Origin of the sequence: Stenotrophomonas sp. 22692 (assembly GCF_052045015.1) — a bacterium.
Taxonomy (GTDB): Bacteria; Pseudomonadota; Gammaproteobacteria; order Xanthomonadales; family Xanthomonadaceae; genus Stenotrophomonas; species Stenotrophomonas geniculata.
Genome location: NZ_JBQEMR010000001.1, coordinates 169,503 through 224,930 on the forward strand (window position 1 = coordinate 169,503; position 55,428 = coordinate 224,930).

Sequence of the window (55,428 nt, forward strand, 5' to 3'; positions counted from 1 at the left end):
CCATCTCCCCTCTGGTGGCGCCGGGCCATGCCCGGCGAGCGTCGTCTGTAGATCCACGCCATGCGTGGATGGGGTTACGCTGCAGCCCCACGCTCACTGGAGATGCGTGCACCTTCGCGCATCACCAGGGTCACCGGGGTCTTTTCCACCACCTCCAGCAACCGCTGCCACTGCGCATCGCTCAGCTCGGCGCTGGCATGCAGCACGCGGTGCACGTGGAAGCGTCCATCCGCGTCACGTTCCGAGCGCAGCTCGGCATGGAATTCGCCCAGCTCCCAGCCCTTGCGCTGCGCGTACATGCGCAGGGTGATGGCGGTGCATGCCGCCAGCGAGGCCAGGTACAGGTCGAACGGTGCGAAACCCTTGCCCTGGCCGCCCAGCGAGGCGGGCTCGTCCGCATCCACATCGAAGCTGCCATTGCTGATGTGGTGCAGGTAGTTGTCGGCGGTCGAAACAATGCGTGCGTAGGCCATCGGGATCTCCTGTTGTCTGTAGGGCCGAGTCATGTTCGGCCAATCCCACTGTGGCGTCGAGCCATGCTCGGATCTGCCCTGCATGGATGATGTGGGCGGCGGCGGCTTGCCGCCTGCGGCCCGGCAGCCCACAATCCACGTCCGGACCGTCGCCATCACGCCCATCATTCCCCGGTCCGGCCTTGGCACCTATGTCTCCCAATGCCCTGGCGCTGGTCGAACTGCTGATCCGCGAGCGCCGTGCGCTGTCTCGCTTCATCGCGCGCTACCTCGACCCGGCCAGTACCGAGGACACGCTGCAGAACCTGTACCTGAAGGCCAGCAGCGTACCCGGCGATCCGCCCATCCTGGAGCCGCGCGGCTATCTGTACCGGATGGCCTATCACCACGCGCTCAACCGCAGTCAGTCCGACGCCCGCGAGCGGCGCGCAATGGCCGCGTACGCCACCGACATGGCCGATGCAGGCCACGACGGTGAGGCACAGGCGCTGGACCAGGCACAGCTGCGCGAGATCACCCAGACCATCCTTGCCTTGCCGGCGCAGGTGCGCGAGTGCTTTGTGCTCAATCGATACCTGGGCCTGAGTGAGCGCGAGATCGCCACCCGCCTCGGCATCTCCAAGAGCGTGGTGGGCAAATACGTGCTGCGCGCGGCGCTGCTGATCCAGCAGCACCAGCAGGGAACACGCCGATGAGCTGCGATTGCCGTGGGCAGATCGCGCCCGCCGTTGTCACAACAGGAAAGCGCACCCGTTCGCGGTGCGGCAGGCCACAACCATGACCACGTCCGAACCCTCGCCGCGTCAGGCCAGGCAGGCGTTGCGCTGGGTGATCCGGTGCAGTGCAGGCCCGCTGCCGGAACGCCAGCAACGAACCCTGCAGCGCTGGCTGCGGGCCGATCCGCAGCATGTGCTGGCCTGGCGCCAGCAGCAGGCATTCTGGCGGGGGCTGGATGCCGCCGGGCCGGAGGTGCTGGCCGCGCTGCCCGAACTGACCGAAGACCGCCAGGGGCTGCGCCCGATCGCGCAACGCCGCCGACTGCCGTGGCTGCTGGCCAGTGCTGCCGCCGTGGTCCTGATGGTTGCCGCTGCGCCGCACGCGCTGCTGCTGGCACGCAGTGACCTGCACAGCACCGATGCACCGCGCATGGTGCAGTTGGAGGACGGCAGCACCGCGGTACTCGACGCCGGCACCGCACTGGCGATTGAATTCGATGGCCTGCAGCGCCACCTTCGTCTGCTGCGCGGCCAGGCCTGGTTCCAGGTAGCGCACGAGGCGCGCCCGTTCCAGGTGGAGGCGGCGGGCGGCCAGATCCGTGACATCGGCACGGCCTTCAGCGTGTCGATGCAGGACACCACGGTCCTGACCCAGGTCAGCGAGGGCGGGGTCGATGTGCGCCCGGGTGATGGCAGTGTGCAGCGCCTGCATGCCGGGCAGGCACGTGTGTTCCGTGACGGTCGCTGGCTGCAGCCAGTGCAGCTGGAAGATACCGCGACCATGGCGCCGTGGCGGCGTGGCGAGGTAGTGATCGACGATCAGCCGGCCGCGCAGGCCATCGCCGACCTGGCGCGCTACCGGCGTGCCCCGGTCTGGGTACTGGGCGGGCAGGGCGCGAGCGTGCGGGTCAGTGGCCTGTTCCACCTGCAGCAATCGGAGACCGCCATCAATGCGGTGGCCGCGCAGGCAGGACTGCGTGTGCAGCGCTTGCCCGGCGGAGCGCTGGTGGTGTGGTGAGGTGCCTGCGGCACAGCGCACAGCGCCCCACATGGAAAAAAACATGAAAAAACCGTGGGCACTCGCTGTGCCCTGCTGTCTATAGAGGTATAGCCAGAGCGAAACACCGTTTCTCCTCAAGCCAGACATGCCACCGGCACTGGATGTGCCCGTGGTTCCGCCACGCTTGAGGAGTTCCTGTCCATGCCGTCCACGGCATCCGCCTGTCATCGTCGCGCCACCGTCCTGGCTCTTGCCATCTCCACCGCATTGCTGCCGCTGGCCTGGGTGCCGGCCGTGCAGGCGCAACCGGTGGTCGTCGCACCGTTGCGCCAGTACACCATTCCGGAACAGCCCCTGGCCGACGCCGTGCGTGCCTTTGGCCGCCAGGCCGATGTGCAGGTGGTGTTCCGCAGTGACCTGGTGGAGGGCCGCCGCTCCAGTGCAGTGAGTGGTGAGTACAGCCAGATGCAGGCACTGCAGCAGCTGTTGCGCGGCAGCGGCGTGCGTGCACAGCGCGGCATGGACGGTACCTGGAGCCTGCGGGCCGCAGCGGAGGCGGGTGAGGGGGACGGGGTGCGGGTGACCAAAACACTGGACGTGGCCGGCCGCCTGCAGTCGGAAGGGGGCGAGGCGCGTGATCGGCGCGGCTACGATGATGTGTTCGCGCTGGACCTGACCACGGCGTATTCGGGGCGCGACCGGGTGGAGCGCTATCGCGGCTCCAACCCGGCCGACGTGGTAAAGGATCTGGTCGGTGTGTTCAGTGGCGATGCGCGCAACAGCGGCGCGCTGGACATCAACATCCGCGGCATCCAGGGGCCGGGGCGGGTGCCGGTCAGCATCGACGGTGGCGAACAGGCGCTCACGGTCTGGCGCGGCTACAACGGCGTCAGCAACCGCAATTACATCGATCCCAACCTGATGGGTGGCATCCAGGTCATCAAGGGGCCAGGGCTGGTGCGCGATGTGCACAGCGGGATCGGTGGCGCGCTGGTGATCAAGACCATCGACGTCGATGACATCGTGGAAGCGGGTGAGCGCTTCGGCGGGGAGCTGAAGATCGAAGGCAGCAGCAATGCGGTGGCGCCACGCCTGCCGCGGCTGCACACCGGCGAGGATTACCGCACCGTGCCGGGGTTTCCGCAGGGCTCGCCGAACTCGCCCTACGACGACCGCACCCTGGTGGTGCCGGTGAAGTCGCGCAGTGGCAACAACCCCCTCGATGGCGAGGACCAGGCCTGGCGCCTGGCGCTGGGCGTGCGTGGCGACAACGTCGACCTGATGGCCGCCTACGCCTGGCGCAAGCGCGGCAACTACTTCTCCGGGACCCAGGGCAGCGCCTACTACGACCAGGACCGGCGCGAGCAGTTCGAGTACCAGGGCATCGACTACATCACCACGCTGGCGCGCTACTTCAAGCCCGGCGATGAAGTGCCCAATACTTCCAGCGAACAGGAGTCCTGGCTGGTCAAGGGCAGCTGGCAGATCAACGATGACCAGCAGTTGAAGGCGACCTGGCGGCGAACGCTGTCGCACTACGGCGAGATCATGCCGTCGCGCATCCTGTCGGCACCGGACTATGGGCGCATCCAGTGGCCGCTCAGCCGGGTTGCGTCCGATGCCTGGAATCTGGAGTACCGCTTCCAGCCGGCCGGCAGCCGCTGGCTGGACATCTACGCCAACCTGTGGCGCACAGAGACGGACAGCGATACCTACACCGCAGGCGGCTTTCCGAACTTCGCCCCGGGCAATCCGGACTGGAATGCCGGCGCCAGCCCGATTCTGCGCAACACCGCGCTGGCAAATGCGAGCAACGACCGGACCGGCCTGACCCTGAGCAACCGCTTCGCCCTGCATTCGACCCTGGACCTGACCGTGGGCGGCAACTGGCAATACGAGAAGCTCGGTTCGCGTGACCCGTATTTCGGCCCGTCCGACGGCTGGCGCATGTACCCGCGTGCCGGCCGTCGCCAGGAGGGCGAGGGCTACCTCACGCTGGAATGGCGTCCGGTCGACTTCCTGACCCTCAATGCCGGCGTGCGTTACAGCCGTTACTGGGCGTTCGACGACTTCCTGCAGGCCCACCCGGAACTGCAGACGACCTCGATCGTGCCGCGCGAAGCACAGTACCGGGTGAATGAACTGCCGCCGCGGCCGGACAGCCTGCAGGGCGAGATCGACGCACTCGAGAGCGAGCGGGAATTCTGGGACAGCATCGGCATGGGCTGGATCGTCGATCAGTCGCTGGCCGACCTGCTGCGCAAGTACGAGACACCCAGGGAGGTCCAGCACGGCATTCCCTGGTTGCCCGATGCAAACGGCAACTACAGCCGGGCCACCAATCCCTGCCTCAACGGTCAGGTCGCCGCCATCCCCGGGCTGCTGCCGATGGTCCTCGGCACCGACATCCGCTGCAGGATCGGGGGCGGGGCGATGCAGTCGGTGGCCGGGCGCAACGAACGGCACCGCGATCACGCCTGGTTGCCGACGTTCTCGGCGACGGTGCGTTTCTCGCCGGCCGCTCGTGCCTATCTGCGCTACGGCGAGGCGGTGCGCTTCCCCAGCATGTTCGAAAGCACCATTGCGTTCTCCAGCAGCCTCAATCCGCTGTATCCACTCAAGCCGGAGCATGCCTACAACTACGAGCTGGGGTACGTGCACAACCTTTCCGGGCTGTTCGGCAACACCGCCGATGCCGACGTCAAGCTGGCCTATTACGTGCACAAGACCCGCAATGTCATCGAGCGTGATGCGTACTTCATGTTCGACAACATCGACAAGCAGACCATCCGCGGCATCGAGCTGCAGGCGCGCTTCGACAACCGGCGCTTCTTCACCGATCTGGGCATCAGCCGCATCCTTGAAAACGAAGTCTGCGATGAAAGCTCGGCGGTACGGCTGGATGCGGACCAGGGGCGGGTGCCCAACTGCGTCCAGGATGGCTTCGTCAGCGGCTATCTGCTGACCCAGGCCACGCCGAAGCTGTCGGTGAACTGGTCACTCGGCACCCGCCTGTTCGATGAGCGCCTGGAGCTGGGCAGCCGCATCGTGCACTACCAGCGGCACGACAATCCGGACCTGCAGGCCTACCGCGACCGCCTGATCGCCGGGGGCAGCAGCCTGCTCTGGCAGAACGTGCCCTTCACCTGGGGAAACATCACCACGGTGGATGCCTACGCCCGCTGGCGCTTCAACCAGCACGCCAGCGTCGAGCTGGTCGGCAGCAATCTCGGCAACCGCTATTACGTCGACCCGGCAACACGCTCAACGCTTCCGGCACCGGGCCGCACGATCAAGCTTGGCATCACCGCGCGCTTCTGAGTCCGTATTCAACAGGGAGAATCAACCGTGAAACAGCCCCGCACCCTTGTACTTTCGATCGGCCTGCTGGCTTCCATGCCGGTCATGGCTGCCGACATCGCTGGCGGGCAGAGCCCGGCCCAGGACGGCGTCCATTACATCAACGCAGGCGAATCGACACTCAATGCCGGTCCGCACCGTTCCGGTCGCGCAGGCGTTTCGTTGGGGCCGTATGCCAACGCGGCGCGAGTGGACGTGGCCAGCCTGGTGCCCTACGCCACCACGGTGGTGCGTGGCGCAACCACGGTCCGCACGCTGGGCCCGGACGCAGGCCTGCCGTTCGCCACCGCTGGCGTGGGCCACTTCAGCTTCGTGCAGGTGGGCAATGCAGATGTCTGGTTCGGTGAATGGTCATCCAGCGGCGCGCAGGCGGGCTTCAATCACCGCCAGGTGTTCTTCGTCGGTGACCGTGCCGGTACTTCGCTGCCAGCAGGCATCGTGACCTACACCTTGGCTGGCATCAACCGCTTTGATGGCAGCGGCGTGCTGGAAGGTGCACTGCGGGCGAATTTCGATACCGGCACCGTTACCGCCGGCCTGGTCGGGACCGGATACAGGCTCGCCGCGAGCGGCACGCTGGATCGCGCCACCGGTGCGTTCAGCGGTTCGGCCATCGCCAATGGTTCGATCATCGGTACCAGCAGCGGCCAGTTCTTCGGCGCCGGTGCCAGTGCGGTGACCGGCATCGCAACCTTTGCCGGCAACAGCCAGTTCGATACGTCCTTCGGCGGTCAGCGCAACTGATCCGCCGCCGTTCCTTTTTGTGTTGTACCCGTAGTTCCCTCAACCCAAGGAGCAATACCATGAAAATGATCAACCGTTCCCTGTTGGCCGTCGCCGCTGCACTGGCCCTGGCCGGCACTGCGCAGGCGGCCGACATCGTCGGCGCTGCCAGCCCGGCGACCGATGCGCAGCTGTACGTCAAGGTGGGTGCGTCGGAAGTCAACGGCGGCCCGCACTCGGCCGGCAAGGCCGGTATCGGCGTTGGCACCGTGTCCAATGCCAAGCCGGTCGATTTCCAGGGCCTGGCGGCCTACTCGGCCCCGACCACCGTCAATGGTGTCACCGTACGCACACTGGCCATGCCGATCACCGGTACCCCGGGCAGCCATTCCGGCATGGGCCACTTCAACTTCGTCAAGGTCGGCAGCGGCGATGTGTGGTTCGGCGAGTGGTCCAAGGATGGCGCCGCTGGTGGCTTCAACAACCGCCAGGTCTATTTCGTCGGTGACCGTGCCGGCACCACGCTGCCGGCCGGCGTGGCCACCTACAGCGTGGCAGGCCTGAACAAGTTCAATGGCAGCAACCTGCTGTCGGGTACGTTCCGCGCCAACTTCGGCAATGGCACCCTGCTCGGTGGCCTGAGCGGTGGCGGCCTGTCGATCAACGTCAACGCCAACATCAACAGCGCCAACGCCTCGTTCGCCGGCACCGCGACCGCCAACGGCAGCGTTGCCGGCACCAGCCAGGGCCAGTTCTTCGGCGCCAACGCGGCCACCCTGGCCGGTATCGCCACCTTCAGCGGCAACAGCCAGTACGACACCGCCTTCGGCGGCAGCAAGAACTGATCGCCACGCCCCTGACGGGGCAGGGCAGGGACAAGCCGCGATCCGCCAGTCCCTGCTTCGGCCCGCTGCATGCACCACCACGGATCGACCATGCGCCATTCCATTTTCCTTGTCGTACTGCTGTTGGCTGCCACCGATGTGCGCGCCCAGCAGGACGATCTTCGTCGTGTGCTTGAACAGGGCACCGAACTGCGCCACCAGCAGCAGGACCAGCAGCGCCTGCAGCAGGCCGAGTCGGAGCGGCCGACCATCACCATCGACGGCCAGACGCTGCGCGTGGAGCGCACCGTCGATGATCTTGGCCAGGCCCTTTACCTCTCTCTGCAGCATCAGCAATGGCAGGCCGCCGCTGCGTTCCTCGATGAGTACATCGAACTGCCGGGGCATGACCCCCTGCTGCGCCACTATGCGCAGGGGGCGCTGGCGCGGGTGGCAGGCGACCATCGTCGCGCGGCGATGGAGTACGAAGCGCTGCTGGCGGCGCAGCCGGATTTCCTGCCGGCCCGCCTCGAGCTGGCACGTGTCTATGCGGAAGACCAGCGCGATCGCGATGCGGCCGCGCTGTTCACAGCCATCGCTGCAGGCATCAATGCCGATGATCCGGCCACGGCCGGCGTCCGCGCGCGCGTGGACGGTTACCTGGGTGCTCTGCAGGCGCGCCAGCGCTGGAAAGGCGCGCTGTCCGCCGGCCCGGCATGGAGTGACAACATCAACCGCAGTTCGGCCAGTCGCACCTGCCTGTTCGGCGTGGGCGACGCCTGCATCATCGAACGGAAACTGCCGGACGCCCAGCGCGCGGCGGGCCTCGACTACGACGCCAGCCTGGAACGGCGCTGGGTGCTCGGCGGGCATCATGGGCTGTACGTGCGCGGTCTCGCCTTCGGCCAGGCATGGCGCGGGCACAGTGCGTACAACGAGCTCAATGCCAACGTGCAGGCGGGTTACAGCTGGCGTAGTGCACGGCAGACCGTGATGCTCGCCCCCAGCTATGACTACCAGGCCCTGGGCAACCATGCGCTGCAGGGCGGCAGCGGCGTGCACGCGGAATGGCAGTACGCCCTGGATGCACGCAGCCTGCTCAAGCTGGAGGCTGACTGGAAGCGCCAGCGCTATCGCCAGCAGGGCCTTGCCAGCAACTACGACGGCGAGCTGGCATCGCTGTACGCCACCTGGTTCCGCGCGCTCAATCCACGCTGGACGGTCTTCGCCGGGCTGGATGTCACCGACAGCAGCGCAGCCGACCCGGCCAACGGCTACCGCCAGCGCGGCCTGCGGCTGGGCGCGGCGCGGCAGTGGAGTGGCACCACGGCCACCGTATTCGTGTCGCTGCGCCAGCGCGACTACGACACCTGGAGTCCGTTGCTGGAGGCGCGCAGGCAGGACGACGAACAGAACCTGATCGCCATCGTGCGCAGCGAGCGCCTGGCCGTGGCCGGGCTGGTACCCAGCCTGAGCCTGCGCTACGCGCGCATCGACAGCAACGTCGGCTGGCTGTACAGCCACGACCGCAGCCTGCTCAGCCTGAAGTGGGAACGGGCCTTCTGAACGCGGCGTTGCAATGCCGCGGTGAACGCGCCGTGGCCGCGACCTTCATCCATCATCACGCGCTCTTGTAGCCCGGTTCGCGCATCCTGCGGGCGTTGCGGCAGAGGTGGGCCGCGTGTATCGAGGAGCGCCGGTCGTGCTGGAAGCGGGCAACAAACCAGAGGGCCTGAAAGGGCTGCGTGTACTGGTGGCGGAGGATGAATTCGCCATCGCGATGTTCCTGGTCGACTATCTGGAGCTGAAAGGCGCACAGGTGGTGGGGCCTGCCGGTGACCTGCAGGCGTTGGGGCAGCTGGTCGATACCCATCCCATCGATGTGGCGTTGCTGGACATCAACCTGGGCGGTGAGCAGGTCTATCCGCTGGCCGATCGGCTGGCCGAGGCGGGTACCCCCTTCCTGCTGACCTCCGGTTACGACGACAACCTGCCCAGCCGCTTCGCCAGCGCGCCGCGCTGTACCAAGCCTTATCACATCGAAACCCTGGTGCAGCAGCTGGCCGGGCTGGTGGCGGCGCCGCAGGTCTCTGCGGGCATCGCCTGATTGCGCGGCATGTCGCGCCGTCCTGAAGGCATCCACGCCGCCACGCTGCGTGGCGGGATGCCACCTGCGCCGCGCCTGCATGCGCGCCACGATGGCATGGCCGCGCGTATCGCCCGCCATGACTGGTCATCCACGCCCTTGGGTGCCTGCGCGCAGTGGCCGCCCCACCTGCGCGCCACCGTCGACCTGATGCTGGCCCATGGCTTCCCGATGATCGTGCTGTGGGGCGAGCAGCTGGTGCAGCTCTACAACGATGGCTATGCCGAGATCCTGGCCGACAAGCATCCCGGTGGACTCGGCCAGCCGACCCGCGAGTGCTGGCCCGAGGTCTGGCACATCAACGGGCCGCTCTATACCCGGGTTTGGCAGGGCGAGACGCTCACCTTCGAGGACAAGCTGTATCCGCTGGTCCGCCGGGGGCGTCTGGAGGACATCTGGTTCACCATCACCTACAGCCCGATCCGTGGTGAGGAAGGGCGCATCAACGGCGTGCTGGTGACCATGTTCGAGACCACCGCCGCGCATCTGGCGCGGGCCGCGCGCGAGCGCGAGGAACTACGGCGGCGCGAGAGCGAGCGACGCCTGGAGCTGGCTTTCAGGATGCTGCCGGTCGGCCTGTGCATCGTCGATCTGCAGGGTCGCATGCTGCTGTCCAACGACCAGATGCGTGCCTACCTGCCCAGCGGCAAGGTGCCTTCCACCGATGAGGCCAACCTGCATCGCTGGCGTGGCTGGCATGCCGACGGTAGCGCCATCGGGCCGGAGGATTTCGCCATCGCCCGTGCGATGCGCGGCGAGACCGTGGTGCCGGGGCTGGAGTTCCAGTACCTGCACGACGATGGCCGCGCGCGCTGGACCCGGGTCGCGGCCGCGCCCCTGCGCGATGGCGATGGTGAGGTCAGCGGGGTGTTCGCCATCGCCGTGGACATCGACGATCTCAAGCGTGCCGCCGAGCGCCAGTCGGTGTTGCTGGCGGAGCTGCAGCACCGGGTGCGCAACATCATGTCGACCATCCATGCCATTGCCTGGCGGACCCGCGAGTCGGTCAGCAGTGTGGATGAATACGCCGAACGGTTGTGCGGGCGACTGATGTCGCTGGCACGCACGCAGAGCCTGCTGACCCGTGGCGCCAATGCCGGGGTCTGCCTGCGTGGCATGATCGATGAGGAGATCGCGGCGCAGACGCCAGCAGCGGCCGCCTGCCGCCTGCAGGGCGAGGACGTGCTGCTGCCGCCGAAGGCGGCCGAAGTGCTGTCCTTGGCGATCCACGAATTGGCGACCAACGCCCTGCGGCATGGTGCGCTGACCCATGAGGACGGCCGGATCGACGTGTCCTGGCACCTGCAGGTGCAGGACGGGCAGCCGTGGTTGGGGCTGCACTGGTGTGAACGCCATGCCACCGTGGAGGACTGGGAGCTGCCCCGGCAGCGTGGCCTTGGCCGGGCGCTGATCGAGCAGCGCGTGCCGTACGAGCTCGCCGGCAGCGGCGAGCTGCGCTTTGGCCCACAAGGCCTGGATGCCTGGATCCGCTTCCCGCTGCGCGAGCGTGACAGCCTGCTGCAGACCGATGCTCCGGACGCGGCGGCGGACGGTTCCGGCAGGTAAAGGTCCATTTATCCCCAATTGGGCCAAATTGGGTATAGTGGCCATTATCCACCCTGCCCGGAGCCGTGCCATGACCCTGCCGCTGGATCTGCCTGGCCTTGAGAAGGCCCCAGCCTCGTCGGTGAAGACCCGGGGCTGGCCGAGCCTGATGCGTACCGTGCGCGAGAAGCAGGCGCTGGTCATCACCAACCACAACCACCCCGAAGCGGTGATCGTGGACATCCGCACCTACCAGGAGCTGCTGGCCAAGGCCGCCGGCAGCGATGCCGGTGAGCGCAGTGAAGAGCTGCTGCGCCTGCGCGGCGAATTCGACCAGACTCTGGCTGGCCTGCAGCGCGGTGAGGGGCTGGGCAAGGTGCTGGGCCAGCCGATCCGCCGCGGCCGCAAGGTCACCCTCGGCCGTCCGCTCTGACCGATGGGGCGGATCCTGGTGCTGGCCGGCGTCAACGGCGCCGGCAAGAGTTCGCTGCTGGGAACCTGGCTGGAAGCCGAAGGGCTGGGCTGGTTCAACCCCGATTCGTTCACCCGCCGCCTGGTAGAGGCGGGCTGGCCGCTGCCCGACGCCAATGCCGAGGCCTGGCAGGAAGGCACCCGCCGCCTGCGCCAGGCCATGGCTGATGGCACGGACTTCGCCTTCGAGACCACGCTGGGCGGCAACACCATTCCGCGCCTGCTGCGCGAGGCCTGCGAGCACCATCACGTCGCGATCTGGTTCTGTGGCCTGGCCACGGTGGACCTGCACATTGCCCGTGTTGCAGCGCGGGTGGCCGCCGGCGGCCATGACATTCCGGTGGAGAAGATCCACGCCCGCTTCGATTCGGCACGCGAGAACCTGCTGGAACTGCTGCCACACCTGGCCGAGCTGCATGTCTACGACAACAGCGCTCCCGCCGACGCCGACGGCTGCGTCGAGCCGCTGCCGGTGCTGGCGATGGCGCACGGCCAGCTGCAGTACCCGGTCTCGGTGGCCGAGCTGCTGCACACGCCGGACTGGGCCAAACCCATCGTGATGCGTGCGATGGAGTTGAACGCTGCGCGCGATTGAGGGCGCGTACGTTGTAGAGCCGAGCCCACGCTCGGCTGATCCCTCGAAAGGCAGCCGCGCGCGGGCTTGGCCGTACAACAACGCCGGCTTCGCCGAGCCTCAGGCCGGCTTTACCTGCTCAGGCTCCGCAGTCTCCGGCAGTGGCGGCAGGCTCGGGTCCACCGTCACCGGCACATCGCTCTTCAGCAGTGCGGCGGCTTCCTTGTCGCTGCCGACCGCCGGCGGTGAACCGCGCAGCGGCAGGCCAGCGGTCTCCTTCACGAACAGCATGGTGACCAGGCCGATCACTGCCGCGCCCATCAGGTAGTAGGCCGGCACCAGCGGATCGCCGGTACGTTCCACCAGCCATGCGGTCACCAGTGGCGTGGTGCCACCGAACAGCGACACCGACACATTGAAGGCGATCGACAGTGCGCTGTAGCGCACCGGGGTATAGAACAGCGCCGGCAGCGTGGACGGCATCGAGCTGGTGAAGCACACCAGTGCCAGGCCCAGCAGCATCAGGCCGAGGAAGATCAGCCAGTCGTTGCCGCTGCCGATCAGCAGCAGGCAGGGTACGGCCAGCACCAGCAGCGCGATGCAGGCACCGATGATCATCGGGCGGCGGCCAAGCTTGTCACTGAACAATCCGCCGACGATGTTCAGCGGCATCATCACCAGCATCACGATGATGATCAGCAGCAGGCCCTTGCTCTCGGCATAGCCCATGGTGACGCTGAGGTAGCTGGGCATGTAGGTCAGCAGCATGTAGTCGGTCACGTTGAACACCAGCACCAGGCCCATGCAGACCAGCAACTGGCGGCCATGTACCTGGAACAGCGCGGCGAGCCCGGGCCGGTCGTGCTCGCGCTTCTCGGCTTCCTCGGCGAAGGCGCGGAAGGCCGGCGTTTCCTCCAGTTTCATGCGCATGTACAGGCCGAGCAGGCCCAGCGGGCCGGCCACCAGGAATGGAATGCGCCAGCCCCAGTCCAGCATCTGTCCGCTGCTCAACAGCATGTGCAGCGCGGTCACGGTTCCGGCGCCGGCGATGTACCCGCCCAGCGTGCCGAACTCCAGCCAGCTGCCCATCAGGCCGCGGTTGCGGTCGGTGGAATACTCGGCGATGAAGGTGGCCGCACCGCCGTACTCGCCGCCGGTGGAGAACCCCTGCACCACACGTGCCAGCAGCAACAGCACCGGTGCCCAGATGCCGATGCGCTCGTAGGAGGGAATCAAGCCGATCGAGAACGTGCCCAGCGCCATCAGGATCATGGTGAACGCCAGCACTTTCTGGCGCCCATAACGGTCGCCGAGCGGGCCGAACACCAGGCCGCCGAGTGGACGCACCAGGAATGCCACGGTGAAGGTGGCGAAGGCGGCGATCACCTGTGCCGTGGGGTTGCTGGACGGGAAGAACACCTGGCCGATGGTGACGGCCAGATAGCCGTAGACACCGAAGTCGAACCACTCCATGGCATTGCCAAGTGCGGCGGCGCCCACGGCGCGCTTGAGCATGGGCTTGTCGACGACGGTGATCTCATCGACCTTCAGGTGGCGGCGGCGTTTGAACCAGCCGAAGTGGGCATGGGAATCGGGCGTGTCCTGCATAGGGGCTCCCTTGTAGGTATGGAATAGGGGAATGGGTGCTGTGGTGTGTCCCGGAAATCGGAAACGGCGATGCAGGCGCAAGTGGCGCAGGGGCATCGGAAGGCGGCGTGGGGGCCGGGGAATGTGTGCAGGCGCAACGCCACGCGCACGGCAAAGCACCGCCGCAGGGGCGGTGACGCGAAAACGGGATCACAGCGGCCGCGCAGTCAGCGGCCAGGTATCACATCAGCGTAGGGGGTGCAGGCAGAGCGCCTGCGGGCGTCATCCGCCGGGATCCAGCGCGAGGCGATGGAAATGCAGGGCGGGAGCATTCGTGGCAAGCGAAGCGCCGGTCGGCAGTGCTTCCCACGTAACAGGTGCGCCCGTCACGTAGTGGGTCGTGTCGATCATCCGTTCATCATAACGGCATCGGCGTGAGCATGCAGCGAAGCAGACTGATCTGCACGCTGTGTTCCACCTCGCCTGTTCAGAAGGCTCAGGCCGACTTCGCCACCAAACCGAACACCGTGCAGGCCATCGCCAAGGCGCCCGGCAGTGCCAGTTTCCGCGTGACCAGTGCGGCGCCGATCATGGTGAGCACCGAGAGCATGATGGCCAGGGCGAAGAACGGTTGGCCCTGCAGGAACTGGTGAATGCAACCGGCACAGCCGGCAATGGCCAGGCTGGTGGCAAAGCAGACGTGGAACAGTGAGCCAGCGTACACAGAGGTTCCTCGCGATGATGGAGGCCATAGCGGCAGGCAGGCGGACAAATTTAGCGCTGATTGCAGATTGCGATGACGGGATCACATCCTGTACCCGCTCTGGTGACATCGGCGTGCATAAGGTGGAGCGCACACCCACTTTTCGGATTGATGGAGGATGCAATGGCGCGGACGATTCCCGAAGGAACTCGGATCGTGGTAGCCGACGGTGGTTCGGCGCGGGTGTTCACCAACGTGGGCAGCAACCACCAGTTGACCCTGAAGCAGGAAGGCGAACTGCGCCTGCAGGACATCAGCGAGCAGGGTGTATCCGGGCAGGGGCCTGCGGGTGCCGTGCCGAAGGACATGTCGGTCTCGCAGCTCAATGAGGCCACGTTCGCCAAGCAGGTGGCCGAACAGCTCAACGAAGATGCCTTGAAGAACCGCTATGCGCACCTGGTATTGATCGCCGACCCGACCACGCTGGGTCGCATTCGTCCGCTGCTGCATAAAGAGGTCCAGGCGCGATTGCTCGGGGATATTGCCAAGGATCTGACCAACGCGCCGCTGGAAGACATCCAGAAGGCACTGGCGGCGTAGCGCTCATGCCGTTCATGCGTGATCACCTTGCGAACGGGCCCACCTCTGCGGAGGTGGCGGCGCAGCCTGGCTGGCAGGTGCTGGAGTTCGGTGCGCCCTGGTGTGGTCATTGCCAGGCCGCGCAGCCCGCGTTGCAGGCCTTTGTCGAAGCGAACGATCTGCCGCATTGGAAGATCGAGGATGGCAAGGGAAGGCCATTGGGGCGAGCGTTCAAGGTGAAGCTGTGGCCGACGGTGGTGCTGCTGCGCGATGGAGAGGAGATCGCGCGGGTGGTAAGGCCGTTGGACAGCGCGGATCTCATGTCGTTGCAGAGCGCACTTCCCGGTTGAAGAGTAAACCCGGTGCGGGACACCGGGCAGTCGCACTGCAGCATGCGGCGTGACAGGCCCGGTGCTAGGATCCCGCTATCACCTGAATCGATCCAAATGCCGATGCCCACGCTGGACCGTCGTCTCCTGATCGCTGTCGCCGCCACGGCGATGTTCGCTTCCGGCCTGGCGTCGGCCGCGCCTGCCAGAACCGCCGCCGACAAGGCCTATGCCTCGGTCGACCCGTTCATTGGTACGGGTGGTGAAGGCCACACTTACCCGGGTGCCACGGTGCCGTTCGGCATGGTCCAGCTCAGCCCGGACACACGCATCCAGCCACGCGAAAAGGCCTATGGCTGGGCAGCCGGCTACCGCTACGACGACAGCAGCATCGTCGGCTTCTCGCACACGCATTTTTCCGGCACTGGCCATTCCGATCTGGGCGACATCCTACTGATGCCGTTCACCGGCAGTCCCGGCCTGGAGCGTGGCGATCCTGAGAAGCCGGGCAGCGGCTATGCCTCTCGCTTCCGCCATGATGATGAGAAGGCCGAGCCGGGCTACTACGCCGTCACCCTGGACGACTACAAGGTGCGCGCCGAGCTGACCACCAGTGCGCGCGTGGGCGTGCATCGCTACGCCTTCCCCAAGGGCGCCGACGCCAAGGTGCTGCTGGACATGCGCACCAGCATGTACGACTACCCGGGCAAGGTGCTGTGGTCGCGGGTGCGGGTGCGCGCCGATGGTACCGTGACCGGCTTCCGGGAGACGCGCGGCTGGGCGCCAGGTCGCCAGCTGTACTTCGCGATGCGTTTCTCGCGGCCGCTTTCCGGGCATGAGCTGCACAACACCGAGCAGGACATCGTCTACAAGGGCTTCCCGCCGCCGGGCGAGAAGGATCCAGCGCAGCGCGCACAGGTCGAGGGCCGCCAGCTGGTCGGTACCTTCGCATTCGGCAAGCTGGATGCACCGCTGGTGGTCAAGGTCGCGATCTCGCCGGTCAGCGAAGCCGGCGCCATTGCCAACCTCGACGCGGAAGTGGCCGACTTTGATTTCGACCGCGTGCGTGCGCAGGCGAAACAGGAATGGACGCAGGCGCTGTCGGTGCTCGATATCGATGCGCCCGAGCACGCCCGCCGCAGTGCCTATACCGCGCTGTACCACACCCTGCTGGGGCCGACGCTGTTCATGGATGCCGATGGCCAGTACCGCGGGCCGGACAATGCCGTGCACAAGGCCGAGGGCTACACGAACTATTCCACGTTCTCGCTGTGGGACACATACCGGGCGCTGCACCCGTTGCTGACGCTGGTGCAGCCGGAGAAGCGCAACAGCGACTTCGTCAATTCGATGCTGGCCCACCACGAGCACAGCCCCTACGGCATGCTGCCGGTGTGGTCGTTCCATGGCCTGGAAGACTGGTGCATGATCGGGTACCACGCGGTGCCGGTGATTGCCGATGCCTACGTGAAGGGCATTCGTGGCTTCGACGCCGACAAGGCACTGAAGGCGATGATCGAGACTGCCAACTACGGCCCCTATGACGGCATCGCGCAATACCGCGAGCTGGGCTATGTGCCGATCGACGAGGAAGGCGAGGCCGCCAGCAAGACGCTGGAGTACGCCTTCGATGACTGGACCATCGCGCGCATGGCGCAGGCGATGGGCAAGACCGATGTGGCGGCGACCTTCGACAAGCGTGCCGGCAACTGGCGCAATGCCTTCGACAAGGACACCGGCTTCATGCGTGCGCGCAAGCGCGATGGCAGCTTCCGCACTCCGTTCGACCCCAGCGCCAGCGGCTATGGCACCGACTACACCGAAGGCAACGCCTGGCAGTATTCGTGGTACGTGCCGCAGGATGTTGCCGGACTGGCAGCAGCGCACGGTGGCAGCGACAAGCTGCTCGCGCGCCTGGACGATGTATTCAACGCCAAGGTGGATCCGTCCATCTTCGAGCACATGGAAGACATCACCGGGCTGATCGGCTGGTATGCGCATGGCAACGAGCCCAGTCACCATGTGGCCTACCTGTATTCGTACGCTGGCCAGCCGTGGCGCACCCAGGCGCGCCTGAAGCAGATCATGGACACCCAGTACGCCGATCGCCCCGATGGCCTGGCCGGCAACGATGATGTCGGCCAGATGTCGGCGTGGTACGTGTTCACCGCCCTGGGCTTCTATCCGGTGGCCCCGGGCTCGGGCGAGTACATCCTCGGCCGCCCGTTCCTGCCGAAGACCGCGATGCGCCTGCCGAACGGCAAGGCGTTCACCATCGTGGCCGATGGGCTGGATGACAGGCACACCTACGTCGGCAACGTGAGCCTCAACGGCAAGCCGCTGCAGCGCACCTTCCTGCGCCATGACGAGATCCTGGCAGGTGGCGAGCTGCGTTTCACCATGCAGGCCGAGCCGAACAAGGAATGGCCGGGGCAGGGCGCGCAGGCGCCGTATTCGATGAGCCGGTGATGATTGGTAGGTGCCGACCTTGGTCGGCACGCTCACGGCTGACCTTGAACCTGTAGAGCCGAGCCCATGCTCGGCTCAGGTATCGCGTCAACGGCAGCCGAGCATGGGCTCGGCTCTACAAGGGCAATTCGACAAAGGTCAGCGAAACCGCAACCCCACCCGCGCACCGCCGATCGGGGCGGTATCAATCATCAAGGTCGCGCCATGCCGCTGCGCGATCTCGGCCACGATCGCCAGCCCGAGCCCGCAGCCGTCGCCGTCGCTGCTCGCCCGATAGAAGCGTTCCGTGACGCGCGCGCGTTCGGCTTCGGCGATGCCGGCGCCGTCATCGTCCACCCATACCTGCGTCCCTTCGACCTCCTGCCGAACGCCGAGGGTGATCACACCGCGCGAGGCGCCATAGCGCAGCGCGTTGTCCAGCAGGTTGCCCAGTGCCTCGCGCAGCAGCTGTGGATCGCCCTGCACCTGCACGCCGTCGTCGGGTCCGTCGTAACCCAGGTCCACGCCCGCAGCCAACGCGCGATCGGCGTAACGCTCGACCACGCCGCGCGCCAGCGCGGCCAGATCCAGCGGCCGCAGCGGCAGTGCACTGCCATGTGGATCTTCCGATCGGCTGAGCATCAGCAGCTGGTTGACCAGGTGCTGCAGCCGCGCCAGCCCGGCCAGCGTGCCGGACAGCGCCAGTTGCTGGGCCTGCGGATCGTGCTGGCGCAATGAACTCTCAAGCTCCACCTGCATCGCTGCCAGCGGCGTGCGCAGCTGGTGCGCGGCATTGCTGACGAAGCGCCGCTGTGCATCCTGCATCGCGTCCAGGCGCTGCAGCAGCGCGTTGTAGGCCTCCACCGCCGGCCACAGTTCGCGCGGAGCTTCCTGCGCCGGATCCAGCGGCGCCAATGGATCCGGCCGCGGGCTGGCCAGCTTCCGCGCAACCAGGTTGGCATGGCGTGCGGCAGCGCCGGTACCGGACCAGGCCAGCCATGCCGCCAGTGCCAGGATCGCAGCCTGGAACGGAACGCTGGTCAGCAGCAGCTTGCGCTCCAGCCGGTGCCGCTTGCGCAGTGTCTCGGCCACGCGCAGCCGGATGTCATGACCCGGCCTGGCGCTGACCACCACTTCGACCATGCGCACGGCCTGCCCACGCAGCCGCGCATCATAGTAGACCGGGTCGTCGCTGCCGGCGGACATCGACGGGCGTGGCAATGCCTCGGGCAGGTCGCCATACAGGCGCCCACCCGCGGCGTCGACCACCTCGCCATGCACTTCGTCGGCGGTGTCCCAGGTGAACATGCGCGACACCGCCGGGGTGATCTCGATGGACGCGCGGCCGTCCTGCACCGCCACCAGCTCGGACAACGACATCGCCGAATCCAGCAGCCAGCGGTCGTAGACCTGGCCGGCGTAGAAGCGCGCCAAGGCGAATGAACCCACTGCGCTGCACAACAGCAGTACCAGCAGTGGCAGCCACAGGCGTCTCAGCAGCAGGCCACGCAGGCTGTGCACGCGCTCAGTCACCCACGGCCTCCAACCGGTATCCAAGCCCACGCAGCATGCGGATGCCGACGCCGGCGTGGGTCTGTTCCAGTTTGCGGCGCAGGCGGCTGACATGCACTTCGATCACCGACAGGTTGGCCTCGTGGTCCCAGCTGTACAGCGCGTCGAACAGGCGCTGCTTGGTAACCGTGCGGCCGGGATGCTGCATCAGTGCCTCGACCAGCGACAGCTCGCGCGCGGTCAGCTCGATGCGCTGACCGTCCACCTGCACTTCATTGCGGACGCTGTCGAAGCACAACCGGCCCAGCCGCTTCTGCGCCGGTGCATCGCTGCGGCGGCGCGACAGCGCACGCAGGCGCGCTTCCAGTTCTCCCAGGGCGAAGGGCTTGGCCAGGTAGTCGTCGCCACCGCGGTCGAGGCCGAGGATGCGGTCCTCCACACCATCGCGTGCGGTCAGGATCAGCACCGGCAGGGTGACGCCGTCGTTGCGCAGGCGTGAGAGCAGGTCCAGGCCATCGACGTCAGGCAATGAAAGGTCCAGCACCATCACGTCATACGGTGCGCTGGCCAGTGCCGCCGGCGCGTGCAGCCCACGCGAGAGGTGGTCGCACAGATGGCCGGCACCCTGCAGGGCGCGGATCAGTCCATCGGCCAGCGCGGCGTCGTCTTCGATCAGCAGGATTCGCATTGCAAGCTTCGTGCAAGGTTGGGGCAAGTTTGGCGCAAGTGCATCACCTTACCGTGACGTGCATGAATTTCTCCCCTCGTTTTGCGGCCGTGCTGGCCACTCTTCTGTGCGCGCCCACCGCTTCGGCGCTGTCCCTGCAGGAAGCGCAGCGCGCCATGGAAGCACACAACCCGGACCTGCGTGCGGCGGCACTGGCGCTGCGCGGCGTGCAGGGCGATGTGCAGACGGCGGCGTTGCGCCCGGCCACCGAGTTGTCGATCGGCACCAGCAAGATCAGCCCCAAGCATGGCATCGGCTCCGGACGCTGGCAGGACAAGCGGGTGGACAGCACCGTGGGCCTGGGCTGGACCTGGGAGCGCGGTGGCAAGCGTGCGTTGCGTATCCGCCAGGCCGATGCGCTGCTGGAAGTGGCCGGGCTGGAGATGCTCGATGCGCGGCGCCGCCAGCAGGTGGCGCTGCATGAAACCTATTTCGCTCTGAAGGGCGCACAGGAGCGGGCGCAGATTGCCGATGCCAACCGCCACAGTTCGGCCGAGCAGATGGCGGCGGCGGACAAGCAGGTTGCCACCGGGGCGATGGCGCCGGTCGACCGCGCGCGGCTGGCAGTGGACGACCTGGCGGTGGCCGACGCGGCGCGCGAGGCGTCGCTGGATCTGCGCGATGCGCGGCATGCGTTGGGGCTGCTGCTCGGCCGCGACGACAGCCATGACCTCAGCGCCGATGATCCTTGGCCGGAGGCCAGCAGCGTGGCCAGCGTGCGTGCGTTCGATCCCCAGCAGCGTGCCGATCTGCGCGCGGCACGTTCGCGCCTGGCCGCGGCCGACGCCGGTGTGGCACTGGCGCGCAGTGAGCGCCACCGCGACATCCAGTTGGGCGTGGAGGCCGAGCGCGAGCCGGCTGACATCAGCGGCGTCACCTGGGGTGTGTCATTGACCATACCGCTCGGCGGCCCGTCACGTGCACGCGGCGCGATCCAGCGTGCCGAGGCCGACCGTGACAGTGCCGCGCTGGAGCTGCAGGTGCTGCAGCGCGAAGCGCGTGCCGAACTGGACCAGTTGCAGGCCAGCGCGCAGTCCGCCGCGCAGCGCCGGAGCGACTACGAAGGACTGCAGTCCGACGCCGCACGCAGGGCGGTGCAGGGCATCGAGCTGGCCTACCGCCGCGGCGCCGCCAGCCTGACCGATCTGCTGGATGCGCGCCGCAGCTGGCGCGAGTTCGAGGCCGCATTGATTGAAGCGCGTGCCGACCATGCCATTGCCCTGGCGCGCTGGGAAGCGGCCACATCCGTTGCTGAAGGAGAGTCCCGATGAAGTCCACCGTCGCTTATCGACCGCAGGCGCGACGGGCCGTGCTGGCGGCCTTGCTGGCGCTGGCCCTGCTGGGCGGCTGCGGCCGCGAACCGGCGTCGTATACCGAGGACGCGCCGAAGGTCAGTGCTGGCCAGATCCAGTTTCCTGCCGGTAGCCGCCAGCTGGACGTGCTACGCAGCGAGGCGGTCACCGCCGGCGCCAGCGCCAGCCTGCAGCTGCCGGGCCGGGTGGTCTGGGACGAGACGCGCTCCAGCGCGCTGCGTACGCCGTTGGCGGGGCAGGTGGCGCGCATCGAGGCACAGCCGGGGCAGAAAGTGAAGGCGGGCCAGGTGATCGCCTGGATCACTTCGCCCGAATTCGGCCAGGCCCAGGCGGAGGGCGTGCGCGGCCGTGCCCAGCTGCAGCAGGCGCGCAAGGAGCTGGAGCGCACCCGCGAGTTGCATGCAGCAGGTGTGGCGTCGGGCCGCGAACTGGACGAGGCCGAGGCCAATTTCGCCGGCAGCCAGGCCGATCACGCGCGTGCGACCGCCTTCGCCAAGTCCTATGGCAATGGCCAGCACGTCGACCAGCGCCTGCCGTTGCGCGCGCCGATCGATGGCGTGCTGGTGGAGCGGCGGATGAGCCCGGGCGTGGCGGTCAGCCCCGACAGCGAACAGCCGTTGGCGGTGATTGGCGATCCGGACCGCCTGTGGTTGCTGCTGGATGTGCCGGAGAGCCTGGCCGGACGCTTGAAGGCGGGCATGCAGGTGAGCGTTTCCGGGGCCGATGGACAGCCGCTGCAAGCGACTCTGCAGCACGTGGATGACTTCGTCGACAGCGAGCGCCGTGTGGTGCAGGCGCGCGCCGAGCTGGACAACCGCGCACGCGGTTTCAAGGCGGGGCAGTACGTGCGCGCCCAGGTGGCATTGCCGGCCGAGGGCGGTGTCTCGCTGCCCGATGCGGCCGTGTTGTTGATCGACGGCAAGCAGGTGGTGTTCGTGGAGGAGGGCAAGGGCCGCTTCGTGCGTCACGCGGTACATGCCGAGGAACTGGGCGATGGCCGGCTGTGGGTGCGTGAGGGCCTGGCCGCAGGCGCCAGGGTGGTGGTAGAAGGCGGCCTGCTGCTGCAGCAGCTGGCGGACAGCGCACCGGCCGCCGCCAGCACCGGCACGGGGCACGCCGCTCCATGATCGATCGCCTGATTGCCTACTGCCTGCGCCAGCCATTGATGGTGATGCTGGCACTGCTGCTGTTCATGGGTGCTGGCATTGCCGCGTTCCGCGTACTGCCGGTGGAAGCCTTCCCGGATGTATCCGACACCCAGGTAACAGTGGTGTCGCTGCACCCGGGCCGTGCCGCCGAAGAGGTCGAGCGCGAGGTGACGATGCCACTGGAAGTGGCGCTGTCCGGCATCCCGCATTCGGTGCGGGTGTTCTCGCATACGCAGTTCGGCCTGTCGATGATCATCCTGACCTTCGACGACAAGGCCGATGACTACTTCGCGCGCCAGCAGGTGCTGGAGCGCCTGCAGGGCGTGGAGCTGCCGGAAGGGGTGACCCCGGAACTGGAGGCGATGAGCTCGGCGGTAGGTGAGATCTACCGTTATGTGCTGAAAGGCCCGCACATGACGCCAACCCAGCTGCGCACCGTGCAGGAATGGACGATGGAGCGCAGCCTGCGCACCGTGCCGGGCGTGGCCGATGTGATCAGTTTCGGCGGCTTCGCGCGTACCTTCCAGGTCAAGCCGGACCTGGACAAGCTGCGGGACCGAGGCATCAGCCTCGGTGAGTTCGCCGAGGCGCTGGAGAAGGGCAGCTCGAATGCGGGCGGCGGCTACGTGGAACGCGGCCAGCAGCAGTTCCTGATCCGTGGCGTCGGCCTGATGCGCTCGCCGGCCGACATCGGCAGCGTGGTGGTTGCGCAGCGCGGGGGCACGCCGATCCTGGTGCGTGACCTGGCCGACATCGCCGACACCGGCCTGCCGCGCCAGGGCCTGGTCGGTCAGGACGACAACGACGATGCGGTGTTCGGCATGGTGCTGATGCGCAAGGGCGAGAACCCGTCCGACGTGCTCGACGCCCTGCATGCGCGCATCGCCGAGATCGAGGCCAACCAGTTGCCGGCCGGGGTCAGCATCGAGCCGTTCTACGACCGCTCGTGGCTGGTCTCGACCACGCTGAAAACCGTCTTCCGCAACCTGCTGGAAGGCGCAGTGCTGGTGTTCCTGGTGCTGTGGCTGTTCCTGTACAACGCCCGGGCCGCGCTGATCGTGGCGGCCATGATGCCGCTGGCCCTGCTGTCGACCTTCCTCGGCCTGCATCTGTGGGGCGTGCCAGCGAACCTGTTGTCGTTGGGTGCGATGGATTTCGGCATCATCATCGATGGCGCGGTGATCGTCACCGAACACATCGTCTCGCGACTGTCGAAGCTGCCACCTGCGGCCGACCGGAAGACACGGTTCTCGACCATTCTCTCGGCCGCATCGGAAGTGGGGCGGCCGACGTTCTTCTCGATGCTGATCATCATCGCCGCGCACATCCCGATCTTCACCCTGCAGCGCCAGGAAGGCCGCATGTTCGCACCGATGGCGTACTCGGTGACCTCGGCCCTGATCGGTGCGTTGATCCTGGCGCTGACCGTGGTGCCGCTGTTCTGCTACTGGTGGCTGCGACGGGACCGCATGCGCGATGGCAATCCGCTGATGGACCGCCTGACCGGCTGGTATCGGCCGATCCTGGAGCGTGCATTGGCCCGCCCGCGTGCGGTGGTACTGACCGCGGTTGCGCTGCTGGTCGGCACGCTCGCACTAGGCACCCGGCTGGGTTCGGAGTTCCTGCCCGAGCTGGACGAAGGCTCGATCTGGCTGACCGCCACGCTCGACCCGAGCACCAGCCTGGTCGAAGCGCAGCAGCAGTCGCGGCGCATCCGTGAGCTGGTCGGCACCTTCCCGCAGGTGTCGACGGTGGTGGCCAAGCTTGGCCGCCCGGAAGACGGCTCCGACGCCAAGGGCGCCAACCAGATCGAGGCGCTGGTGGCGTTGAGGCCGGAGAAGGAGTGGCCGAAGGGCGTGGACAAGCGGCAACTGGTGAGCGACCTGCAGCGCACGCTGGAGCAGCGCATCCCGGGGCCTGAGTTCTCGATCTCGCAGCCGGTGCGCGACAATATCCTGGAGAGCATCTCGCAGATCAAGGGCCAGGTGGTGATCAAGGTCAGCGGCTCGGACCTGGACGTGCTGAATCAGCAGGCGCAGGCGATCCTGGGTCAGGTGCGTGGTGTGGAGGGCGTGGAGAGCGCCTTCATTGACCGTGACGGGTCGTTGCCGCAGCTGCAGATCGAGATCGACCGCGACCGTGCCGCGCGCTATGGCCTCAATGTGCGCGACATCGACGAGGTGATCGAGACCGCACTGGGCGGGCGCCAGGTCGGTGAACTGTGGGAGGGCGACCGCAGGTTCCCGATCACGCTGCGCCTGGACGACGCCGACCGCGACCTGCAGCGGCTGCGCACGGTGCCGGTGGGCATCGGCGATGGCCACACCGTGACGCTGGCCGACGTGGCCGACTTCCGCATGGCCAGCGGCGCGATCAACATCTCGCGCGAGAACGCACAGCGGGTAAAGGCGGTGAGCATCTTCATCGCCGGGCGTGACATGGGCAGCGTGGTGGCCGACATGCGCACGCGCGTGGAGGCCAGCGTGCAGCTGCCGGAAGGCTACCGGCTGGAGTGGTCCGGCGAGTTCGAGAACCAGCAACGTGCGATGAAGCGTCTGGGCTGGGTGATCCCGCTGTCGGTGCTGATCATCTTCGTACTGCTGTTCGATGCCTTCAAGGACGTCAGCAGCGCCGCGCTGATCCTGGCCAACGTGCCACTGGCGATGATCGGCGGCATCCTCGCCCTGTGGTTGACCGGCATTCCACTGTCGGTGTCGGCGGCGATCGGCTTCATTGCATTGTTCGGGCAGGCGGTGCTGAACGGGGTGGTGATGCTCAGTCGCTTCGCGCAGCTGCGCGAGCAGGGCATGGACCTGCTGCAGTCGGTGGTACAGGGCTCGCTGCAGCGCCTGCGCACCGTACTGATGACCGCACTGTTGGCGATGTTCGGCCTGCTGCCGATGGCGACCTCGCATGCGATTGGTGCCGAGACCCAGAAACCGCTGGCGGTGGTGGTGATCGGCGGCCTGCTGTCGGCGATGCTGCTGACCCTGCTGGTGCTGCCTACGCTGTACTACTGGGTACACCGCCGTCGCGAGGCCCGCGCCGGATGATCCGCACGGTAGATCCACGCCATGCGTGGATGCGACCCCGCCGCCGGGCATGACCCGGCGCTACCGAGTTCCTGCGCTCCGCGTAGATGCGATCAGTAGATCCACGCCATGCGTGGATGCCGTTCGCGCGATCTACACCATCCCGCCGTTGGCGCGCAGGACCTGGCCGTTGACCCACCCGCCATCGGCACCGGCCAGGAACCCCACCGCACCGGCGATGTCCTCCGGCGTACCCAATCGCTGCAGGGGGTTCATCTTCGCCAACCGCTCGATCAGTTCCGGTGACTTGCCGTCCAGGAACAGGTCGGTGGCGGTCGGGCCGGGGGCCACTGCGTTCACGGTGATGTTGCGCCCGCGCAGCTCCTTGCTGAGGATGGCGCCCATCGTCTCCACCGCTGCCTTGCTGGCCGCGTACACGCTGTAGTTCTCCAGCTTGATGCCGACCACGCTGGTGGACAAGGTGATCAGCCGGCCACCGTCGCGCACCCGTCGCGCGCCTTCGCGCAGCACGTTGAAGGCGCCCTTGAGGTTGATGCCGATCACCCGCTCGAACAATGCGTCGTCGGTGTCGGCCAGCGGCGCCAGCTGCAATACGCCGGCGCTGTTGACCACCACGTCGATGCCGCCGAAACGGGCCTCGATGGCGTCGAACAGCTGGTTGACCGCCTGTGAATCGACCACGTCGGCCTGCAACGCGATGGCCTGCGCACCGGCCGCGTTGAGTTCGGCCGCCAAGGCTTCGGCGTCGTCGCGGCGGCCCGCATAGTTGATCGCGACCGCGTGGCCATCTGCGGCGAGCCGGCGGGAGATGGCGGCGCCGATGCCACGGGAGCCGCCGGTGACCAGGGCGACAGTGCGGGCGGGGGAGAGGGTCATGGTCGGTTCCAGCGGAGCGCGCCGGAATGGCGCAGGGCCATCTTCGTCATCTCTCCCGCCCGGATAATCATGCATAATCCGCCAACATCATTCGGGTAGCCGAACAATGGACCGCTTCACGGCCATGCGCGCTTTCGTCCGTATCGTCGAGCGTCGCAGCTTCACCCGGGCCTCCGAGGACCTCGGCCTGCCGCGGGCCACAGTGACCGACGCGATCAAGGCGCTGGAACAGCGGCTGGGCGTGCGCCTGCTGCACCGGACCACGCGGGTGGTGGTGCCGACGCTGGAAGGCGAGGCCTTCTATGGCCGTTGCCTGCGCTTGATCGCCGACATGGATGATGCCGAGGCTGCGTTCCGTGACGCGCCGCCACGCGGCCCGTTGCGTATCGAAGTGCATGGCACGCTGGGCCGGCACCTGCTGTTTCCGCACCTGCCGGAATTCCTGCAGCGCTACCCGGAGATCGAACTGGACGTCAGCGAGGGTGACCGCTATGTCGACCTGCTGCGCGAAGGCGTGGATGTGGCGTTGCGGGTGGGGACGCTGGCCGACAGCGATCTGGCGGCGCGACGGTTGACCATGCTGCGCGAGGTCACGGTGGCCTCGCCGGGCTATGTGCAGGCGCACGGCCTGCCCGATACCATCGAATCGTTGCAGGACGGCCACCAGATGGTCGGCTACCGCTCCAGCGCCACCGGCCAGCTGATTCCGCTGGAGTTCCAGCAGGGCGGGCAGGTGCGCTACGTGCCGCTGCCGGCGCGGGTGCGTGTGTCCGGTGCTGATGCGTTCCTCGGTGCCGCGCTGGCGGGGCTCGGTATCATCCAGGCGCCGTGCTACCGGATGGACCCGTACATCGCGCGCGGGCAGTTGGTGGAGCTGTTGCCCGAGACGCCGCCGACGCCGAGTCCACTGAGCCTGGTCTACCCACGCAACCGCACGCCGTCACCGCGCTTGCGGGTGTTCATCGATTGGGTGGCCGGGGTGTTTGAACAGACCGGGGTTGCCGTCCAGCGGCCGGCACTACCGGGCTGAGGTGCTCGGCAGCACCAGCTCGAACAGGGTGCCGGTGTCATCTGACGCAACACTCACGCTGCCGCCGTGCGCCTGTGCAATCGCGCGGGTGATCGCCAGGCCCAGTCCGGCACCCTCATGGCGGCCACGCTCGCCGCGGTAGAAACGATCGAACAGGCGCGGCAGCGCCTCGCTGGCGATCGGCGTGCCAAGGTTGTGCACGCTGACCCTGCACACGCCATCGGCCTCGACCAGCCGCACCCGCACTTCGCTGCCCACGGCTGCGTACTTCAACGCGTTGGACAGCAGGTTGGCAATCGCCCGGTGCAGCATCAAGCGGTTGCCTTCCACGCTCGCCACACCTTCGCGGCGCAGGGTCAACTGCCGGTCCTCGGCCAGAAGCTCGTAGAACTCCAGCAGCGAATCCACTACCGCATCCAGCGCCACTGGCTCGCGCGAGGGCAGTGCACCCGGCGCTTCGGCCTGCGCCAGGTACAGCAGGTCACCCACGGTCTGCGCCAGCTGCTGCAGTTCCTCGGCGCAGGACGCCAGCGTCTCGCGATAGGCCTCATTGCTGCGCGGGTGCGCAAGCACCACCTGCACCTGGGTCAGCATGTTGGTGATCGGTGTGCGCAGTTCATGGGCGAGATCACCGGAGAATTCGGTCAGCCGCGCGAAGTCCTGCTGCAGGCGCGCCAGCATGCCGTTGAGCGTCTGCGCCAGCTGCTCCAGTTCGGCCGGCGCGCTGCGTGTACTCAGCCGGCGCTGCAGCCGGCCGGCGGTGATCTGCCGGGCCTCATCGGCCAGCGTGCGCAGCGGCCGCAGCGTGCGCCGCACCACGTAGCCGCCGAGCAGGCTGCTGGCCGCGGCGGCGCCGATGATGGCTATCGCCAGCAGATGGCGGAAGCGCTGCAGGAAATCGGCGTGGCGGTCGTCATCGATGGCCAGCAGGGTGACCAGCTCGCTGCCGTCGGCCAGGGTCTGGCGCAGGTGCAGGGCATGCATGCAGCGACCATCGGCGAGGATCCAGTCGTGCCGCCGTGGCGCGGCGTCGATCGGCTGGCTGCGTGCATGCTCGCGCAGCAGTGCCGGTGCGGTCGAGAAGAGCACTGCGCCGCTCCCATCAACAATGTGGAAGGCGATATCCGGATGGTGGCCCAGTGCCTCCGCCAAGCGCTGCCCGCGTGCGGACGCAGGTCCGTTGCCGGCCAGGTCACGGATCAACGCAACCTTGTTCTCCAGTTCGCTGAAGTCCTGGGCCACCAGGTCGTGGCGGGCGCTGACATAGATCGCCACGCCCAATGCGGCCAGCACCAGCGTGGCCACGATGGCGAACAGCAGCGTCAGCCGTACCGCGATGGAGCGACGCAGGCTCATCCGCTGTGCAATGCACCGTCGTCCGGCGCCTCCAGCACATAGCCCATGCCGCGCACGGTGACGATCAGCTTGGCGTCGAAGTCATCGTCGATCTTCGCGCGCAGGCGGCGGATCGCCACGTCGATCACGTTGGTGTCGCTGTCGAAGTTCATGTCCCATACCTGCGAGGCGATCAACGAGCGCGGCAGCACTTCACCGCGTCGGCGCGCCAGCAGTTCCAGCAGGGTGTATTCCTTCTGGCTGAGGGCGATGCGCTGGCCGCCGCGTTCGACCCGGCGGCGCAGGGTATCCACCACCAGGTCGGCGATGACGATGCGCTCGGCCTGCGGCAGCGCCTGGCCACGACGCAGCAGGGTGCGCACGCGCGCCAGCAGCTCTGCGAAGGCGAATGGTTTGGCCAGGTAGTCATCCGCGCCCAGCTCCAGGCCCTGAACCCGGTCGGCGATGCTGCTGCGCGCGGTGAGGAACAGCACCGGCACCTGCCATCCGGCCTCGCGCAGCCGCGACAGCACGTTCCAGCCATCCAGGCCGGGCAGCATCACGTCGAGGATGACCAGCTGGTACTCGCCGCTGCCGGCCAGGTGCAGCCCGTCGACGCCGTTGCAGGCGAGATCGACCACGTAGCCGGCCTCGATCAGGCCCTGGCGCAGGTAGTTGCCGGTCTTGGGTTCGTCTTCGACGATCAGCAGTTTCATGGTGTGCCCATCATCGCAGCTTGGGCCCGTGCTGGAACGGATGAGTCATGCCAATGGGTCCAGCATTCCGAGCACCGCGACGCAGGCCAGCACCAATACCGCCAGCACTGATTCGCAGGTCAGGCTGTGGCGAAGTGAGCGCAGCGGCCTGGGTTGCCAGCCGCCGCGGATGGAGCTGGCCAGCGCTGGTACCAGCCGCCAGCGATGCAGCGCGGCAAGCCCCAGCATGCCGCCCACCAGCGCCAGCTTGAGCAGCAGCCAACGCCCATGCGCGGCGCCGGTCAGGGTCTGTATGGAACCGCCGAGATCGACATAGGTGTAGGTGCCGGTCATCGCCAGCAGGGCGACGATGATCGTGCCCGGCACGGCGAAGCTGTGCGCGGCCTGCCACAGTTCGCGGGTACGTTCGTGCAGGCGCAGGCCCTGTGGACGCAGCGCCAGCTGCAGGATGGCGGCGATCGCGCCGACCCAGGCACCGGCGGCCAGCAGGTGCACGATGCCGGCCACCAGCCGCAAGGTGCCGCCGAATCCATCACCGGCGGCGGCGTGACCATTCCAGGCGAGGCTGGCCAGAGGTACCGCCGTGAGTATCAGCAACGCCAGACGGCGCAGGCCCTGCACCGGGCGATTGACTGCCAGCAGCGGCAGCATTGCCAGCAGGGCCAGGATGCGCAGCAGCCCTGCCTTACCCACCGGCGTACCGGTAAGAAACCAGCGCGCCGTCTCGCCATCGATGTCGACTGCTGATATGCCAAGCACGCCGGACAATCGGGTGCCCGCATCGGTGACGACGAGGATGAGTGCAACCACGGCCAGCGCCACCGCGGCCCCGCGCGGTAGCGCAGGGCGGACGAACAGCAGCCGCCCGAACAGCAGCATCAGCACCAGGTACAACGCCAGCCGCAACGCATACGGTGAGAGCTCGGCCACGACGGCAGCCTTACTTCACGGTGAAGCGGTAGCTGCCGGTGATCGGGTGGCTGTCCTCGCCCACCGCGCGCCACTGCAGTGCGTAGCTGCCTGCCGGCAGCGGCTTGGCGAAGCGAGCACGCAACGTGTGGCCATCTTCGGAAACGTCCTGCGCGACGGTAGGCATGGCCATCTTCATGCGGCCATGGTCCATGCTCAGTTCGATGCGGGTGGCACGCGGCATCACCTTCTCACTGAACTGCAGCGTGATCTCGGTCGCCGGGGCTACGGTGGCGTCGGCGGCAGGCGTCGAACTCACCAGGCTGGGATGGGCCAGCGCCAGCGGCGCAGCCGCGAGGCCGGACAGGAGAAGAACAAGGGAAACGGAGCGGATCGGGAAACGGGTCATGCGCGGGACACCTGTGGGAGAACTGGCTCTCAGGGTGAAGAGTGGCGCCTTTCGCCGCCCTGACGCGGACATTACCGCCTTGTAATGTTCGTTGGCTGCCGGCCCGCAGCCGGCACTACCGGGTACGTGACTGCGCGATCCATGCAGACGGCGAACAGCCGAGCACGCGGCGGAATGCCGCGCTGAATTTGCTGGGATTGGCATACCCGCTGGCCAGGGCAACATCGGTGACACGGCGGCCCTGCGCGAGTTCGGTGCGCGCCCAGTGCATGCGGCGCTGGGTGAGGAACGCGTAGGGTGGCAGGCCTGTGGCCGCGCGTAGCGCCCGATTGAACGTTGCGGCCTCCATCTGCACTGCAGCAGCCAGCTGTGGGACCGTCAGCGCCCGACCGTGCTGCGCGTCGATGTAGGCCTCCAGTTGTCGCAGCCGTCGTGCCGACAGCGCGGACGTGGTGCCGCGTGCCTCGCGAGGTTGGCCGGCAAGCTGGCGCAGGCGGTGCAGCAGCACCTGCGCGCCATGCTCAAGGAAGCCGGGCAGGCAGGCATCGGCCTGCGTGCTGCACCACAACGCGGTCAGCACCGCGGACACCACCGGATCGCGGTGCAGCCGCGCCGCCAGCGGCTGCAGGTGATGCAGCGTCTGCACGTTGTGCGACAGCATGTGGGTATCGATGGCGATCCCGATCAGATCCACTGACGGGCTGACATAGGTGCCGGTGTCTGCGGGCAGCACCAGGTTGAACTGGCCAGGTCGCCAGGATGCCTGCAGAAGACCGTTGAGGGTGTGCTGCTGCAGTCGCCCGCCGCCGCCCACGGCCATGCCCAGGCGAAGCTGGTGCGGATGCCCCATCTCACCTTCACCTGCGTCGAAGCGGTGGCGCAGCAGCACCACCGCGCCCTCGTTGCTGGCGTGAACCGCAGGGGGCTGCGGGCCGGCTTCCTGCAACAGCTGGTCGGCGAGGGTTGGCATCACGGATCCGGGAATGGAGCAGTGCCGCCCGGAATGGAGTGGCAGCACGGCGCGGGTGTTACATCATAACACTCGTGTCCCGTGCTGCCGCCGCCCGCGCGTCCTCCAGTCCATCCGTCGAGGTCTCCCCGTTGAAGTCGTCCACGCCTGCCGCCGCGCTCGTTGCGGCATCTCTGCTCATTCCCGCAATGCCCGTGCTTGCCCAGCAGGCCGCCCCGGCCACGCTCGACGGCGTCCGGGTCACCGGCTCCAAGCGCGATACCCCCTACCTGAAGAGCGACCTGTCGGTGACGGTGCTCGACCGGCAGGCGCTGAAGGAGGCCGGGGTCACGGAGTTCCGTGACCTGGACAAGCTGGCGCCGAACGTGAAGTTCAACGCGATGGGCCAGCTCAGCAACATGTTCATTTCCATCCGTGGCATCGAATCCAATCCTTTCCTGGTCAATCGTGCCTCGGTCTACATCGATGGCATCCCGTTCCGTGAACTGAGCAACGCGGTGCTCAACCAGGTCGAGTCGGTGGAAGTGCTGCGCGGGCCGCAGGGCACGCTGTACGGTGCCAACAGCGAGTCGGGGCTGGTGCTGGTGCGTACACGCGGCCCGGCCGATGCGCGAGAGGGCGAGGTCAATGTGCGCAGCACCTGGTTCGGCAACGGCAATGGCACCGCTCTCGATGGCTTCCTGGCAGGGCCGTTTAACAAGACGGGCAGCCTGTCCGGCTCGGTGGCGTTCATGGGCTCGGATGAGGACGCCTACCTGAAGAACCTCACGCCGTCCGGTGCGCGCGGCAGGGTGGGCGAAGGCTACCTGCAGGGCAAGCTGCGCTGGCGGCCAAGCGACTATGTTTCGGTGAACGCGCTGGCCTATCACCTGCGCACCCGCGCGCCCGGCATGTTCGAGTACGAGTACCTGCCGCTGGACACCGGCCTGTACAACCGCACCTACGGCACGTCGCTCAACGGTGGCCGTCGTGCCGGTGATTTCACCTACATAAACGACGCACCCAAGCGCACCGAAAAGGATGAGTCGGTTGCGGGCCTGAGCGCGCAATGGCAGCTGCAGGCAGGCACGCTGGACGTGGCCGCCTCCTGGCGAAGCGAGGAAGTGACCTCCGCCGGCTATGACTTTGACATGACCCAGAGCCCAGCATTGGCAGGCCGCATCTACGACAGGAAGCGCGAGTGGACGGCCGAGGCGCGCTTCAGTTCGCCCAGTGACCAGGCCCTGACCTGGATGGCCGGTGTGTCCACCTATCGCAACAGCAAGGATTCGATCCTTGGCACGTTCGTCGGCCCGGCGCTGCATGGGCTGGACAGTTACAACCTGGCGCCGCGGCAGACCTCGAAGGGCGAGGATTACAGTGTGTTTGCTACCGCAAGCTACACCTTCCCCGCGCTGCCCAAGCTGACCGCCAGTGCCGGCCTGCGCCATGAGCAGGCACGGCGTTCCACCGAGCAGCGTGCCGGTGCGCTGGATCTGGGCGCCGGTGGCCGCGTGCTGTACCGCGACGCCGCGCTGGCGCATACCTTCACGGCGACGCTGCCGCGGGTGTCGCTGCGCTACGACGCCACTGACGACCTGTCGTTCTATGCCGCCTCGGCCAAGGGCTACATTCCAGGTGGCTTCAACCTGGCCGCAGCACAGAGCGATGTGGTCAACGACAAGGTGCTGCGCTACGAATCCGAACGCATGTGGAGCCACGAGCTGGGGTTCAAGATGAATCTGGCTGGCGGTCGTGGCCACATCGGCGGGGCACTTTTCCACATCACCTCGGACAACTGGCAGGAGATCCAGGTGGCCACCGATGCCAACGGCCGCCCGATTTCGTCGGACTACGTGGGATCGGACGCCTCGATCCGGTCACGGGGTGCAGAACTGGAGGGGGTGTTCGAAGTAGTGCCTGGCTTCACGCTGATGGCGAATGTGGGCTACGTCGACGCGAAGTACACCAAACTGTGGGTCACCGTCGACCAGAACCTGGATGGCAAGCGGGTCAAGTTGACGCCGCATTACACCGGCTACCTGGCCGCACGCTACCAGTTTGAATCCGGGCTTTACGCGCGGCTGGAGTCGCAGTTCACCGGCTCCAGCGCACTTGACGAGCGCAACCGCGCCTTCCAGCCGACCGTCGCCGTGCTGGGGGCGCAGCTGGGCTACGAAACCGGGCCGTGGAGTGCACGGGTATTCGTGCAGAACCTGACCAACAAGCGTCGCATCAACGGCCTGATCTTCGACAATCTGGCTTTTGGGCGTGATGGCAACTACTACGGCCCGGTCGACAGCCCGCGCATCTTCGGGGCGGAAGTGGGCTACCGCTTCTGATGATAGGTAGTGCCGGCCGCTGGCCGGCATCTTCGGGGCGTCGGTCAACGGCCGGCGCTACCGGCGGTTACGCAACGCCCGTCGATTGCCGACGTGCGCCGCCGCCAACAACACGCCACCACATGCCGTGGCCACGCCATGCCAGAGCAGCGATTCCTTCAGCGGCAGGTACAGAGAGGCCGACAGCAGCAGGATGGCGCCGGCGCAGGCCAGCTGCACAGGCCGCCAGCGCCGATGCCGGTGCACCCCGGCCGAGGTACTCGCCAAGGCCAACGAGGAGGCCAGCAGCGCGAACAGCCATTCCCAGCGCGACATCATCAGCAGCAATGTCATCGCGCCATGGCCGGGATGCTGGAACGAGCGCAGCGCCATCATCGCTGCCGGCACGAAGGCCAGCAGCAGGGGCAGGGCGATGCAGTGGGCGGCGCAGGCCAGGGACAGCCAGGCACCGGCAAGATCGAAGCGGGGGTGCCAGCGTGCCGAAGTTGGCGGCTGGGCCAGGGCCCTTGCGGGGGTCGTGGGAATGTGGTCCATAATGTTACATAGTAACAATTGGAGTCTTTCCCATGAAGCTTCCCGCTGCTCTTTTCCTGCTGCTGGCTGCCAGCGCCGCGCAGGCCCACGACATCCGCCAGAACGCACCGCATGTGCATGGCCAGGCGACAGTGGATGTTGCGCTTGACCAGCAAACCCTGGAATTCGCCCTTCAGGCCCCCGGCATCGGCATCCTCGATTACGAGCGGCCGCCGGCCAATGCAGCCGAGCAGACCGCGCTGGCACGGGCGACGTCATTGCTGAAGGGCGGCAACTGGGTCACCTTGCCCACCGCTGCGGGCTGCCGTCTGGCCACCAGTAAAGCCGATGCGGAGGGCTTCGACGCGACGGCCGCCGCGCCGCCGCCGGGACAGCACCGGCACGCAGGTTTCAGCGCAACGCTGCAGTACCACTGTGCCAAACCTGCCGCGCTGCGCGCCATCGTCGTGCGCCTGCCCGTACTTTTCCCGGGCCTGCACGAAGTCATCGTCAACAGCGCAACCGCCAATGGTCAAAACCGCAGTGTGCTGACGCCCGACAACCTGCGCGTGGTGCTGGCACCGTGAGCGCGGCACCGGTGATCTCGCTGGAAGACGTGCAGTTCTGCTACGGCACGCGGCTGGTGCTGGACATCCCGCGGTTGTGGGTCGAGCAGGGCAGCAGCGTGTTGCTGCGCGGAATCAGCGGTGGCGGCAAAAGCACCCTGCTGGGCCTGCTGGCGGGCGTGCTGCTGCCCGGCAAGGGCCGTGTCGAGGTGGCCGGCCACGCACTGCAGGACATGGGTGGTGCGGCGCGGGATCGTTTCCGTGCCGACCAGTTGGGCGTGATCTTCCAGCAGTTCAATCTGCTGCCGTTCCTCACCGTGCGCGACAACATCGCGCTGGGCCTGCGCTTCTCGCGCCTGCGCAGCGCACGCATCAGCGGGCCGCTGGATGCCGAGATCGCCCGCCTGCTGCAGGCCCTGCAGCTCAATCCTGAGCTGATGCAGCGGCGGGCGGGTACGCTCAGTGTTGGCCAGCAACAACGCGTGGCGGCAGCGCGCGCCCTGATCGGCCGTCCGACGTTGCTGCTGGCCGATGAGCCCACCTCGGCGCTCGACCGCGAAGCGGCGAGCGCCTTCCTGCAGCTGATGTCCGCGCAGTGCCAGGCGGCCGGCACCACGGTGCTGGTGGTCAGCCATGACGACAGCCTGCAGCCGTTGTTCGATCGCACCATTTCACTGACCGAGATCAACCAGGCAGGTGCCGGCCATGCTTGAGCTTGCCTGGGCCAGCCTGCGCAGCCGCGCGTTGAGCGTGGGCCTGACCGTGCTGGTCATCACCCTCAGCGTGGTGCTGCTGCTGGGCGTCGAGCGTGTACGCACGCAGGCGCACGAGGGGTTTGCCAGCACCGTATCGGGCACCGATCTGATCGTCGGTGCGCGTTCGGGACCGGTGAACCTGCTGCTGTATTCGGTGTTCCATATCGGCGACCCGACCAACAACGTGTCCTGGCAGTCCTACCAGGAGCTGTCCGCATTGCCGCAGGTGAAGTGGTCGGTGCCGTTGTCGCTGGGCGATTCCTGGCGCGGCTACCGGGTAGTGGGTACCACTGGCGGCTACTTTGAACACTATCGTTATGGTTCCGGCCACGCGCTGGCCTTTGCACAGGGGCGGCCCTTCGATGATCTGTATGACGCGGTGATCGGCGCGGAGGTGGCTCGCGCGCAGAAGGTCGGCCTCGGCGACGAGATCGTGCTGGCGCACGGCACCGGCGCGGTCACGCTGGCCACGCATGCCGACAAGCCGTTCCGCGTTGCCGGCATCCTGCAGCGCACCGGCACGCCGGTGGATTCGTCGCTGCTGGTCTCGCTGCCGGCCATCGAGGCGATCCATGTTGACTGGCGATCGGGCGTGCAGCTGCGCAGCCAGAGCGTCAGCGCCGAGCAGGCGCGCCACCTGGACCTGACCCCGACCAGCATCACCGCCTTCATGCTCGGCCTGAACTCGCGCATCGCCACGTTCTCGGTACAGCGCAGGATCAACGAGTATCCGGACGAGGCGATGCTGGCGATCCTGCCCGGCGTGACCCTGCAGCAGCTGTGGCAGTCGCTGGGCACCGCCGAGCGAGCCCTGCAGCTGATCAGTGCAATGGTGGTGCTGCTGGGCATGGTCTCGCTGGTGGCGCTGCTGGTCTCCACCCTGCAGGAGCGCCGGCGCGAGATGGCCATCCTGCGTGCCACCGGTGCGCGACCGGGCTACATCGCGGGCCTGCTCGTGGTGGAAGCGGTGGCGACCAGTGCGGTGGCCAGCGTGCTGGCCCTGTCGCTGCTGGTGGTCGCCAGCATTGCCGGGCGCGGCTGGGTACTGGCCACCTTCGGTCTGTCGATCACCCATGTCTGGCCGGATGGCCGTGAACTGGCATGGGCTGCGGGCGTGCTGCTGATCAGCGCCGTAGCCGGGCTGGTCCCGGCGTTGCTCGCTTACCGGCGCACCTTGGCCGATGGCCTTTCACCGGGAGGCTGAGCATGCGATGGATGCGGGTAGTGGCAATGGTGCTGGCGCTGGCCGCCTGTGAGCGGCCGGTGGATACCGGCGTACAGGCCTTGCCACCCTCGCCGGTCGTCGACCGCGATGACCCTGCAGGCGCTGTGGAGCAGGAGCTGGACTGGTTGCAGATGATGCCCAAGGACGAGCTGGCCGCGCTGGAGCGGGGCGAGGGCCCGGAGGTCGAGCACAACGGCAACCGGCGCATGCCGCAGTTCGGTACCTTCCGCACGGTGGACACGGTCCTGCAGCGGCCGGTGCGCCTGCCGGGTTACGTGGTGCCACTGGCCAACGCGCAGGACGGGCGGCTGACCGAATTCCTGTTCGTGCCGTACTACGGCGCCTGCATCCACGTGCCACCACCGCCACCGAACCAGATCGTGCACGTAGTGCTGCCGCGCCCGATCGAGATGCCGGACATGTACTCACCGTTCTTCCTGGCGGGCACCCTGCGCGCCGAACGGTTGGATGACGATCTGGCCGGTTCGGCCTACACCATGCGTGACGCACAGCTGAGGCCCTATGAACCGTAGTCACCTGTTGCTGGCGGCGGGATGCCTGTGGTTGGCAGGCTGTACGGCGCCGGGCGGCGATGCCTTGGTGGTCGGGCCGCAGGACAAGCCGGCGCCCTCCGCCACGGCCGAAGCCCCCATCGACCGTTGGGACGCGTTGCGACCCGACGAAGTGAGCTACCAGCGCCCACCCCCGCAGATCGGCCTGTCACGCAATGGCATGGAGGGCGTGGGTGGCCTGATCGACGACACCGGCTCGGGCACGCCACCGGGGCTGGAGATCGACCATTCCAGCCCGGACCGGGCCAAGCAGTTCGGCTCCTCGCGCGTGGTCGACGCTGTCGACGGTCGCGCGGTGGATCTGGATGGCTACGTGGTGCCGCTCGGCACCAACGATGCCGGCCTGGTCGATGAACTGCTGTTCGTGCCGTTCTACGGCGCGTGTATCCATGTGCCGCCGCCGCCACCCAACCAGATCATCCACGTGACCCTGGCGACACCGATCGCGCTGGGCGATCTGTGGGATCCGTACCGGCTTGCCGGCCGCCTGCAGGTGAAGCGTTTCGACGCGGACATCGCCAGCGCGTCCTACGATGCCGCGGCAGCCACGCTGACGGCGATCCGCAACTGATGCGCAGGCGATGGCTCATGGCTGCCGGGGTGCTGCTGGGCGCGGTGGTGCTGCTGGTGTGGTGGCAGCGGCAGCGGCAGCGCGCACCCATCGCGCCGCCGGCGGTCGCATTTCCGGCACCGGCGTCCGACGCCAGCCAGCGCATCGAACAGCGCCTGGGTGACGACCCCGCGTTTCGCAACGACGTGCTCTTCCTGCTCGCAGCAACATTGCGCGACCGCTGCCAGCCGGCGCAGGCGGGGCTGCTGGCGCGCATGGCCAATCGTGCATCGCTGCCGGTGCTGGCGGCAGTCAGCGCGGTGACCCAGCAGGACCCATCGCTGGACCGGCCGATCTACCAGTACATCCAGCACCGCGCCGATGCGACGGCGTGCGGGCAGCCGCTGCAGATGCCGCTGGCCGGTGGGCGCAGCATGGCCGTGGACATCGAACAGTATGCGCGCACGTTTCCGGACAGCTACTTCGACCCGCAACGCAGCAGCGAACCGCGGGATTTTGGTGGACTGTCGCTGCAGCAGCGTGCCGGCAACGCCTGCAACAGCGTGGTGTATTCGGTGCTGCCGCTGGGTGGCGCCGACTGGCGGTGCAGCAGCCTGCGCGCGAATGCCCGTGCGCGGGTGCGCGGCCTGTGCGAGGACGAGCTGCGGCGCCAGCATGGGGGAACTGGCGGGGAACTGGACATGGCCGTGGGGAAGGGCATGCAGGCGGCGGTGGTATCGGCGATTGCCGCACTGCCGGAAGATTGCCGGTGATGATCCCTGACACCGGGCACGACCCGGCATGAGGGGCACGACAACATGAACATTGCCCGGGCCCCAATCTGAATTGGTGGCGCTGTTTTCATAACTATACAGGACATCCTGTATAGTTATGGCCGTATTCCACCCCCATCAGGTTCTCCCATGGCTTTGTCCCAGCCCTTGGCCGGTGCTCCGGCCCTGTCGCGTGCCCGTCGCTGGGCGCTGTTGTTCACCGTCGCCGCCGGCCTGCTGCTGGTCACGCTCGACAACTCCGTGCTCTACACCGCGCTGCCCACCCTTACCGAGGAACTCTCGGCCAGTGCCGGCCAGGCGCTGTGGATCATCAACGCCTATCCGCTGGTGATGGCCGGCCTGCTGCTGGGTGCGGGCACGCTGGGCGACCGCATCGGTCACCGGCGCATGTTCCTGATCGGCCTGGTGGTGTTCGGCGTCGCCTCGCTGGCAGCGGCGTTCGCTGACACCGCAACGCAGCTGATTGCCGCGCGTGCATTCCTGGCGATCGGTGCCGCAGCGATGATGCCGGCCACGTTGGCGTTGATCGGACTGAGCTTCCACGAAGAACGCGAACGCAACATCGCCATCGCGATCTGGGGTTCGGTCGCCATCGTCGGTGCGGCGCTCGGCCCGATCATTGGCGGCTGGCTGCTGCAGCACTTCTGGTGGGGCTCGGTGTTCCTGATCAACGTGCCGGTGGTGGTGGTCGCGTTCGTGGCCACGCTGCTGCTGGCGCCGGAAGGACAGCGCGACACCTCGCGGCCATGGGACCTGGTGTCGTCAGTGCTGGCATTGGCTGCACTGTCCGGCCTGGTGCTGGCGATCAAGTCGCTGATCGCCACGCCGCCCTCATATGCGCTGGGCGCAGCCGCGCTGGTGTTGGCCGTCATCAGCGGTGCGGCGTTCGCGCGCCGCCAGCAGCAGCTGCCGTACCCGCTGCTGGACTTTGCGATCTTCCGTAATCCGGCGTTCCTGGCCGGCACGCTGTCGGCGGTGTTCACCCTGTTCGCGATGGCCGGCCTGCAGTTGGTCACCACGCAGCGCTTCCAGCTGGTGGCAGGTTTCACGCCGCTGCAGGCGGGCCTGCTGGTGTCGGTGGCGGCACTGGGCAGCCTGCCCAGTGCGCTGCTCGGCGGCAGCATCCTGCACCGGGTTGGCCTGCGCCCGCTGATCTGTGGTGGCCTGGCCGCAGGTGCGCTGGGCGTCGGCGTGGTGGCGTTCGGCTTCCTGCACGGCCTTGGTTGGGTGGTGGCTGGCATGGCCATCACCGGCTTCGGTATGGGTTCGGCCATCTCGGTGGCGTCCACCGCCATCCTCAACAACGTGCCGGCGCACCGTGCGGGCATGGCCTCGTCGGTGGAAGAAGTGTCCTATGAGTTCGGTGGCCTGCTGGCGGTGGCGATGCTGGGCAGCTTGAGTGCCGCAATGTACAGCGCGTTCCTGCCGGTCTCGGCCGATATGCCCGCGCTTGCCCGCGAGGGTTTCACCCAGGCGCTGCATGCCGCGCGCGAGAGCGGGCAGGGCGAGTGGTTCGCACTGGCTGCGGCCGCGTATGACCGTGGCTACCAGATCGTGCTGCTGGTGATCATGGCGGTGCTGGCGCTGGGTGCGGCGATCATCGCGCGCCTGCTGCGCGGCCGCGTCGGCAGCCGCGAGGGCGCGGCCGATCGCGTAAAATGAAGCGATGAGAACCAGCAAGCGCGATCGCATCCTCGACGCCGCCGTCAACGTGATCAATCGTGACGGCGTGCGCGCGGTGACCTTTGAGTCGGTGGCGGCCGAGGCCCAGCTGACACGCGGTGGCCTGCTGTATCACTTCCCGTCCCGCGAGGCGCTGCTGCGGGGGATCGACGAACACCTGGTACAGGCCTGGGAGACGTCGATGGAAGCGTTGCTGGGCAAGACCGCCGAGCAGGCCACTGCGTTGGAGCGTTACCAGACCTTCGTGCGCGTGTCGGCCCAGAGCGCCACCCGTGCCGAGCTGATGTTCATGCTCGAATCGGCCGACCCGGACGCCGAAGAGCGCCCGTGGGGACCGGCGGTGCGTCGCTGGGCACCGCTGCCGCCGGAGGCGGGTACAGCGGAAGACAGCGCAGCGCTCGACAATTTCGTGGCGCGGCTGGCCGCCGATGGCCTGTGGATCTACGAGGCGATGTACGAAGGGCAGCTGGACGAAGGCGTACGTGCCCAGGTTGCCGAGCGCATCGCCGGGCTGCTGGCGAAGTCTGATGGGTCACCGCACTTGTAGCGTCGAGCCATGCTCGACTGCTCTCCGGTCAGGCAACGAAACCCCCGCGCTTCGCGCGATAGCTGACCTGCGGTCGACTCTACCCGTTACCTATTTACCCAGCCGGCGCTGCGCTCGCGGCCAACCACGCCCTCGGCGAGGCCCCCAACCGTTTGCGGAACGCTTTCGACAGCGACGCGGTATCGGCAAAGCCCACCTCGATCGCCACCTGCTTGACCGCCACGCCGGCCCTCAATTGCGCGCAGGCCAGGCTCAGCCGCCAGTCCAGCAGATAACTGGCCGGCGTTGCCTGCATCACGTCCTTGAACACGGCCGCGAACGCGCTGCGCGACATGCCGGCAGTCGCGGCCATGCGCGGCAGCGTCCATTCGTCCTGTGGCGCCTGGTGCATCGCCACCAGTGTGCGTGCCAGCCGTACATCGGACAGCCCCCGCATCAGCCCATGGCTGACGCCGGCCGCATCCGGGTGGTCCACCACCCAGCGCAGGATCTGGATCAGCGCGACCTCGAACAGGCGGTTGGTCAGCAGCCGTGAACCACAGCGCTGGCGATCGGCCTCGGCGAACAGCAGGTGCAGGGTGTCATCCAGTTCGCCGATCGCGGCCAGTGGCACCACCATCACCGGCGGCAGCGACTGCACGATCGGATTACGCGCGCCGCCATCGAAATCCAGCGTGGCGCAGGTGAAATCCGGGCCTTCCAGCGGTGCATTGAAGAACACATGGTGCAGCGGTTGCGGATACAGCAGCAGGCTGGGTGTGTCGATCTTCAACCGGGGCAGCGCGATATCGCCGTCGGGATGACGGACCTCCATTTCACCCTGGCGCAGGATGTGCAGGAAGGCACGACCGGGCTGCGGCTCGAAGACATGGCGCCCGCACAGCGGACCGCTGTGGAACAGCGCGGCCTGCACCCGGAAGCGTTCCAGCAGGGAGGAGAGACGGTCGGGTGGGGAGGTGTCGGTGGGCGTGCTCATGGATGAATGGACAACATGTGTGGCTGATTGCGCCTGAAGCGTCCAGCGAGTCTACCTAGGATGAGCGGGTCGTCCAATCCCGGGCGCTTTCCCAAGGAGATCCACCATGTCCCGTGTCCCCCTGATCGATGCCGCCAACACCACCGCCGACCGCGAGGCCCTGCTGGGTCAGGTCCACGCTGCCTTCGGCGCCACCCCGGCCATGTTCCGCGCCGTGGCCAACTCGCCAGCCGCCCTGCAGAGCATGTGGGGTTCGTTCGGCGCGCTGGGCGGCGGTCGCCTGTCGCCGCTGCTGGGCGAGCAGATCGCCGTGGCCATCGCCAACCGCAATGCCTGCGAGTATTGCCTGGCCGCACACACCGCGCTGGGCCGCAAGGCGGGTGCCAGCAGCGAGCAGATGGCCGCTGCACAGATCGGTCAGTCCAGCGATCCGGCCACCTCGGCGGCATTGGACTTCGCGCTGAAGGTGGTCGAGCAGCGTGCGCAGGTCACCGATGGCGATGTGCAGGCGCTGCGTGCGGCCGGCTTCGACGATGAGCAGATCGTTGAGATCCTCGCCCACGTAGCGCTCAACCTGTTCACGAACTACGTCAACGTAGCGTTCGACGTGCCGGTGGACTTCCCGAAGGTGGCGCTGCGCTGAGCTGTGCCAGACCGGGGGCGTCGTGCTCCCGGTCGTTCTCAGTCGTCCCGTTTATCGTTCGCCTGCAGCCGCTCGGGATGGGTATACACGTTGAATCCGCTTTCCCGCGCGAACCCGACCAGGCACAGGCCTGCACTACGGGCAAGGTCGATCGCCAGCGCGGTCGGTGCCGAGACAGCAGCCAGTACGCTGACGCCGGCCCGTACGGCTTTGCTGACCATTTCGTAGCTGGCGCGGCTGGAAATCACCAGCAGCCCCCCCTCGATCGTGTGTTCATTGTGATGCAGGGCGCCGATCAGCTTGTCCAGCGCGTTGTGGCGGCCGACGTCTTCGCGCACCCAGCCGATGCGACCGCTGGCGTCGGCCCAGGCCGCGGCATGGGTCGAACCGCTCACCGCATTCATCGGCTGATGCTGCACCAGTGTGGCCAGCGCCCGTTGCAGGGCTGCTGGCGGGTAGGTTCGCCGTTCGCGCACCTCGGGCAGCGGCCGCAGCACTTCCTCCAGCTGGCGCGTGCCGCACAGGCCGCAGCCACCGCGGCTGGGCAGCAGGCGCCCGTTGGCCGGATCCAGGTCGGCACCGGGTGCATCCTCGGTCACGGTCATCTGCAGCTCGATGCCTTCCAGTTGCGGTCGTACCTCGATGGCCAGCAATTGGGCAGGCGTAGCGATCAATCCCTCGCTGAGCGAGAACCCCAGCGCAAAGTCCTCCAGGTCGCAGGGTGTGGCCATCATCACCGCGAAGGCGGCGCCGTTGTAACGCAGCGCCACCGGCACTTCCTCGGCCACCACGTCGATCTGCGGCTGCTGCCCCTTGCTGCGCCAGCGCCGCAACGGGCGCAGGGCCGTGCCGGCAGGCGGGGTGTGCGGTGGGGTCGAATCTGGCATGCAGCGCGTCCGGACTAAGGAAATACGCAGGTGGTGGACCACCCACGGCATCGAGAATAGCGCAGTGGCCGTGCGCTGACGCAGGTGTAACCGTTGTCATGGCAGGCTGCGCTGAAAACAGCGCGCAGCCACTGGCGAAGCCGTGCAGGCCGTGTTTGACTGTGGGGCTGGCCGTGCGATTGAAAGCGCCGCCGGACTGCGATGTGCCCATTGTTGCCGCGTTCCTACCGTAAGGTCCCCGAACATGTCCGAGCAGAAGCCACCGCGTTACAAGCCGTACAACCAGCCGGCCGGTGGCTGGGGTGCCGCCGGTGCCACGGCCAAGGTGCTGCTGCAGCAAAGCGTGATCGGCAAAGGCTCGAAGGCGTTGCTGGCGATGAACCAGCCGGGTGGCTTCAAGTGCCCCAGCTGTGCGTTCCCCGACGCCGACGAACGCAAGAAGCTGGAGTTCTGCGAGAACGGCGCGAAGGCACTGGCCTGGGAAGCCACCCAGTTCCGCGCCGGCCGCGAGTTGTTCGCCCAGCACACCGTCACCGAACTGATGGCGCAGACCGACTACTGGCTGGAGATGCAGGGCCGGCTGACCGAGCCGATGCGCTACGACGCAGCCACCGACCACTACGTGCCGTGCAGCTGGGATGATGCCTTCGCGCTGATCGGCCGCCACCTGCAGGCGCTGGACAGCCCGCACCAGGCCGAGTTCTACACCTCCGGGCGCACGCCCAATGAAGCGGCGTTCCTGTATTCGATCTTTGTGCGCGAGTTCGGTACCAACAACTTCCCGGACTGCTCGAACATGTGCCACGAGCCGACCAGCCGCGGCCTGCCGCCGGCCATCGGGGTGGGCAAGGGCACGATCGTGCTGCAGGATTTCGAGCACGCCGAGGCGATCTTCGTGATCGGCCAGAACACCGGCACCAATTCACCGCGGATGATGAGCAACCTGGTCGAGGCGCGCAAACGCGGCATCCCGATCGTGGCGGTCAATCCGATGCCCGAGCGCGCGCTGATCCGCTTTGCCGAGCCGCAGGACGTGGTGCAGATGGCCACGTTCGGTTCGACCGAGATCACCAGCGAGTTCGTGCACATCCGTATCGGCGGCGACCTGGCTCTGATCAAAGGCATGATGAAGGTGATGTTCGAGCGCGAGGCGCAGGGCGAGCGCGTGCTCGACCATGATTTCCTGTCAGAACACACGGTGGGGCTGGAGGCGCTTCGCGAAGACGTGATGGCGCAGGACTGGGACGAGATCGTGCAGGTGTCCGGCATTTCGCAGGCGCAGATCCGACGCTGTGCGGAGATCTACATCCGCTCCAAGGCCACCGTGATCTGCTACGGCATGGGGCTGACCCAGCACCAGTATGGCTCGCGCCTGCTGCAGCAGGTCGCCAGCCTGCTGATGCTGCGCGGCAACTTCGGCAAGCCCGGTGCGGGCATCGGGCCGATCCGTGGGCATTCCAATGTGCAGGGCGACCGCACCGTCGGCATCGACGAGAAGCCCAAGCCGGCCTATCTGGACCGCGTGCAGCAGGTGTTCGGCTTCGATCCGCCGCGTGAGCATGGCCATCATGTGGTCGAATCCATCGAGGCGATGCTGGACGGCAGCGCCAAGGTGTTCATCGGCCTGGGTGGCAACTTCATCCATGCGGTGCCCGATACGCCTCGCGCGTATGAAGCGATGCGTGGGCTGGACCTGACCGTGGGCATCGCCACCAAGCTCAACCGCGGTCATCTGGTTCATGGCCGCGATGCGCTGATCCTGCCGGTGGTGGCGCGCTCGGAGCGCATCGTCACGCCGGCCGGCGAGCAGTTCGTCACCATCGAAGACGCGATGTCGAACGTGACCGCCTCGCGCGGCGTGCTCGAACCGGTCAGCACCGAGGTGCTGCCCGAGGTCGAGATCGTCTGCCGCATGGCGATGGCCGCACTGCCAGACAGCAAGGTCGACTGGGCGCGGTGCATGCACGACTATGCGCCCATCCGCGATCTGATCGCTGCCGTGTACCCGGAGATCTACACCGGCTTCAACGAGCGCATCCAGCAGCCACACGGTTTCCATCTGGACATTCCGCCGCGCCGCCGCGTCTGGCCCACGCCCAATGGCAAGGCCAACATCCTGGTGGTGCCCGGCCTGGACGTGGACGATCCGGTGCACGATCCGGACATGTTGCGGTTGGCGACCGTGCGCTCGCACGACCAGTACAACACCACCATCTACAGCTACAACGACCGCTATCGCGGCGTGTACAACGATCGCATGGTGCTGTTCATGAACATCGAGGACCGGCTGGCGCGCGGACTGCAGAAGGAGGCGCTGGTCAGCCTGGAGACGATCAGCGGCGATGGCGTGCAGCGGCGCATCGAGGGCCTGACCGTGCTGGACTACCCGATACCGCGCGGCGCGCTGGCCGGTTACTACCCGGAGCTGAACCCGTTGTTGCCGCTGGACTACTACGACCGCATCAGCGGCACGCCCGCCGCCAAGTCGATTCCGGTGCGGGTGCAGGCGATGGCCGCGGCGATTGCGTAGCGCGCGCATCGGCTATCATCGGCGTGTGAACCTGTCTGGCCTGCTGCTGCGATGGACGTTGCTTGTCGCCCTGGTGCTGAATGCACCGGCGCTGGCGCTCGCCGCGTCTTCGTACAGCGGCCCGGCCAGCCAGGACCATTGCGCTGCACCGCATTCGGCGGCCATGGCCGGATGCTGCGACGATGCAGCATCAACGGTCTGCCAGAGCAATGAGTGCGAATGCCCGCCGGCCAGCCTCGGCATGCTGGCCTCCCTGAGCGGAACGCCCGCCTTGCCATGGCGTGAGGCGCCTTTGCCAGCCAGCGCCCAGCAACGCGCACCGCCGCCGTTGCCGGACCCGTTACGGCCTCCCATCGTGTGATTCCCTGCAGGCCTCAAGTGCCTGCCATAGCTGCTCGACTCATTCTCGACTCTGCCTGTGCCTTCGATGTACAGGCAGCGGGCCGCGTTGCCCGCATCTGCAAAGGAATCAACACCATGAACCGTTCTCTCTCCCTCGGCCTGCTGCTGGGCACCGTGCTGGCCACCACCGCCTGCGCGCGTGCCGCTGAAGAATCCGCCGCCACACCGGTTGCCAGCGACGCCCCTGCGGCACCGATCATGGCCGGTCCGTCGCAGGTGGATCCTGCACTGCCCATCGCCATCGTGCACAAGACTGCCAGCTGTGGCTGCTGCGGCATCTGGGTCGATCACCTGAAGGCCGAAGGCTTCCAGGTGGATGTGCGCGACACCGACGACATGAACCCGATCAAGGTCCGCCTGGGTGTACCGGTCGGCAAGGCGTCCTGCCACACCGCCGAGATCGGTGGTTACGTGGTTGAAGGCCACATTCCGGCCGAGGACATCAAGCGACTGCTGGCCGAGCGACCGGCGGTGCGCGGGCTTGTGCTGCCCGGAATGCCGGCCGGTTCGCCGGGCATGGAAATGCCCGACGGCTACGTGCAGCCGTACACTGTCGAGCTGGTGCGCACCGACGGCAGCACCGAGCCGTTTGCCCAGCACGGGCACGGTGGCTGATGGTCGCAGGTGCCGGTCGCCCTGACCGGCACCTTCCCACGTGTCCTGTGTAGAGCCGAGCCCACGCTCGGCTGTTTTCTTCCGGCAAGCCGAGCGTAGGCTCGGCTCTACAGGATCAGCGGTGTGCCGCAGATTCCTTGGCCAACTGCGCGTCGAACGTCTTCTCGGCCGCATCCGCGTAGGCGCTGCAGGTCAGTGCCTTGGCGCCGGCCTTGCTGCCGGCGGCATAGTTCCAGTTGCTGGCACCCGGGTGCGGGGTCAGCAGCAGATCGCAGGGCAGGCCGCGCACGGTAGTGAAGCTGCGCTTGTAGTCCTCGATCAGGCGCGGATAGCGCGGGTTGCCCGCCAACTGGTAGCCCGGCGCGCTCAGGCTGTCGGCGTAGGCGATGCGCACCGGCTTGCCGTCGCGCCTATCGGTCCAGGTCCAGGCGGTGCTGCCCGGGGTGTGCCCCGGCATGAAGTGCGCGGTGAATGCGATGCCGCCCACCGTGACCACTTCGCCATCCATGATGATGTGGTCGGCGCTGGTGGGCGGATAGGTGATGCCGTCGCCAAAGTGCAGGTCGTTGCTGCCGCCGCGCGCCAGCAGCACCGCTGATTCGGCATTGGCCACCACGTGCGCGCCGGTGCGACGCTTGAGCTCGGCCACCGGGCCGGCGTGGTCGGCATGCGCATGGCTGAGCAGAATCAGTCGCAGGTCCTGCGGGGCCACGCCGCGCACCTTCATGTTGTCCAGCAGGTGGCCGGCCATCTGTGGCATGCCGCCGTCCAGCAGCACTGCGCCCTCGGCGGTCTCCACCAGCAGCGCGGTCAGGTTTTCGGTACCGATCTGCCAGGTGTGGTCGGCGATCTGCAGCGGTGCCATCGGCTGCAGCCAGGAGGTGTCCACGGTGTAGGCCCGCAGCTGCGGCAGTGGTGCCTCGGCGGCACTGGCGTGCGCGACCGGAACAGCAGCGGCCAGGGCGAAGGCGAGCAGGGAACAACGCATGGTTCACGTCCGTTTGAAGGAGGCCCAGAAACTAGCATGGGCCCCCTTCATCGCGTCTCGCATAGATTTCATGGCTCCCATAAGGGCGCCATGGATCAGTACCGGTACTGCCACCCCAGCGTCAGCACCCGGCCGCGGCCGGAGAAATAGCTCGGATTCGACGGCGTGGTCTGCGAGTAGTAGCTGATGTACTGCTTGTCCGCCAGGTTCTGCACGCCCAGCGTGAAGGCGTGCTTGTCCAGCGTATAGCGCGCGACCAGATCCAGAGTGGTGTAACCCTTGAACTCCGCCACCTGCGCGCCACGCAGGTCGAAATCACGGTCGAAGGCATGGCTGGCCTGCAGGCGCGTGCTGAGCTGCGGCGTCCAGCTCTGTTCCCAGAACGCGGTCAGCCGGTTCGGTGCGATGTTCACACCAGCCAGGTCGCTGTCGAGGCGACCGTCAACGTCGGCATCGTAGCGGCCGTTGGCGCGCGCATAGCCCAGGCCAAGCCGGCTGTCGCCCAACCGCAGGCGCAGGTTGCTTTCAAAGCCTTCCACGCGGGTGGCCTGGCGCTGCACCGCATAGGCATCGATGCCCGGATCGTAGATCAGTACCGAGCCGAGCCTGGATTCGGAGGTGTAGTAGGCGATGTCGCCGCTGAAGCGGCCATCGTCGTACTCCAGGCCGATCTCGCGGTTGTCCGACACCACCGGTGACAGGTCGATGAGGCTGTCCACGCGTTGTCCGTCGCGGTTGATCGCGCGCAGCACGCGGCCGACGTCGGCCACGGTGTAGCCTTCCGAGTACGAGGCATAGGCGTTCAGGCGGTCGTTGATGTACCAGACCGCGCCGAAGTTGGGCAGGGTCTCGCTCATGGTCGGCTTGCCGCCGGCTACCTTGCGTGCGCCGTAACGGGGCAGCGTGGTGTAGTCACCCACCTCCAGCTCGCCCTTTTCGTAGCGCAGGCCGCCGGACAGCATCAGGTGATCGGTCGGCCACCAGTGCAGCTGCAGCAGCGGTGACAGGCTCTGGTAGGTGGTCTGCGGCACCCAGTTCATGCCACTGGCCAGCAGCACCTGGTGGGTGCGGTCGCGCAGGCCGTCCAGGCCCAGGGTCACGTCCAGCGTGGTGTCGGCGACGCGGGTCCAGCTCTGGGTCAGCTTGAAGCCGCGCTTGTCCGATTCGTTCTGGGTCTGGTCCCAGGCGGCGTTGGCGCCGGTGTTGCCCCACGGGTCCCACTGGCTGGCACCGTAGCGGCCTTCGAAATCCACCGCGAAGGCCTGCGCCTGGAAACGGCCACCGAGCAGGTCGGCGGCGCTGTAGTCCACCGTCAGCGAACGCGAGCGGTTCATCGGCGGATCGAGTGGCGTATCGCCGGGGACCGAAATGGTCGGGCGACCGGTCCGATAGTCACCGTTGATGGCCAGGTAGTTGTCCATCCCGCGCAGTTCGTAGCGGTTGGCCATGACCTGCAGGCGATGGCCCTCGGCAATGTTCCAGCCCAGCTTGGCGAACACGTTCGATGAGGTCGAGTCCACAGCTCGCCCTGCGCGTTGGTGCCGATCGATCGGCCCTCGCCGTCGTGGTACAGGCCCTGCTTCTCATAGGCCAGGCCAGCCACCAGGTCGAACTGCTCGCCGCGCACGCCCACCAGGGCCGAGCCGCGCTGGCCATTGTCGTCGTGGCGGCTGGGCAGGGCAGCGCTGTAGCTGACGTTGGTGTCGAGCAGGAACGCGCCCGGCTCACTGGGCGCACTGCGGGTGATGATGTTGACGATGCCGCCGGTGCCGCCGATGCCCTGCAGCGCGTTGGCGCCGTGGATGACCTCGATGCGTTCGATCATCGCCGGGTCGATGGTGTGCGAATCACGCGAGCCATCGCGCAGCGGCGTGGACTGCGGCACGCCGTCGACCATGTACAGGATGCCGCGGCCACGCAGGGTTTCGCCGTAGTTGGACATCTTTTCACGCGCCGGGGCAAATGCCGGGATCTGTGACGACAGCACCCGCGACACATCCGAACCCAGCGCCAGCTGCTGGGCGATGTCCTCGCGTGTCAGTACCGTGATGGTATTGGGCATGGCGGTCTCGCCCTGCGGCATGCGCGCGGTCGAGGCCGAGACCGTAACGCGGGCCAGCGACGTCGTCGTGGCGGATGACGGCGCCGATGATGCGGCCCGGGCCGGGGTGCGCGGCTTCGCCGGCGCTGGCGCGGCACTCACCACGAACACACCCGGCGAACGTTCCTGCATCGCCAGGCCTTGCCCGGCCAGCAGCCGCTGCAGGGCCTCATGCGGGGTGTAGCGGCCATCAACAGCCGGGGCGCTGCGGCCGCTCACGCTGTCGGCGGCGAACAACAGCTGGATGCCACTCTGCCGCGCCAGCGAGTTGAGCGAAGCCTGCAACGGGCCGGCCGGCAGGTGCAGCTCGATGGGCGCTGACGCAGCGGTCTGCGCCGTGGCGGGCAGGGCCGCACACAGGCAGGCAGCGAGCAGGGTGGGGGCCAGCCGGCGCAGAGCGGCAGGCGGAACAGGGCGGGTCATGCGGGGGTCCTTCGGAAGGGTTCAAGCACTTGCCGGATGGGACGGCGCGCAACCCACCCTCGGTGTGGCATTCAATCGCGGGCGCGCAGATGCAGGCTGCCATCGGTGCCGGCATGCACCTGCACCGGCAGGATCTCGGGCAGCAGCGCGAGCACGGTCTCGGCGCGGTCGGCATCGAAGACGCCCAACACCTGCAGGGGCCCCAGCGCTGGGTCGTCCAGCACGATGGGACGGTCGTGATAGCGCTGCAGGATGCGCAGGACCTCGCTCAGTGGCATGCGGTCGAACTGCAGGCGTCCGGTGGTCCAGTCCGCCTGCTCTGGATCGATGGCTTCCGGAGGCGACAGCGAACCGCGCTGGGCCAGCAGGCGCTGCCCTGGCTTCAGCCGCTGTTCGCTGCCGCCCTCGTCGACGCGCACGCCGACCTCGCCGCGCCACAGTGTCACTTCGCTCAGTTCCCCCTGGCGGTCGACGTCGAACACCGTGCCGTAATTGCGCACGTGGACCGGGCCGGCATCCACCCCGAAGCGTCGCCAGGCCGAGTGCTGCACCTCGAAGCGTGCCCGCCCTTGTTCCAGCAGCACCTGCCGGGAGCGCAGATGGCGGCGCACCTGCACGCGGGTGCCTGCGTCCAGCTGTACCCGACTGCCGTCGACCAGGACGAGTTCACGGCGTTCGCCCACGCCGGTCTGGTAATCGCGGACCTGCCAGGCCGGGTCGGCCACGAGTACGGCGCCGGCCAGCACCAGCAACACGGGCAGTACCCGCTTCGCGCCGCCACCCCGGCGGCGCAGCGTTTCCGGGTCGGGCAGCGGAAAGCGTTGCTTCAGGGCGTCCCGATGCTGGTCCAGGATCTGGTCGGTGCTGGGGACTTCGGGTGGCGGCGGTGGTGCAGGTGCATCGCTCATTGCAGCGTGCCCTGCTGGCGGCAATCGGCCATGGCCAGCCGCAGGTGACGCTCCACCGCCTTCAGGCCGATGCCCATGCGCTGCGCGACGTCGGCCTGCGGCAGCGCGTGGATCTTGTGCAGGATGAAGACCTGCCGGCGCCGGCAGGGCATGCGCTCGATGGTCGCGCTCAGGCGCTGCAACGCCTGCTGTCCCTGCGCCTGCTGCTCGGGGCCTGGGCGTGGGCAGGCGTCATCGGGCAGTTCGGCACGCGACTCCACCCAGTGCCGGCGCAGATCCTCGGCGCGGCAGCGGTCCACCGCCGCATCGTGGGCGATGCGCCGCAGCAGTGCGATGGGTTGCCGTGCATCGTAGGCGGCGGGGCGTTCCAGCAGCCGCACGCAGACGTCGTGCACCACTTCACGGGCCAGCCCTGGCGACCGGAAACGGCAGCGCAGGTACTCCACCAGTTCCTCGTAGTGGCGCACCAGCGAGGACACCAGCGGCAGCGCAGGAGGGTGTGGGGAAGGTAGTCGGGACATCCGGACCGGAAGCAGGGGCAAGGGGCGGGCACGGGGAGGGCATCCCTGCGCGATGACGCAATACTAATGGGAACCGTTCGCGTTTGCCATGTGGTTCGGGGATCGGGATTGTTCGGCGAGGCTGGAAAGTGAAACCACGATCATCGGCTGGAGCGCAGAATCGGCCGCGGCTAGCCTGCCAGCAGGCTCAAGGAGATGGACCATGCACGTGCTTCTGGTGATGGTGGGTGGGGTGCTGTTGTTGGGGGTGTTCCTGCTCTTCGGGCGGCTGTGGAGCGTAGGCCAGTCACAGCTGCCCACGGCCCTGATCGCGTTCATCGCCACCTGGCTGCTGGTGACGGTGGCCAACATGTGGGTGGGCGTGAGCAAGGCCGGCTACGCCGTCCGGGAGGAGCTGCCGATCCTGCTGCTGGTGTTCGCGGTGCCGGCCTTGCTGGCCGGTCTGCTGTACTGGCGCCTGGCGCGCTGAAGGACGGCCATGAGCACACGACTGCGACTGCCTGCCCTGCGCCAGCGCGATGGCCACCACGCCCGCGTGACCTACGAAGAGCTGTTCTTCGACCTCGTCTACGTGTTTGCGGTTACCCAGCTCAGCCACCATCTGCTGCATCACCTGGATCTGGTCGGGGTGATGCAGACCCTGGTGCTGTGGTTCGCGGTCTGGCTGGGCTGGCAGTACGCCTGCTGGGTCAGCAACTGGTTCGACCCGGAGGCGCCACGCATCCGGAGCCTGCTGTTCGTCACCATGCTGCTGGCGTTGCTGATGTCCTCGTCCATTCCCGAGGCCTTCGCTGAACGCGCCTGGGTCTTCGCGGGGGCCTACGCCACCATGCAGGTCGGGCGCACGGTGTTCGTGCTGCTGGAGGTCGGGCGCAACCATCCGCTGGCGCCCAATTTCCGCCGCATGCTGGCGTGGGTGAGCGTGTCGGCCTGCTTCTGGCTGGCAGGCGCTGCTGCCGAGGGCAACCTGCGCCTGGCCTTGTGGGCGGTGGCGGTGGCCTGCGAGTACATCTCGCCGATGTTCGGCTTCGCGTTTCCGGGGTTGGGCCGTTCGCACACCCGCGAGTGGACCATCGAAGGCGGGCACCTGGCCGAACGTTGCCAGTTGTTCGTCATCGTCGCGCTGGGTGAAACGTTGCTGGCCACTGGCGGCGTGCTCAGCGAGGTCGAGCACTGGAGCGGCGATGTGGTCTCGGCGGTGCTGGCCACCTTCGCCGGCACCATCGCCATGTGGTGGTTGTATTTCGGCATCTCCAGCCGCGATGCCACCGCGGCGATCACCCATTCCGAGGACGCCGGGCGGATGGGGGCCAACTTCCACTACGTGCATGCGCTGCTGATCGCCGGCATCATCGCCACCGCGGTCGGCAATGACCTGGTCATGGACCATCCTGGCGCGGAGGTGACCCTGGTCTACGCTACGGTGCTGGTTGCCGGACCGTTGATCTACCTGCTGGGCAGCGCCTTGTACAAGCGCATCGTGTACGGGCGCGCCCCGTATTCGCATCTGGTCGGTGCAGTGGCGTTGGTCGTGTTGGGGGTGGTTTTGCCGCACACCCATCTGCTGGGCGCCGGCTGGCTGACCAGCGCGGTGCTGCTGGCGGTGGGCTTGATGGATACGCAGTTGAAGCGTCGCCTGCGGCGCGCATGATCCGCACGCGCCGTTGCCGCATTATCGACGAGGGAGAGCAGGATGCAGGGCGAAGCGCGCGGAACCTTTGAAGTGAAGCTGCTGCCGATCGGTGGCAACGACGGCCCGATCGGGGTGATGTCGATCGACAAGGTCTTCCATGGTGACCTGCAGGGCAGCAGTGTCGGCCAGATGCTGGCATTCCGCAGCCCGGTGCAGGGCTCAGCGGGCTATGTGGCGATGGAACGGGTAACGGCCACGCTGGCTGGGCGTCAGGGCGCTTTTACCTTGCAGCACAACGGTCTGATGACTCGGGGAACGCCGGAGCTGAACGTGGTGGTGGTGCCCGATTCGGGCAGTGAAGGACTGCTCGGTCTGAGCGGCACACTGGAGATCTCCATCAGTGAAGGCCGCCACGACTACCGGTTGGTCTATGTGTTGCCGGAGCCGGAATAGACCGTTCCCGGAGTCAAGCGCTGCCGGCCTGCAGGCGGTCATACATCCGCACCAGGTCGACCAGGGTGCGTGCGCCCATCTTGCGCATCACCTGCGCACGGCGCACCTTCACCGTGATCTCGCTGACGCCGAGGTCGCCGGCGATCTGCTTGTTGAGGCGGCCGCGTACCACGCCATCGACCACCTCGCGCTCGCCCGCGTTCAGCGAATCCCAGCGTTGCTGGAGCGCGCCGAGCACGTCGCCCTCGCGGCGGCGCTGGCGGTCGATCTCAATGCCCTTGTGGATGGCATCCAGCAGTTCCTGGTCGCGGAAGGGCTTGGTCAGGAACTCGATGGCCCCGTCCTTGATCGCGTTGACGCCCATCGCGATGTCGCCGTGGCCGGTGATGAACACCACGGGCAGCTGCAGGCCGTGACTGCCCATCGTGCGATGGAACTCCAGCCCACTCTGGCCGGGCATGCGCACGTCCAGCACCAGGCAGGCCGGTGCATCTTCCAGTTCGTGTTCGAGGAACGCCTGGGTGGAAGCGAAGGCGCGCACCTGCAGGCCCATCGAGGCCAGCAGGTCTTCCAGTGCCGCGCGCACCGACGGGTCGTCGTCGATTACGTAGACGATGGGTGCTGGATCAATGGCTGGGGCAGCGGGCTTACGCATGTTGAGCGTCCGTGGCGATGGGCAGGTCGAAGACGAAGCAGGCACCGCCGCCTGCTGGTCGTTCGGCGCGGATCTGGCCGTCGTTGGCCTCGATCATCGAACGGCTCAGGCTGAGGCCCAGTCCCAGCCCGTGTGACTTGGTGGTCCAGAAGGCATCGAATACACGCTCGGGATGATCGGCGGGCAGGCCGACGCCGCGGTCGCGCACGCTGAGACTGACCCGCTGACCGTCACGTCGGGTCAGCAGCGACAGGCGTCGGTCGGCGGGAGGCACGGTTTCCATTGCGTCCACCGCATTGAGAATCAGGTTGCCGATCACCTGCTGCACCTGCACACGATCGGCCTGCACCGGGGGCAGGTCGGCATCCAGCAGCAGGGCCACGGCCACGCCGTGCTGGTCCAGTTCACTGCGTGACAGCGCCAGCATTTCCTCCACCGCGTGGTTCAGGTCGAAGGCGTGCCGTTCCGGAGCGGCGCCTTGGGTAAGTCCGCGGATGCGGGCAATCACGTCACCGGCACGGTGCGCGTCGGCCAGGATGCGGGCCACGGTCTGGCGTGCCTTGTCCACGTTCGGCGGATCCTGTGCCAGCCAACGCTGGCAGGCTTCGGCACTGCTGGCAATAGCCGCCAGCGGCTGGTTCACTTCATGCGCGATGGAAGTGGTCAGTTCGCCCACGGTCGAGGCGCGCGC

At 67.3% G+C, this 55,428-nt stretch carries 53 protein-coding genes (1 of these 53 cut by a window edge); 32 read left to right on the top strand and 21 right to left on the bottom strand.

Annotated elements, in window-relative coordinates; genetic code table 11:
• Positions 1-74: 74 nt before the first annotated feature.
• On the bottom strand, positions 75-473 hold the full coding sequence (locus ACTJJM_RS00725) for an OsmC family protein (protein ID WP_010485361.1): 399 nt from the start codon (positions 471-473) through the stop codon (positions 75-77).
• 191 nt (positions 474-664) lie between these two features.
• Here ACTJJM_RS00725 and ACTJJM_RS00730 point away from each other — a divergent pair, with 191 nt between their 5' ends.
• The 10 genes from ACTJJM_RS00730 (at position 665) to ACTJJM_RS00775 (ending at position 11,853) form a co-directional block, all read left to right on the top strand.
• Entirely contained in the window at positions 665-1,168 is a 504-nt protein-coding gene (locus ACTJJM_RS00730) for an RNA polymerase sigma factor (RefSeq protein WP_191862917.1), read from the top strand.
• 82 nt (positions 1,169-1,250) lie between these two features.
• Positions 1,251-2,207 carry a FecR family protein gene (locus tag ACTJJM_RS00735; protein WP_313411637.1) on the top strand — a complete coding sequence of 319 codons (957 nt, stop codon included), beginning with the start codon at positions 1,251-1,253 and terminating at the stop codon, positions 2,205-2,207.
• A gap of 183 nt (positions 2,208-2,390) precedes the next feature.
• Positions 2,391-5,510, top strand: a complete 3,120-nt coding sequence (locus ACTJJM_RS00740) for a TonB-dependent receptor domain-containing protein (protein WP_440865045.1) — start codon at positions 2,391-2,393, stop codon at positions 5,508-5,510.
• Positions 5,511-5,537: 27 nt separating this feature from the next.
• Entirely contained in the window at positions 5,538-6,293 is a 756-nt protein-coding gene (locus ACTJJM_RS00745; protein ID WP_010485368.1) for a Slam-dependent surface lipoprotein, read from the top strand.
• A gap of 59 nt (positions 6,294-6,352) precedes the next feature.
• Positions 6,353-7,117 carry a Slam-dependent surface lipoprotein gene (locus tag ACTJJM_RS00750; RefSeq protein WP_043396189.1) on the top strand — a complete coding sequence of 255 codons (765 nt, stop codon included), beginning with the start codon at positions 6,353-6,355 and terminating at the stop codon, positions 7,115-7,117.
• A gap of 90 nt (positions 7,118-7,207) precedes the next feature.
• Positions 7,208-8,662, top strand: a complete 1,455-nt coding sequence (locus tag ACTJJM_RS00755; RefSeq protein ID WP_440865046.1) for a surface lipoprotein assembly modifier — start codon at positions 7,208-7,210, stop codon at positions 8,660-8,662.
• A gap of 136 nt (positions 8,663-8,798) precedes the next feature.
• Positions 8,799-9,203: a response regulator gene (locus ACTJJM_RS00760; RefSeq protein ID WP_019337750.1), complete on the top strand. Its 405-nt coding sequence runs from the start codon at positions 8,799-8,801 to the stop codon at positions 9,201-9,203.
• Positions 9,204-9,212: 9 nt separating this feature from the next.
• Entirely contained in the window at positions 9,213-10,808 is a 1,596-nt protein-coding gene (locus ACTJJM_RS00765) for a PAS domain-containing sensor histidine kinase (protein ID WP_191849460.1), read from the top strand.
• Positions 10,809-10,878: 70 nt separating this feature from the next.
• The gene (locus ACTJJM_RS00770) at positions 10,879-11,220 is read left to right on the top strand and encodes a type II toxin-antitoxin system prevent-host-death family antitoxin (protein WP_010485378.1); all 342 of its coding nucleotides are present in this window, start codon (positions 10,879-10,881) and stop codon (positions 11,218-11,220) included.
• Between the two features lie 3 nt (positions 11,221-11,223).
• Complete coding sequence (locus ACTJJM_RS00775) at positions 11,224-11,853, top strand: AAA family ATPase (RefSeq protein ID WP_010485380.1); 630 nt, start codon at positions 11,224-11,226, stop codon at positions 11,851-11,853.
• 99 nt (positions 11,854-11,952) lie between these two features.
• Here ACTJJM_RS00775 and proP read toward each other — a convergent pair whose 3' ends face one another.
• Both proP and ACTJJM_RS00785 read right to left on the bottom strand, forming a co-directional pair.
• Complete coding sequence (gene proP / locus ACTJJM_RS00780) at positions 11,953-13,440, bottom strand: glycine betaine/L-proline transporter ProP (protein ID WP_043396178.1); 1,488 nt, start codon at positions 13,438-13,440, stop codon at positions 11,953-11,955.
• Between the two features lie 475 nt (positions 13,441-13,915).
• Positions 13,916-14,143, bottom strand: a complete 228-nt coding sequence (locus tag ACTJJM_RS00785; RefSeq protein WP_019337747.1) for a hypothetical protein — start codon at positions 14,141-14,143, stop codon at positions 13,916-13,918.
• 162 nt (positions 14,144-14,305) lie between these two features.
• Between ACTJJM_RS00785 and ACTJJM_RS00790 the strand changes: the two genes are divergently transcribed.
• The 3 genes from ACTJJM_RS00790 to ACTJJM_RS00800 all read left to right on the top strand — a co-directional run bounded on the left by ACTJJM_RS00790 (position 14,306) and on the right by ACTJJM_RS00800 (position 17,499).
• Entirely contained in the window at positions 14,306-14,722 is a 417-nt protein-coding gene (locus tag ACTJJM_RS00790; protein WP_272773572.1) for a host attachment family protein, read from the top strand.
• A 5-nt stretch (positions 14,723-14,727) separates the two neighbouring features.
• A complete protein-coding gene (locus tag ACTJJM_RS00795) occupies positions 14,728-15,051 on the top strand; it encodes a thioredoxin family protein (protein WP_019337745.1) in 324 nt (107 codons plus the stop codon).
• 96 nt (positions 15,052-15,147) lie between these two features.
• On the top strand, positions 15,148-17,499 hold the full coding sequence (locus ACTJJM_RS00800) for a GH92 family glycosyl hydrolase (protein ID WP_272773570.1): 2,352 nt from the start codon (positions 15,148-15,150) through the stop codon (positions 17,497-17,499).
• A gap of 138 nt (positions 17,500-17,637) precedes the next feature.
• Here ACTJJM_RS00800 and ACTJJM_RS00805 read toward each other — a convergent pair whose 3' ends face one another.
• Positions 17,638-19,011, bottom strand: a complete 1,374-nt coding sequence (locus ACTJJM_RS00805; protein WP_019337743.1) for a sensor histidine kinase — start codon at positions 19,009-19,011, stop codon at positions 17,638-17,640.
• Positions 19,004-19,678: a response regulator gene (locus ACTJJM_RS00810; protein WP_019659837.1), complete on the bottom strand. Its 675-nt coding sequence runs from the start codon at positions 19,676-19,678 to the stop codon at positions 19,004-19,006. The genes ACTJJM_RS00805 and ACTJJM_RS00810 overlap by 8 nt, the downstream gene beginning before the upstream one ends.
• A gap of 62 nt (positions 19,679-19,740) precedes the next feature.
• On the opposite strand from ACTJJM_RS00810, the gene ACTJJM_RS00815 reads away from it, so the two are divergent.
• The 3 genes from ACTJJM_RS00815 to ACTJJM_RS00825 are packed head-to-tail and all read left to right on the top strand — an operon-like array spanning position 19,741 to position 25,231.
• Positions 19,741-20,988: a TolC family protein gene (locus ACTJJM_RS00815; protein ID WP_440865047.1), complete on the top strand. Its 1,248-nt coding sequence runs from the start codon at positions 19,741-19,743 to the stop codon at positions 20,986-20,988.
• Entirely contained in the window at positions 20,985-22,157 is a 1,173-nt protein-coding gene (locus ACTJJM_RS00820; RefSeq protein ID WP_272773567.1) for an efflux RND transporter periplasmic adaptor subunit, read from the top strand. Before ACTJJM_RS00815 ends, ACTJJM_RS00820 begins: the two co-directional genes overlap by 4 nt.
• Positions 22,154-25,231 (top strand): efflux RND transporter permease subunit, encoded by a 3,078-nt coding sequence (locus tag ACTJJM_RS00825; protein WP_440865048.1) that lies wholly within the window; start codon positions 22,154-22,156, stop codon positions 25,229-25,231. Before ACTJJM_RS00820 ends, ACTJJM_RS00825 begins: the two co-directional genes overlap by 4 nt.
• Positions 25,232-25,363: 132 nt before the next feature.
• Here the strand turns inward: ACTJJM_RS00825 and ACTJJM_RS00830 are convergent, their stop codons facing one another.
• Positions 25,364-26,107: an SDR family oxidoreductase gene (locus ACTJJM_RS00830; protein ID WP_440865049.1), complete on the bottom strand. Its 744-nt coding sequence runs from the start codon at positions 26,105-26,107 to the stop codon at positions 25,364-25,366.
• Between the two features lie 106 nt (positions 26,108-26,213).
• Here ACTJJM_RS00830 and ACTJJM_RS00835 point away from each other — a divergent pair, with 106 nt between their 5' ends.
• Positions 26,214-27,137 carry a LysR family transcriptional regulator gene (locus tag ACTJJM_RS00835; RefSeq protein WP_043396155.1) on the top strand — a complete coding sequence of 308 codons (924 nt, stop codon included), beginning with the start codon at positions 26,214-26,216 and terminating at the stop codon, positions 27,135-27,137.
• On the opposite strand, the gene ACTJJM_RS00840 is transcribed toward ACTJJM_RS00835, so the two are convergent.
• The 5 genes from ACTJJM_RS00840 to ACTJJM_RS00860 form a co-directional block, all read right to left on the bottom strand.
• Entirely contained in the window at positions 27,126-28,493 is a 1,368-nt protein-coding gene (locus ACTJJM_RS00840; protein ID WP_272773564.1) for a heavy metal sensor histidine kinase, read from the bottom strand. The genes ACTJJM_RS00835 and ACTJJM_RS00840 overlap by 12 nt on opposite strands.
• Positions 28,490-29,188, bottom strand: coding sequence for a heavy metal response regulator transcription factor (locus ACTJJM_RS00845; protein ID WP_109814228.1), 699 nt, complete (start codon positions 29,186-29,188; stop codon positions 28,490-28,492). The genes ACTJJM_RS00840 and ACTJJM_RS00845 overlap by 4 nt, the downstream gene beginning before the upstream one ends.
• A 45-nt stretch (positions 29,189-29,233) precedes the next feature.
• Positions 29,234-30,118: a copper homeostasis membrane protein CopD gene (gene copD, locus ACTJJM_RS00850; RefSeq protein WP_272773561.1), complete on the bottom strand. Its 885-nt coding sequence runs from the start codon at positions 30,116-30,118 to the stop codon at positions 29,234-29,236.
• 10 nt (positions 30,119-30,128) lie between these two features.
• Positions 30,129-30,506 (bottom strand): copper homeostasis periplasmic binding protein CopC, encoded by a 378-nt coding sequence (gene copC, locus ACTJJM_RS00855; RefSeq protein ID WP_440865050.1) that lies wholly within the window; start codon positions 30,504-30,506, stop codon positions 30,129-30,131.
• A 115-nt stretch (positions 30,507-30,621) separates the two neighbouring features.
• Complete coding sequence (locus ACTJJM_RS00860) at positions 30,622-31,476, bottom strand: helix-turn-helix domain-containing protein (protein WP_419965021.1); 855 nt, start codon at positions 31,474-31,476, stop codon at positions 30,622-30,624.
• Positions 31,477-31,664: 188 nt separating this feature from the next.
• On the opposite strand from ACTJJM_RS00860, the gene ACTJJM_RS00865 reads away from it, so the two are divergent.
• The gene (locus ACTJJM_RS00865) at positions 31,665-33,797 is read left to right on the top strand and encodes a TonB-dependent receptor (RefSeq protein WP_419965020.1); all 2,133 of its coding nucleotides are present in this window, start codon (positions 31,665-31,667) and stop codon (positions 33,795-33,797) included.
• A gap of 57 nt (positions 33,798-33,854) precedes the next feature.
• Here the strand turns inward: ACTJJM_RS00865 and ACTJJM_RS00870 are convergent, their stop codons facing one another.
• The gene (locus ACTJJM_RS00870; RefSeq protein ID WP_049481023.1) at positions 33,855-34,331 is read right to left on the bottom strand and encodes a MerC domain-containing protein; all 477 of its coding nucleotides are present in this window, start codon (positions 34,329-34,331) and stop codon (positions 33,855-33,857) included.
• A gap of 32 nt (positions 34,332-34,363) precedes the next feature.
• On the opposite strand from ACTJJM_RS00870, the gene ACTJJM_RS00875 reads away from it, so the two are divergent.
• The 8 genes from ACTJJM_RS00875 (at position 34,364) to ACTJJM_RS00910 (ending at position 41,002) form a co-directional block, all read left to right on the top strand.
• On the top strand, positions 34,364-34,897 hold the full coding sequence (locus tag ACTJJM_RS00875; protein ID WP_419965018.1) for a ZrgA family zinc uptake protein: 534 nt from the start codon (positions 34,364-34,366) through the stop codon (positions 34,895-34,897).
• On the top strand, positions 34,894-35,589 hold the full coding sequence (locus ACTJJM_RS00880; protein ID WP_419965017.1) for an ATP-binding cassette domain-containing protein: 696 nt from the start codon (positions 34,894-34,896) through the stop codon (positions 35,587-35,589). The genes ACTJJM_RS00875 and ACTJJM_RS00880 overlap by 4 nt, the downstream gene beginning before the upstream one ends.
• Positions 35,582-36,835 (top strand): ABC transporter permease, encoded by a 1,254-nt coding sequence (locus ACTJJM_RS00885; RefSeq protein WP_010485431.1) that lies wholly within the window; start codon positions 35,582-35,584, stop codon positions 36,833-36,835. The genes ACTJJM_RS00880 and ACTJJM_RS00885 overlap by 8 nt, the downstream gene beginning before the upstream one ends.
• Positions 36,836-36,837: 2 nt before the next feature.
• The gene (locus ACTJJM_RS00890; protein WP_043396119.1) at positions 36,838-37,389 is read left to right on the top strand and encodes a DUF3299 domain-containing protein; all 552 of its coding nucleotides are present in this window, start codon (positions 36,838-36,840) and stop codon (positions 37,387-37,389) included.
• Positions 37,379-37,999 (top strand): DUF3299 domain-containing protein, encoded by a 621-nt coding sequence (locus ACTJJM_RS00895; protein ID WP_071305288.1) that lies wholly within the window; start codon positions 37,379-37,381, stop codon positions 37,997-37,999. The genes ACTJJM_RS00890 and ACTJJM_RS00895 overlap by 11 nt, the downstream gene beginning before the upstream one ends.
• The gene (locus tag ACTJJM_RS00900) at positions 37,999-38,751 is read left to right on the top strand and encodes a hypothetical protein (RefSeq protein WP_440865051.1); all 753 of its coding nucleotides are present in this window, start codon (positions 37,999-38,001) and stop codon (positions 38,749-38,751) included. Before ACTJJM_RS00895 ends, ACTJJM_RS00900 begins: the two co-directional genes overlap by 1 nt.
• A gap of 150 nt (positions 38,752-38,901) precedes the next feature.
• A complete protein-coding gene (locus ACTJJM_RS00905; RefSeq protein ID WP_053443116.1) occupies positions 38,902-40,434 on the top strand; it encodes an MFS transporter in 1,533 nt (510 codons plus the stop codon).
• 4 nt (positions 40,435-40,438) lie between these two features.
• On the top strand, positions 40,439-41,002 hold the full coding sequence (locus ACTJJM_RS00910; protein WP_049455145.1) for a TetR/AcrR family transcriptional regulator: 564 nt from the start codon (positions 40,439-40,441) through the stop codon (positions 41,000-41,002).
• Positions 41,003-41,096: 94 nt separating this feature from the next.
• Here ACTJJM_RS00910 and ACTJJM_RS00915 read toward each other — a convergent pair whose 3' ends face one another.
• Positions 41,097-41,978: an AraC family transcriptional regulator gene (locus ACTJJM_RS00915; RefSeq protein WP_049455146.1), complete on the bottom strand. Its 882-nt coding sequence runs from the start codon at positions 41,976-41,978 to the stop codon at positions 41,097-41,099.
• Positions 41,979-42,084: 106 nt separating this feature from the next.
• Between ACTJJM_RS00915 and ACTJJM_RS00920 the strand changes: the two genes are divergently transcribed.
• Positions 42,085-42,621, top strand: coding sequence for a carboxymuconolactone decarboxylase family protein (locus ACTJJM_RS00920; protein ID WP_019337220.1), 537 nt, complete (start codon positions 42,085-42,087; stop codon positions 42,619-42,621).
• A 38-nt stretch (positions 42,622-42,659) separates the two neighbouring features.
• On the opposite strand, the gene fdhD is transcribed toward ACTJJM_RS00920, so the two are convergent.
• Entirely contained in the window at positions 42,660-43,508 is an 849-nt protein-coding gene (gene fdhD / locus ACTJJM_RS00925) for a formate dehydrogenase accessory sulfurtransferase FdhD (protein WP_272773554.1), read from the bottom strand.
• Positions 43,509-43,752: 244 nt separating this feature from the next.
• Here fdhD and ACTJJM_RS00930 point away from each other — a divergent pair, with 244 nt between their 5' ends.
• Both ACTJJM_RS00930 and ACTJJM_RS00935 read left to right on the top strand, forming a co-directional pair.
• Positions 43,753-46,038, top strand: a complete 2,286-nt coding sequence (locus ACTJJM_RS00930; RefSeq protein ID WP_272773552.1) for an FdhF/YdeP family oxidoreductase — start codon at positions 43,753-43,755, stop codon at positions 46,036-46,038.
• Positions 46,039-46,515: 477 nt separating this feature from the next.
• Positions 46,516-47,055 (top strand): DUF411 domain-containing protein, encoded by a 540-nt coding sequence (locus ACTJJM_RS00935; protein ID WP_272773551.1) that lies wholly within the window; start codon positions 46,516-46,518, stop codon positions 47,053-47,055.
• Between the two features lie 115 nt (positions 47,056-47,170).
• On the opposite strand, the gene blaL1 is transcribed toward ACTJJM_RS00935, so the two are convergent.
• From blaL1 to ACTJJM_RS00960, 5 genes are all read right to left on the bottom strand, one after another.
• On the bottom strand, positions 47,171-48,043 hold the full coding sequence (gene blaL1, locus ACTJJM_RS00940) for a L1 family subclass B3 metallo-beta-lactamase (RefSeq protein ID WP_109814216.1): 873 nt from the start codon (positions 48,041-48,043) through the stop codon (positions 47,171-47,173).
• A gap of 95 nt (positions 48,044-48,138) precedes the next feature.
• Positions 48,139-49,491 carry a TonB-dependent receptor gene (locus ACTJJM_RS00945; RefSeq protein ID WP_440865111.1) on the bottom strand — a complete coding sequence of 451 codons (1,353 nt, stop codon included), beginning with the start codon at positions 49,489-49,491 and terminating at the stop codon, positions 48,139-48,141.
• Positions 49,374-50,567, bottom strand: a complete 1,194-nt coding sequence (locus tag ACTJJM_RS00950) for a TonB-dependent receptor plug domain-containing protein (RefSeq protein WP_440865052.1) — start codon at positions 50,565-50,567, stop codon at positions 49,374-49,376. The genes ACTJJM_RS00945 and ACTJJM_RS00950 overlap by 118 nt, the downstream gene beginning before the upstream one ends.
• A 71-nt stretch (positions 50,568-50,638) precedes the next feature.
• Positions 50,639-51,475, bottom strand: a complete 837-nt coding sequence (locus ACTJJM_RS00955) for a FecR family protein (RefSeq protein ID WP_272773549.1) — start codon at positions 51,473-51,475, stop codon at positions 50,639-50,641.
• Positions 51,472-51,996, bottom strand: coding sequence for an RNA polymerase sigma factor (locus tag ACTJJM_RS00960; RefSeq protein WP_272773548.1), 525 nt, complete (start codon positions 51,994-51,996; stop codon positions 51,472-51,474). Before ACTJJM_RS00960 ends, ACTJJM_RS00955 begins: the two co-directional genes overlap by 4 nt.
• Positions 51,997-52,198: 202 nt before the next feature.
• Between ACTJJM_RS00960 and ACTJJM_RS00965 the strand changes: the two genes are divergently transcribed.
• The 3 genes from ACTJJM_RS00965 to ACTJJM_RS00975 are packed head-to-tail and all read left to right on the top strand — an operon-like array spanning position 52,199 to position 54,082.
• Entirely contained in the window at positions 52,199-52,465 is a 267-nt protein-coding gene (locus ACTJJM_RS00965; RefSeq protein ID WP_010485461.1) for a hypothetical protein, read from the top strand.
• A gap of 9 nt (positions 52,466-52,474) precedes the next feature.
• Complete coding sequence (locus tag ACTJJM_RS00970) at positions 52,475-53,647, top strand: low temperature requirement protein A (RefSeq protein WP_241874859.1); 1,173 nt, start codon at positions 52,475-52,477, stop codon at positions 53,645-53,647.
• 42 nt (positions 53,648-53,689) lie between these two features.
• A complete protein-coding gene (locus ACTJJM_RS00975) occupies positions 53,690-54,082 on the top strand; it encodes a DUF3224 domain-containing protein (RefSeq protein WP_010485465.1) in 393 nt (130 codons plus the stop codon).
• Positions 54,083-54,095: 13 nt separating this feature from the next.
• Here ACTJJM_RS00975 and ACTJJM_RS00980 read toward each other — a convergent pair whose 3' ends face one another.
• Both ACTJJM_RS00980 and ACTJJM_RS00985 read right to left on the bottom strand, forming a co-directional pair.
• The gene (locus tag ACTJJM_RS00980) at positions 54,096-54,737 is read right to left on the bottom strand and encodes a response regulator transcription factor (RefSeq protein ID WP_010485466.1); all 642 of its coding nucleotides are present in this window, start codon (positions 54,735-54,737) and stop codon (positions 54,096-54,098) included.
• On the bottom strand, positions 54,730-55,428 hold the 3' portion of the coding sequence (locus tag ACTJJM_RS00985; RefSeq protein WP_241888179.1) for a sensor histidine kinase. It continues 357 nt past the right edge of the window; 699 of the gene's 1,056 nt are visible here — the last part of the coding sequence; its start codon lies off the right edge, out of view — the gene reads right to left on this strand; it ends in the stop codon at positions 54,730-54,732. Before ACTJJM_RS00985 ends, ACTJJM_RS00980 begins: the two co-directional genes overlap by 8 nt.

What these genes read in the sequence shown, in the direction of transcription:
- ACTJJM_RS00735 (WP_313411637.1), top strand. Translation starts at nt 1,251, where the DNA reads ATGACCACGTCCGAACCCTCGCCGCGTCAGGCCAGGCAGGCGTTGCGC.
- ACTJJM_RS00820 (WP_272773567.1), top strand. Translation starts at nt 20,985, where the DNA reads ATGAAGTCCACCGTCGCTTATCGACCGCAGGCGCGACGGGCCGTGCTG.
- ACTJJM_RS00905 (WP_053443116.1), top strand. Translation starts at nt 38,902, where the DNA reads ATGGCTTTGTCCCAGCCCTTGGCCGGTGCTCCGGCCCTGTCGCGTGCC.
- ACTJJM_RS00765 (WP_191849460.1), top strand. Translation starts at nt 9,213, where the DNA reads ATGTCGCGCCGTCCTGAAGGCATCCACGCCGCCACGCTGCGTGGCGGG.
- ACTJJM_RS00815 (WP_440865047.1), top strand. Translation starts at nt 19,741, where the DNA reads ATGAATTTCTCCCCTCGTTTTGCGGCCGTGCTGGCCACTCTTCTGTGC.
- ACTJJM_RS00970 (WP_241874859.1), top strand. Translation starts at nt 52,475, where the DNA reads ATGAGCACACGACTGCGACTGCCTGCCCTGCGCCAGCGCGATGGCCAC.
- ACTJJM_RS00825 (WP_440865048.1), top strand. Translation starts at nt 22,154, where the DNA reads ATGATCGATCGCCTGATTGCCTACTGCCTGCGCCAGCCATTGATGGTG.
- ACTJJM_RS00835 (WP_043396155.1), top strand. Translation starts at nt 26,214, where the DNA reads ATGGACCGCTTCACGGCCATGCGCGCTTTCGTCCGTATCGTCGAGCGT.
- blaL1 (WP_109814216.1), bottom strand. Translation starts at nt 48,043, where the DNA reads ATGCGTTGTTCCCTGCTCGCCTTCGCCCTGGCCGCTGCTGTTCCGGTC.
- ACTJJM_RS00755 (WP_440865046.1), top strand. Translation starts at nt 7,208, where the DNA reads ATGCGCCATTCCATTTTCCTTGTCGTACTGCTGTTGGCTGCCACCGAT.
- ACTJJM_RS00875 (WP_419965018.1), top strand. Translation starts at nt 34,364, where the DNA reads ATGAAGCTTCCCGCTGCTCTTTTCCTGCTGCTGGCTGCCAGCGCCGCG.
- ACTJJM_RS00945 (WP_440865111.1), bottom strand. Translation starts at nt 49,491, where the DNA reads ATGGCCAACCGCTACGAACTGCGCGGGATGGACAACTACCTGGCCATC.
- ACTJJM_RS00860 (WP_419965021.1), bottom strand. Translation starts at nt 31,476, where the DNA reads ATGCCAACCCTCGCCGACCAGCTGTTGCAGGAAGCCGGCCCGCAGCCC.
- proP (WP_043396178.1), bottom strand. Translation starts at nt 13,440, where the DNA reads ATGCAGGACACGCCCGATTCCCATGCCCACTTCGGCTGGTTCAAACGC.
- ACTJJM_RS00810 (WP_019659837.1), bottom strand. Translation starts at nt 19,678, where the DNA reads ATGCGAATCCTGCTGATCGAAGACGACGCCGCGCTGGCCGATGGACTG.
- ACTJJM_RS00865 (WP_419965020.1), top strand. Translation starts at nt 31,665, where the DNA reads ATGCCCGTGCTTGCCCAGCAGGCCGCCCCGGCCACGCTCGACGGCGTC.
- ACTJJM_RS00910 (WP_049455145.1), top strand. Translation starts at nt 40,439, where the DNA reads ATGAGAACCAGCAAGCGCGATCGCATCCTCGACGCCGCCGTCAACGTG.
- ACTJJM_RS00775 (WP_010485380.1), top strand. Translation starts at nt 11,224, where the DNA reads ATGGGGCGGATCCTGGTGCTGGCCGGCGTCAACGGCGCCGGCAAGAGT.
- ACTJJM_RS00845 (WP_109814228.1), bottom strand. Translation starts at nt 29,188, where the DNA reads ATGAAACTGCTGATCGTCGAAGACGAACCCAAGACCGGCAACTACCTG.
- ACTJJM_RS00870 (WP_049481023.1), bottom strand. Translation starts at nt 34,331, where the DNA reads ATGGACCACATTCCCACGACCCCCGCAAGGGCCCTGGCCCAGCCGCCA.
- ACTJJM_RS00920 (WP_019337220.1), top strand. Translation starts at nt 42,085, where the DNA reads ATGTCCCGTGTCCCCCTGATCGATGCCGCCAACACCACCGCCGACCGC.
- ACTJJM_RS00725 (WP_010485361.1), bottom strand. Translation starts at nt 473, where the DNA reads ATGGCCTACGCACGCATTGTTTCGACCGCCGACAACTACCTGCACCAC.
- ACTJJM_RS00915 (WP_049455146.1), bottom strand. Translation starts at nt 41,978, where the DNA reads ATGAGCACGCCCACCGACACCTCCCCACCCGACCGTCTCTCCTCCCTG.
- ACTJJM_RS00885 (WP_010485431.1), top strand. Translation starts at nt 35,582, where the DNA reads ATGCTTGAGCTTGCCTGGGCCAGCCTGCGCAGCCGCGCGTTGAGCGTG.
- ACTJJM_RS00975 (WP_010485465.1), top strand. Translation starts at nt 53,690, where the DNA reads ATGCAGGGCGAAGCGCGCGGAACCTTTGAAGTGAAGCTGCTGCCGATC.
- ACTJJM_RS00890 (WP_043396119.1), top strand. Translation starts at nt 36,838, where the DNA reads ATGCGATGGATGCGGGTAGTGGCAATGGTGCTGGCGCTGGCCGCCTGT.
- ACTJJM_RS00935 (WP_272773551.1), top strand. Translation starts at nt 46,516, where the DNA reads ATGAACCGTTCTCTCTCCCTCGGCCTGCTGCTGGGCACCGTGCTGGCC.
- ACTJJM_RS00770 (WP_010485378.1), top strand. Translation starts at nt 10,879, where the DNA reads ATGACCCTGCCGCTGGATCTGCCTGGCCTTGAGAAGGCCCCAGCCTCG.
- ACTJJM_RS00730 (WP_191862917.1), top strand. Translation starts at nt 665, where the DNA reads ATGTCTCCCAATGCCCTGGCGCTGGTCGAACTGCTGATCCGCGAGCGC.
- ACTJJM_RS00980 (WP_010485466.1), bottom strand. Translation starts at nt 54,737, where the DNA reads ATGCGTAAGCCCGCTGCCCCAGCCATTGATCCAGCACCCATCGTCTAC.
- ACTJJM_RS00965 (WP_010485461.1), top strand. Translation starts at nt 52,199, where the DNA reads ATGCACGTGCTTCTGGTGATGGTGGGTGGGGTGCTGTTGTTGGGGGTG.
- ACTJJM_RS00930 (WP_272773552.1), top strand. Translation starts at nt 43,753, where the DNA reads ATGTCCGAGCAGAAGCCACCGCGTTACAAGCCGTACAACCAGCCGGCC.
- ACTJJM_RS00740 (WP_440865045.1), top strand. Translation starts at nt 2,391, where the DNA reads ATGCCGTCCACGGCATCCGCCTGTCATCGTCGCGCCACCGTCCTGGCT.
- fdhD (WP_272773554.1), bottom strand. Translation starts at nt 43,508, where the DNA reads ATGCCAGATTCGACCCCACCGCACACCCCGCCTGCCGGCACGGCCCTG.
- ACTJJM_RS00800 (WP_272773570.1), top strand. Translation starts at nt 15,148, where the DNA reads ATGCCGATGCCCACGCTGGACCGTCGTCTCCTGATCGCTGTCGCCGCC.
- ACTJJM_RS00840 (WP_272773564.1), bottom strand. Translation starts at nt 28,493, where the DNA reads ATGAGCCTGCGTCGCTCCATCGCGGTACGGCTGACGCTGCTGTTCGCC.
- ACTJJM_RS00790 (WP_272773572.1), top strand. Translation starts at nt 14,306, where the DNA reads ATGGCGCGGACGATTCCCGAAGGAACTCGGATCGTGGTAGCCGACGGT.
- ACTJJM_RS00955 (WP_272773549.1), bottom strand. Translation starts at nt 51,475, where the DNA reads ATGAGCGATGCACCTGCACCACCGCCGCCACCCGAAGTCCCCAGCACC.
- ACTJJM_RS00900 (WP_440865051.1), top strand. Translation starts at nt 37,999, where the DNA reads ATGCGCAGGCGATGGCTCATGGCTGCCGGGGTGCTGCTGGGCGCGGTG.
- ACTJJM_RS00960 (WP_272773548.1), bottom strand. Translation starts at nt 51,996, where the DNA reads ATGTCCCGACTACCTTCCCCACACCCTCCTGCGCTGCCGCTGGTGTCC.
- ACTJJM_RS00750 (WP_043396189.1), top strand. Translation starts at nt 6,353, where the DNA reads ATGAAAATGATCAACCGTTCCCTGTTGGCCGTCGCCGCTGCACTGGCC.
- copC (WP_440865050.1), bottom strand. Translation starts at nt 30,506, where the DNA reads ATGACCCGTTTCCCGATCCGCTCCGTTTCCCTTGTTCTTCTCCTGTCC.
- ACTJJM_RS00795 (WP_019337745.1), top strand. Translation starts at nt 14,728, where the DNA reads ATGCCGTTCATGCGTGATCACCTTGCGAACGGGCCCACCTCTGCGGAG.
- ACTJJM_RS00895 (WP_071305288.1), top strand. Translation starts at nt 37,379, where the DNA reads ATGAACCGTAGTCACCTGTTGCTGGCGGCGGGATGCCTGTGGTTGGCA.
- ACTJJM_RS00830 (WP_440865049.1), bottom strand. Translation starts at nt 26,107, where the DNA reads ATGACCCTCTCCCCCGCCCGCACTGTCGCCCTGGTCACCGGCGGCTCC.
- ACTJJM_RS00950 (WP_440865052.1), bottom strand. Translation starts at nt 50,567, where the DNA reads ATGACCCGCCCTGTTCCGCCTGCCGCTCTGCGCCGGCTGGCCCCCACC.